The organism is Candidatus Endomicrobium procryptotermitis (assembly GCA_031279415.1).
GTDB lineage: Bacteria > Elusimicrobiota > Endomicrobiia > Endomicrobiales > Endomicrobiaceae > Endomicrobium_B > Endomicrobium_B procryptotermitis.
The window spans coordinates 1-53,207 of the sequence record JAITIP010000013.1 but is presented as its reverse complement, the minus strand read 5'-3'; the positions used below and the strand labels follow the sequence as shown (position 1 = coordinate 53,207).

Below are 53,207 nucleotides of genomic sequence, written 5' to 3'. Positions count from 1 at the left end.
CTGCCTCGCAATGACGACTAAACTGGTGTCATAAATGAAGTGAATCAATTATAGAATATAATTAATATTTCAGTAACAATGCTGCCTTGATATGATAGAGCAAGACATCAAGGGATAATCCGAAATATTTAAAGCATTAACCAAAATCAACGCAGTTAAATATTTATGAAATAAAGGGAGATGTTATGAACAGAAGCATAGTGGAACTTTCAAATCTTATAAATCAGGAATTTACAAAAAAAGGGGATGCTGATGTTCTGTCGGGGCTGCGTAAGCAGATGATTTCAAGCGATACGCAGGATAATCAAACCGCTTTAAAAACTCTAGCTGCACGTGGAATAAATTTAAATTCCGAAGAATTTAAAATGATAAAAGATTATACTTCTTTTGAAGCACAGAAGATGGCAAAAATGATGAAAAATACGGGAATTACTTATATCGTGGCAGGAATTGTCGTTCTTGCTGCATGTTTGGTGCTGCGAAACAGACTTGCGGTGTTAGGAGCTGTTGCAGCAATATTTTTTATTTTTTTCGGGATTTCAGCTTTTAAAAAATCTAAAGATTAAAAAACTTTTTTGCCGTAGTTATATCCTTTGCAATAGCTTTTTTTAACGCTTCTAAATTTTTAAATTTTTTTTCGGCTCTTATTTTTTTTATCAAATGTACCGTAGTTTCTCTTTTATTCCATCTGCCGTTAAAATCCAAAACGTGGCTCTCCGTTACGATTTTTTCTCCTCTGTCAAGCGTGGGTCTATTTCCTATGCTTGTAACTGAAGGATATGTTCTGTCTCCTTGCGAAATTAGGCTTACGTACACTCCATATGGAAGAATTTTATCTTTACTCGCTTTGATGTTAATAGTGGGAAATCCTATTTTTGTGCCAATGCCTTTTTCCCTAAAAGGACTACCGCTGAAAGAGTATTCCCTGCCGAGCAGTTTATTTGCACTTTCAACATCGCTTTTATGCAGCAAATTCCTTATGTGCGATGAAGATACAATTTTTGACAAAATTTTTAAAGGTTTGATTATATTTACCTCCACACCAGACTTTTTAGATTTTTTTAAAAGCCATTCGATGTTGCCGACTCTATTTTTTCCGAAAGCGAAATCAATGCCGCATATTATACACTGTACATTCAGCTCATCTATAAGCACTTTGTCATAAAATTCGTCCGGAGATAAGTTCAGAATCTCCGAAGGAACGGCAATCACAACAATTTCATCAATTCCGCAATTTTTTAGAAAGTCGATTTTTTCCTCATAAGAAGACAATAAACCGTTTATGTTTTTTACCGGTTTTGCAAGAGTGACCACAACGCTTTTTAGATTATTTTTTTTTGCGGCGTCCAAAGTTTTTTGTATGAGAAATTCGTGTCCCTTGTGAACTCCATCAAAAGTGCCTATGGTTAAAACCGATTTGTTATTTCTCATCGTCAGCCTGCAGCTTTTCCATATTTATCAAACCGCTTATTATTTTTTCCACATTGACCAAATCTTCCATTTTTAAAGCATCTTCCACACGAAAATCTCCGATTTTTTCTCTTCTCAATTCGCTTACGACGGCGCCGCTGCCTAAAAAATTTCCTATATCTTCTGCCAAACTCCTTATATAAGTGCCGCTTGAACAGGAAACTCTTACTTTTAAAATATTATCGCTAAAAGAAAGTACTTCTATATCTTTAATTGTCACTTTACGCGGTTTTCGTTCAACAATAATGCCTTTTCTGGCCAGTTCGTAAAGTTTCTTTCCTTTATATTTAAGAGCACAATACATGGGTGGAATTTGCTCTATTTCGCCTTTGAACACATTTAGCGCATTTTTTATTTCTTTAATATTTATATCTTTTACTTCTTTTTGCTCGATGATAGTGCCATCCAAATCGCCGCTGTCGGTGGTAGTACCCAAAAGAAAAGAGCTTAGGTAAACTTTGTCCCGCTTCATAAATTTACGCTGAAGCTTAGTAGCCTTTCCAGTTAGAATAAGCAAGAGCCCTGTCGCAGCAGGATCCAGCGTGCCACAGTGTCCGGCTTTTTTTATATTTAAAATTTTTCTGATTTTATTTACTGCTTTGAAAGATGTTATCGATTTAGGTTTGTCAAAAAGCAGCATTCCCGAAAAGTCATTTTTCATTAAACTTCTCTTTAAAAACATCGCATATTATTTTCAAAGAAGATTTTATATCGCACCTTAACGTACAGCCGGCCGCGTTTTTATGCCCGCCGCCGTCAAACTTTTTCACAACTTTGAGCACATCAAAATCTTTTACAGAACGGAAACTTATTTTTGTTCTGTTTTTATCCTCTTGTTTAAAAATACAGCTTACTTTAACGCCTTTTATCATCATACCGAAATTTACTATGCCTTCGGTTTCGTCTTCTTTTGCGCCGCTTTTTATATATATGTCTTTTGTAAGATTCATATAAGCCATCTGTCCGCTAAAAACGGTTTTTATCCCAGACAAAGCAAGACCTAAAAGTTTTAACCCTTCAGGAGAAGAACTTGCATAGACTTTATTGAAAATATCATTCGGAGAAACCCCTAAATCTATAAGTTTTGCAGCGGAAAGATGAGATTGAGAAGTGGTATTTAACTGCTGAAAGCGGCCGGTATCGGTAACCAAACCCGTGTAAAGGCTCTCCGCTTCATTTTTTGTGGGCTTTATTTTCATATATTCAAAAATTTTCAGTACCAGCTCAGACGTAGAAGAAGAATCTGGAACTATATAATTGATGTCGCCAAAATCTGTAAAAACCGAATGATGATCGATATTTATTATTTTTTTTGCCTGCTGCTGAGAAATAATATCGCCCATCCTCGAAAAATTTACAGACTCAAGTATTATCGCACAATCGAAAACAGCATTTTTCGGAGCAGTCTTTTTTATGAATTCTGCTCCGTTGAGAAACTTAAGCACATCAGGAACATCATCGGCACAGTATACGTCGGACTTTTTGCCCAGCCTTCTAAGTGCCGACCGCAGCGCCAAAGCCGAACCCAGACTGTCACCATCAGGTTTTACATGTCCAGCGATAAAAAATGTTCTTGATTGTTTAATTATTTTCGATATTGCCGAAAGTTTTTCATATTCTGACTTGTGGTTTTTAATCATTTTTTTCATCTTCTATTTTTTTAAGTATGTCAAAAACTTTTGAAGCTGCTTCATTAGTATTGTCGTATATAAACTCTAATGAAGGCGTTCTTCTTAGATTAATTCTCAGCGCGAGCTGATGTCTTATCTCTTTGGCGTTGTCTTTAAGAATCATGGCGGCGTTATTTTTAACCGCTTCATCTCCGAAAACTGAATAAAATATTTTACAGGAAAGCAAATCATCCGTAAGCTTAACGCCCATAACAGTAACCAACCCCGCGCTCAAATCACGCATGTCTCTTAATATCAAAGAAATTTCCTGTTGTATAACAACTTTCACTCTGTCTGCACGTTTATAAGAAGCCGGCATTTTTTAATTTCCTTCCTCGAGTTTTCTGGCGACTTTTTCAGTAGTGAAACTTTCCATAATGTCTCCGGCTTTTACATCGGAAAAATTTTCAAGACCTATCCCGCATTCATAACCTTTTTCGACTTCTTTTATATCATCTTTAAACCTTTTTAAAGACGATATGCTTCCTTCGAAAACTATCACATTATCTCTCAAAAGCCTGACACGCGCCCCTCTTTGCACTTTGCCGTCAATTACTGAACAGCCGGAAATAGTGCCATGGCTTGAAAGTTTAAAAACCTGTTTCACTATGGCTTTTCCTAAAATTTTCTCTTTCATGTCTGGATCCAGAAGTCCTTCCATAGCAGCCTTAACGTCGGCAATCAAATCGTAGATTATTCTGTAAACATCAATACTCACGCCTTCTGCTTCAGCAAGTCTTTCTACAGTCGCGTCAGGCCTTAAATTGAATCCTACAATTAACGCATCGGAAGCTACGGCTAAAGCGACATCTGATTCTGTGATTGAACCTGCGCCTCTATGTATTATTTTTAAGCTTATTTCCGAAGTGGAAAGTCTTTCCAAAGCGTCGCCCAAGGCACCAAGTGACCCTTGAACATCGGCTTTTAAAATTATTCTTAGATCTTTCGTTTTTCCAGAGTTTATATCCTGAAGGGAAATATGATGTCTCGGTCTTAAAGCATCGGCTTTTGCTTTTTCTTTTCTCGATTGCGCTATTTCTCTGGCCTGTGATTCCTGTTCCACTACGACGAATTTATCACCGGCCTGAGGTGGTTCATTTATTCCGAGAATTTCAACCGAAGTGCTCGGAGGAGCTTCATTAAAACGCTTTCCGTACTCATCGGCCATAGCTCTTATTTTGCCATAAGTCGTGCCTACAACCAAATTGTCTCCGATGCGCAAAGTGCCGCCCTGAACTAAAACTGTCGCAACAGGACCTCTTCTTGAATCGAGTTTTGCTTCAACGACGATGCCTTCGGCATTTTTATCAGGATTTGCTTTAAGTTCCATGATTTCGGATCTCAGCAAAATCATTTCAAGAAGTGAATCAATATTTATTCTTTGTTTTGCCGAAATGTCAACCATTATCGTATCTCCGCCCCATTCTTCTGGCATAAGATTATAATTGCTCAATTCCTGTCTTATTTTCTGTGGATCCGCCGTCGGCAAATCGATCTTGTTTACTGCTACTATCATTGAAACTCCAGCAGCTCTGGCATGATTTATGGCTTCAACCGTTTGAGGCATGACTCCATCCGCAGCAGAAACGACTAAAATTACTATATCCGTAGCCTGCGCTCCTCTAGAACGCATAGCCGTAAAAGCTTCATGTCCGGGAGTATCCAAAAATGTAATATAAGAGCCGTTTGAAGTTTTAACTTTATATGCTCCTATATGCTGTGTTATCCCGCCGTGCTCCCCTTCAGCGATATGACTGCTTCTTATAGCGTCAAGTAAAGACGTTTTACCATGATCAACATGTCCCATGATAGTAACAACGGGAGGACGCGATTTCAATTTTGTTGGATCGTCTGATGTTGTCGTAACCTTTTCTTCGGAATAAATTGAAGAAAGCTTTGCGTCATATCCGAATTCGTTAGCAAGAAGTATCGCTGTGTCGGTATCAAGCCTTTGATTTATCGTCGCAAGGCTTCCCATTGATAAGAGTTTTTTTAAAACGTCTCCGACTCTCAATTTCATTTTTTCGGCCAAATCTCTGACGGTTATGAGTTCGTTTATGGAAATATATCCTATATATTTTGTTTCTGGAATTTTTTCTTCTTTTTCCTCAGGTTTAAAAATCTTCTGTTTTTGCTGCGAATCTGAGGCAGCCTGTTCAGGCTGTTTTACGACCGATTCTTTTTGAGTTTGAATATGCTGATCTTTTGACTCAAGAACTTGCTGCTGGATATGCGCTATATTTTGATTTTTTTCTATGTTCTTCTCAACAGTAACTTTGCTTTGTGTTTCGGCTTTTTTTATTTCTTCAACCTTTTTTCTCTGTTTTGATTGAGAAGACTGAACGGATGCTTGTTGTTTTTTTACATTATCATCTTTTTTCTTAACCGTTTTTTTAACCACAGAAGGAGTTTTAGTATTTTTTGCCTTAACCGTCTTGGATTCAGTGCTTTTTTTAGATGCACTTTTTTCTTTGATGGCTTTTTTTGTAACCGCCATTTCGACAGACTTCGCAGCAGTTTTCTTCTTTATGGGTGCTTCTCTTGTCTTAACCGTGTTTTTTTTCCTTGCCTTCTCAGTTGCGACTGTCTCTTTTTGAGTTTTTACTTGTTTTGTTGGCATAAGCTGTATCACTCCCCTTTATACTTAATTCGATATTCGGCTATCAAGAAATGGCTTTCTTGGCTGCTTCGATAATCTTTTCTGCAGTTTTAATGCCTATTCCTGGTAGAGTCGTAAGATCATCAACGGTAAGCTGAGCAAGTTTTTCTATATTTGTAAAACCAGCTTTCACGAGAGTTGTTATATTTTTGTCACTAATTCCTTCTAGCTTTTCAAGCGCTTCCGTCTGCTGCTCGGCCTTTTCTTCGCTTTCCTGTTTTTTCTGACTTTCTGATTTAACATCAATATGCCATCCTGTAAGCTTGGCAGCAAGCCTTACGTTGTGTCCATTTTTACCTATCGCAAGAGACAACATATCATCCGACACAAGAACTTCGGCTTTTTTATCATCTTGTGAAATTAAAACCACAGAGACAACCTTCGCAGGAGCAAGAGATGCTGCTATATATTTAGACATATCCTCGGAATACGGTATCAAATCTATCCTTTCACCTTTGAGATCATCAATAATGGGCTTAACTCTGGCGCCTTTAATTCCGACGCAGGCGCCTACGGGATCAACTTTTGGATTATGCGATATTACGGCAACTTTAGATCTCATACCAGGTTCTCTGACGATGTTTACTATGTCCACAATTTTTTCATAAATTTCGGGGACTTCGAGCTCAAAAAGTCTCTTTACAAGTTCTGTACTGGCGCGCGACAAAACTGTTCCCGGACCTTTTACATTTTTTTCGACTTTGATGATAACAGCTCTTATATGCTGCCCTACTGAAAACTTTTCCCTGAAAACCTGTTCGCTTACAGGAAGTATGGCTTCAGTTTTGCCCAAGTCTACTATAATATTTTTATTTGCAATACGATAAATTACACCATTTATAATCTGTCCTACTTTTTCTTTCATCTCGTCATATAAAGAATCGCGTTCAGATTCTCTTATTTTCTGCACTATAACCTGCTTTGCCGTCTGTGCAGCTATACGCGAAAAGTCCTGCGTGTCCAAAGAAATTTTCACTTCAGAACCTATTTCATACGGCTGTCCCAACTTCTTTGCTTCCTGAACACCGACTTCAAGCAACGGATTTTCAACGTCTTTTACGACGGTTTTCAATACGAAAGCCGCCATCTCTCCTGTATCAGGGTCGACTTTTGCAACCACATTAACATTTCTGCCGACATGCTTTTTATAAGCGGATATCAAAGCATTCTCTATAACGCTTAAAATGTCTTCCTTTCTTATTTTCTTATCCTTCTCAATCTGCTCAAGAGCCATCAAAAGTTCGCCCTTTTCTGCCATTTCATCCTCCGTTTAAATATCTGTTTCCAAATTTGCTTTTTCTACATCTGAAAATATTATTTCGACCTCGCCATTTGTGACATCGTTAATTTTTAGTTTTCTGTCTTTGAATGAAATTAATTTTCCGAGAAAATTTTTTTGATTGTTAATCGGTGTAAAAGTCCGTATTCTTATTTTTTCTCCGGTAAACTTTTCAAAATCTTTTTCTTTTTTTAATATTCTGTTTATGCCTGGAGAAGAAACTTCCAAAACGTAAGAATCGTTAAGAACATCGCCCGCATCTAAAGTTGCTCCAAAAAGATAACTCATTTTCTCACAATCATCTATACTCACACCAGCTTCTTTGTCAATAAAAACGCGAATCACCCAACTGCCGTTTTCTTTAACATATTGCAAATCGACAATTTCAATATTTTCTGAATCAGCTACGGAAATTAAAAGTTTTTCTATTTCTTCTGCTTTATTTGACATTTTTAAAATGCGTCCTATATCAAAAATAAAAGACGGCATTTAGCCGCCTTAATTTAAGATATTATACAAATTAATATAAAAATATACAAGGCGGATTCAAGTTGCTAATACAACAGTAGAATTAAAGACCTCCTGCGGTGCTAAGATAGTTAAGACATTATAATTTGTAATTAATACTTCCTCTTCTGGCGTTGCCCTGTCCTTTTTATTATAACTTGAAGAGCGGTAATGGTAATTTATGTAATGAGTATTGAATTTATTTTTCTTAACCCACGAAGATAAAATAGTATTTTCTTTCTCGCCTTTTCTTAACACATTTGAAAGCGCAAACCTTATTCCCTTATCGTCTAAATATGATAAAACTGATAATAACTCCACTTCCTTAATTTTGTCCCATTTTGAGCCACTTTCATTATAAACTGCATTTGTTATTAGATAAGGCGGGGCTATATAAACAAAAATGTCTCGGCGTAAGCCAAATTCTTTAAGGATTTTGAAATCGCCTTGAATAAAATTTATTGATTTCTCGCTTGTCCCGTGCTTAAAAGAGTTTAACTTCTTGCGAATACTCTCGTTAAAATCTGTTTTCCCAACAGGCATATTGAATTTTCCAGCAGAATTAAAACGAAGGTCATTATTGAAACAAAAAACTAAAAGAGTAAATAGACAAACATCATTGTCCCTTTTGGTGTTAAGTCCTTTATCATTATAAAAACTGCGTAATTTTGCATATCCTTCGGCATTATATTGCTTTAATCCGTTATTATCCCGTATGTATTTTCTATATATAGCATAACCTTTATTATAATTATCTGATAAATTAAATTCATTTATAAATTCTTCTACTTTATCAACAATAGTTTTTTCTGATAGGAAGCTAAGAGTTTGCAATAAATCTATAACCTTTTTATTATTATCAAAGCAAATGACATATTTGGCATTTACATTTAAGCCTACACTTGCGCCACCGCAGCACATATCTACAAATCTATTTACCTTTTGTGGAAAACGCGGAAGGAGTTGGACTAAAAACCTTGACTTATTTCCCGTGTAATTTAGGGGTGATTTTATCATTTGTTTTTCTCCAAATCTTCTTCTAATCCGTAGAAGCTTCCTAATGTATTTATATCGACAAAAATACCATTTTTAATCCAAGCTTTTTTATCTATCCCGCCATATATTGTCGTTAATAAATTCTTTGATTTTATCCACGATAATGATAGCCTCTCAACTATTTTTCTTAATAATATTTTCTATTCTTTTTGTCTTCTCAATACTTTGTTTTAGCAATGACGTTGCTTCTGAAGATAACTTGTCAATTTCTTTTTGAATTTTGATTGAAGCAATTGGGCTTTCTATATTGTAAATATCTGAAAGTTTTAATTGTATTTTGGACTTTTTTTCGCTTGATTTATTTATCGTTTTTCCTTTTGATATTATACTATTTTCTTTATGTCTTAAATAAGCGGCTACATAGCTGGCTGATATATTAAGTTCAGGCTTTAATCTTATGCAAGTTAAAAAACTAGACGGGATTATTTTATAGTTTCCTTCTTTGGAATAAATTGCGGCCTTAAAAATTGTTCCGCAAGAGATAGATATGCCAAGCTGAGTGAAAAACGAGGCAGTCCTCAGGCTTTTTGTCCTATTCCCCTTCGTTCTTCCAACACATCTTATACACTTAACTATATTACTATTTTTTATAGAACAATTCACCTGGACTTATCCTCCTTATTCACAATCTAGCCGACTTGTCCTCAAAGAAAAAAGAAACAACGATAAGAACTCCTTTTCTCTTTTAAAAACTAACACCAACTACTGGTTTGACCTCTTTCTTCTGCTTCGTTTCAGATGTTACATTAGCATGTTGAACTGGCAAATTAACATTTATATTGACTGTATTGAGCTAATTTTGATATAATTTCAAACCTTATCTATTGGCTTTGTGTCTCCGTAGCTCAATTGGATAGAGCAACTGCCTTCTAAGCAGTAGGTTGCGTGTTCAACTCACGCCGGAGACGTTTTTAGCTTTAGATATTTAATTCTTTTTTCAAGTCGTTAATTTCTTTCTTAAATGGTGGGCGTAGCTCAACTGGTTAGAGCGTCGGTTTGTGGAGCCGAAGGCTGCGAGTTCAAGTCTCGTCGTCCACCCCATAGTTTTTCACTATAACTTTTAAAACTGCTTGAATTATCAGGCAGTTTTTTAGTACCAAATCGGCTGTAGTAAGATTTTCAGCCTCAATTTTGCATTTTATCAGTGTTAATGTGCCAAACGGTGGCAGCTTGGTATTGCCTTATTGCCTTTCATTGTTGAAATTCTGTATATCTCTTTTATGATTAAAGTCTTATCTTTGTAATCGCTTTCCTTGTAAATCTTTTTTAACTCATTTATAGCAAAAAATAAGGCTTTGGCTTTCTGAACAATCAATCCACTGAAAAAGTTGGGTAAAAATATGAATAAAACGTCGGTAAAAGTTAAGAGCTAAAAGTTTTTTTAAAATAGAAAGCTTTACAGCAATTATTGATAATAATGAACCTCCGCACAGCAAACTGTGCGGAGGTTCATTTAAATCCCCCAACTAAACCCGATATGGACTTCGTCCCATTTATTAGCCAACAACAATAGGAGCAATAATGCGGCAAGCCCGCCATGACGTTGTCCACAATGGAATAATTTTAGGACGTGATATTAAGAAAGCATAAACAGCAAAACTTTTGGACGTAAAAAAGAACTTTTTATGCAGCAGAGAGAATTTGTCTTATAGTCTGCGTTGAAGCAAAAGTTCCACCTTTGAAAGTTTCCATAGCTTTATCTATGCCAGAAATGGCTATTGATTCACTTAGCACAGTAAGAGCTTGTTTTGCTCTAGCTATTTTTTCCTGCACTTTTTCTTTGCTGTCATCTGCAAATGGGTCTGCTAAAATTTCATTTATAAATGGATTATTGTCAGCTTTAAGTTCAAATAGCGTCTTATTCTCATCTAAGAGCATTCTTTTTTGCTCTTCAAGCAAGCTCTTTATTTTCTTATTAGACAAATCTTCCCCGTTTAAAGCCATATACAGCATTAAACTTCTTATCGCATCTCTGTCTTTTTTGGCTACAGAGCCAATATATTTGCTTCTGATTGTTCTGTCTGTAGCACTCAAATACTGACTTTCAAGGTAATTTTCTATAGCCGCTCTCAAATAGGCTTTTGCCAAAGCATAACTTTCTTCGGTATCTGTTTTAGACGCTCGCTCTACATACTGATAAACAACACTGTCAACTCCTATTCCTGCATTGTTAAGAGCTCTTTTCATAGAATCAAAATCAACTACTCCGCCATACCTCATAAATTCTTTTAACCCCTGTATTTTATTGGCGTCTATATTAAGCGCATAATCCGAATTTAATGCTTGTTCATAAGAAGTTTTGTATCTTTCTTGTGCTTTCATTTTAGTCTTATCGGATTTATCTAAGGTAAGCTCATCTCCGCTTGAAATTCCTTCTATTTCAACAGCTAAACGGGTAAATCCTTCTACAATAGAACCTTTTATATTCTTGTCAAGTGTTACGTAATTTTGCGCGCCAACAGTGTATTTTACAGATATTTCTTTTATAGCCTCTAAAACTTTTTTTGCCTCTTCTTGCGACAAACCGCTCAAATTGGCGTATATTCCATCAAAACCCGCTTCAAAAACATGCTGGATAAAACTGTGGTTTACGGACCCGTCAGCATTTAGAAAATCTGCCGCGTTTAAGTCGGCAATTTTGCGTATTTCCCTTCCTGTATTAAGCAAGTTTATTACTCTCTTGATTTCCTTAGTATAGTCAACTTTCTCGCCTTTTACTCTTTCATTCCATAAATTCTCTATAATATTTTTTAGGTTTGCAGAGCTTACCCTTGCAATAGAGACATTTTTACTCTTTTCATAGCTCATATACCTTTGCGCATTGGAAATATTTGACAAAATATTTGCAGAATCTATGTTTATTGTAAGCCAAACTTCACGAGGCGGCTTTTGCCAAGCGGCTCTCAATTCTTTTACGGCAGCCATTTTGGCATTTAACTCTCCGATATTTGCAAGGCTTAAACCGTCTATGCCAAAATATTGTTCCTTATCTTCACCGCTAAGCTCAAGGAATAGCGCTCCGCTTTGCTCAAGTTCACCTTCTACAGACGCTTCTTCGCCTATACGTCTTTCAATATCTCCACTGTAAACTATCATACCTACACCGCTTATGCCTAAACTATACTGCATTTGCTCTTTATCGCTCTCTATATCTGCAGCAAAAGAACGTATTGATTTCTCATATATTTCCCGTTCAATTTCGTCGCGATTTCCTTTATTAGTTTCTATAGCCTTTATTAAAGATGAATTCAATTTTACAACCGCAGTTATATGCGCTACAGTTCCATCTTGAAATGCATAATGCTCAACTTTAACATTGTATTTTCTACCGTTATAAATATAAGGCGTTACAGTGTTTGGAGTTAAACGTTTGGAACCGTCAGGTTTTGTTTTATCTTGCACAAGCGCAGCGCTTACCAAACCTGCCGAAGCCGCAGCATTAGCTTCATTTGAAGCATTATCACCCACAAACAACTGCAAACTTGCGTCTATAGATTTATTCTGTCGTTCTCTAAAGATATTGTTTTTAACCCATTTCTGCAACCTTGCGGCAGACGGATTAATGCTGTCTTTTATACGTTCCTTTAAAGTTTTCTTTACCAAAATTATTATGGGATCGTTTATCATGTTTTCTATAGTCGCTTCAGCTCCTTGCGCTTTCAAAATATCTTCCCTTTCCTCAAGCCAATTTTGATTTTTGCTTATCGCTACTACCACTGACGAAGGTATGATAAACTCTAAATTTTCAGGGTCAATACCGAAATTTTTCAATCTGCGTATTACAGTATTTATTTCATTTTCAGACAATTTAAGAGTTTTATGATTTACTCTCAATTTATTGTCATTTAACAATGAGCGCTTTTCGACAGACTCTTTTTGAACTTGAGCCTGATGCTCTTCCTGTGTTGTGGCTTGTTCAACAGCCGTTTGGCCTGCGACATCCTGCTGCACTACTTGCGGACTTGCAACTAAAGTACTTTTGTCTGTAGAATCGGTATCGGTCAGTTTTGTGGAATCATCAGCCTTTGGCTGTTCAGCTTCAAGTTTTTCCGCAGCCGCCTCAGGAGCTATTAAATCTTTATCGACAATTTCCTGCACAGGTTCAAGGATAAGTGCTTTTTTCGCTTCTATATCCCGCTGAACGTCTTCATATATGTTTGCGGGAATTTTAAATTCAATATACCCTCTATCTCCATCAACCGTTGTCTTTATGGAAGGATATTTATCAGATATTTCCTGCGCGTTATGAAGAGAAATCTCCGCAAAATTAACCGTGATTATAGAAGATGTATCTTCAGAAGGAGCTTTTGGCTTTCTTGTCAAATACAAAACCACAGCCGCAATTGCAAGTTCAAATCCAAATCCTCCGAATATGACTATAATAGGAATATTAAAACCTTTAAGAGCTGCTATTGCTATGGCTGTAAGAAAAAATGGTGTTATTCCAAAAAACGCCTTTGGCTGTTCAGCTTTAGGTTTTGCTGCAGCCGCAGGTTTTGCGGAATCATCGACAGCTTTTGGCTTTCTTGTCAAATACAAAACCACACCCCCTATTGCAAGAGCAAAGAAGACGGCTACGACTATAACAGGAATAGTAAAACCTATGAGAACCGCTGCGGCGGGAATCGACGTAATAAAAGCCGCTATGCCTACAGCAAACGGAACAGCCATTATTCCAAAAACTGTCAAAGCCTTTTTGGAATTAGTTTTGTATTCGGCTTGTCCATCAGTAAAATCCTTTCTAATTTTTTCCAAATCGTCCTTGAGTTTTTCTTGAAGCGCTCCAGCGGTGATTTTATCATCTTCGTCTCTATTTTCTTTTACGGTTGAAGCGAGTTTGTTTAAATCTATTTTCATAAACAAACTTTTTGTTTCATCATCTACGTCTGTAAACTCGACATTTTTAAATATTTCCGCATAATAATCTATGTCCACTGTGGGAATTGTCCTTGTAATATCGTTTACAGGTAATTTATTATCTCTTAATTTTTTTTCAGTATCGGCATACGGATAGTTCATCCCGCCTCTTGTCCCATAGAATAAAGCCAAAGCACCTACACCCACAAGAAGTATTGCCACAGGCGCTCCCACAACCCACAAAGCCAAAGAGCTTATAATGGCAATGCCCGTCAATAATCCTACAGCTTTGCGGAAAACGCTTGATTTTGAAGCAGGCGTCGACGCGCTATTATCTGAAATTATTTTCCAGATGCCAAGCACTAACGCCGCTCCAACGCCAACAATTAAAGCCGGAATTGATAAAGTCGCAAAAGCAGGAACTCCTAAAACTATTCCCGCCACTAAAATTCCCGCTCCTAAAACGCCCGTTACAATTTTTTGAGTTATGTTTGATTTTTTTGAAAATAAAAATGCAGCTATATTATATATTAGTGCGTAAGAATATATAAACAACCCCGCAACAAAAGCCATTATAGGATTTACAGTTTTTATCTCACTTTTTGAATTCGGCAGACTTTCTCCTTTTCTTGAGAGCAACCCCGCCCACCTTGCCATATCCTGTTTATAATTTTTAAAAACTTCTCTATAATCTGCATTCGTAACTGAACCGCCTTGATTGTAAAATAAAACCGCTCCTATCACTGCAAACGGAATAAGCAAATAAATTCCTGACAATAAAAGCGTCGCACTTCTTATTAAATAAATCCCTACCAATGCAATAATTGCCGTTCTTATATTTGTGTCTATATGACTTTCTGCAAAATTCTGATATAGCGAATTCCCTGCTCCCTCAAAAGTTTTATCTCCGAAGATATGGTTGAATATTAATCTTGCAGTTCTTCCTGTGGCTATATATTGTGCAAAAGAGAGACCTTTATTAAAACCAGACGCATGAATATACATATTAGCCATATGGTAAGGCGCATGCATTAATAAATCACTGGCCCATGTAAAAAAGTTTTCACCTTTTGTATGTTGAACTTTTACAAGCCCCGTAAGACCGCCTGTTTGTGACATACCTATTCCAAAAATCCCAAGTAAAAAACTTCCAAAAATCCCAAGTAAAAAATTAAGTCCTGGTGCTGCGGAAAAGATACTTACACCAACAAAAACTATATAATATACCACGTATTTTACAAATCTTATTGAAGCCCTGTCTTTTTCATAAAATCCAGGACCTGCAAAGAAATGCGTAAGCTGCTGTGAAAACGAATGGTTTTCATTATACAGGCTCTGCTCATAGCTGGTAAGCGCCTGCGCCGATCCAGATGAAAATTTTTCAAACATAGCCATTGCATTTGCAAAAGCTACTTCTCTTCCTTTATTGACTTTCATTGTAGAATCGTAATAAGACATCGCTCCCGCCCTGCCAAATGCTTCTATAATTTTTCCTAATTCTTTTGAATCGGGATTCTTAAGTATTTTCTCATAAATAAGCTCACCTTGGGTTTTTCCTTTTTCATCTTTTACAATATTATATCCATTACTCTCTCTGTTATTAGGTATATAATCATTTAGCAAACTTATAAGCGCTTCTTTTAAATCTTCTTTTATCCGTTCTTCGCTTTTTCCTTTTGTAGCTTCCTCTCCCAAAAATTGTTTGAGTGCCGCCATATCTTGGTCTTGTAAAAGCGCTCCTTGCTTTACAAACTGCAGTATTGCTCCCATCATATCTTCAGACACCATAAGCGCTTGGTCTGCAATAGTCGCTATTCTTACTCCATCCACTATAGCAGGATGTCCGTAGTAAAATCTCATAATCATTGTAAGCTGCGTAACATAGTTGAACGTTCTATCCGCATGGGCTGCCGCCGCCGCTACTGTAGTTCCAAAACGCCTTGAAGATATAAACTCCCCAAAAGATACTACAAATGCCCTCGGGTCTTTTTTAAATATTGACAACAATTTTGTTATTCTCATCATATCTTCTTTATATGCACCCATATTCATATCCGCAGTAAGCATAAGCCAGCCTGCTGGGATAAAAGTATCAAGCAATGACAAATGCTCCACTTTTCCAAACGTTCCAACAAAAACGCCTTTAATGTCTGTTATATTTGATTTGTCCTCTTTAAAACTAAAAATTGTTAAGCTGCCCCCTGCCTGTCCAAAAATAAACTTATCCCTTTCATCTTCAGTCATATTATCCCATCTGGTAAGAGTATCCCTTATTTCTTCCGCTTTCGTTTTATCTTCACTAAGTTCAGAATTCTGTATATTTGCAAGATTTTTAGCCCATCCAGCCCATTTTGCTTTCTCAGCGTTTAATAAATTCGTTATATTTAATAATCTCAAATGTTCAAAATCTTTAAGTTTATTTTCTTTCATCAACTCTTTTAAACGTTTATACTCATCAATATCGGACTGCTCAAGTATAAGCTGAGTAACAGCAGGGACTGGATATTTTTTATCATCTTCTACTTTCTCTGCGCCGCCCGCTTGTCTTTCAATTTCTTCTATGACTTCATTTTCAAAAGCGGAAGCAGCTTCTAATTCTTGCTTTTTTTTCAGTTTCTTATACTCTTCTCCCGTATATTCATCCATCACCCTCATAACAGGTATCGTTACAAACTCTTCATATCCATTACCTCGTTCTTTGAATAATTCAAGTACTTTAATAACGCCCTGAACTCTGACGTCATTAGCATTCTTCTTATACAAATTCCAAAAATCCTGATATCCCACTACAATTTTAAATTTTGATTTTACCGCTTCTTTTACCTCTTGTTCAGTCCATTCCGGATGCGTTCTTCTTGCGGATTCAAAATAAGAATCAAGCAAAACCGAATATTCAAGCAATGTTTTGCTTAAAGGCTGAAGTCTTTTGTTTGCCCATGCCTCTATTTCCGTTTTAACTCTACACTCCGGTAAAAAAGAACCATCCGTCCCTCTTAAAAGCTTACCCGGTATAATTTCTCCTTTCTTGTCAATCATAGATTTTAAAGCTCTTGCCACCACAATATCATCTGCACTGTAATTTTGTTTTTTTCCGTTCATATCGTAGTAAAAACCTTCTTCTATATCGTCAGTAAGCCTGTGATACATAGGCATAAACTGGTCTTTATAGTTTCTCGCTATAGTTGTAAAGAGTCTGTCTCCGTTTGGAGAAACTTCATCGCTGTTCAATTTTTCCGAAGGCGCATCTTCTGTGTCAAGTTTTTGAAAAACCGCTTCATTATAAGCAGGTATTCTTACAGCCATTGGAGGTAAAGCGTCAAAATCTTCCTGCACTCTATTATCAGCTCTCCAGTTTTTTAATATTTCAAAAAATCTTTCCTCCGCTTCAAGGTCTTGCGGAGCAGATGACATATCCGGAAATTTTGTTATCTCACCTGCGTCGTTAAGTTCAAACTTATATCTTTCAAACTCTTCCTTGCTTATCATACTTGACGTATAATACATATCTTTAATTATAGCGTTCCAATCATTAATAAAATATTGTCTTGTCAGTTTCTCTTTTCCAGCTTCTGTTTCATCTCTCTTTAACCAGACTTGTGGAACCATTGTCGCTTTGTATCTCTGATACAATTTATTCTTTTCAAAATAGTCATCCACAGACGGGGCTGAACTTCCAAAAGAATCTCTAAAATCCAACCATGTTTTTTTGGTGTCTGAAATTTTCTGTCTTTTAAATTCTTTTCTTCCTTCAAAAGCCTCAAATATTTTCCAAATTGAAAACGTGCTTAATTTTGGCAGCATAAAGAAAATAGGAGAAAATATTATTATTATTGCAGCTGTTCCCAAAACAGGAAATGTTGCAGTTAAAGCATAAAATCCTGCAAATAAGCCCATTATAAAGACCGTTGCTCCCATAGCTGTGAAAAATCCTTTAGTAATTGCATTCTCTGATTTGTGTTCTTTAAACCATTGCGTAAAATGAGGAACAAATGAAAGTGTTGCAACGCCAAAAACAATAAATAAAATACCTGAAGATAAAAGTGAAGCCGGCAAAATAATCGCAAGCCCTCCATTTGCCAATATCCATTTTATCGCCATAATGACTATGCCCATTAACAAAGTCATAGTAGCAGTATTTACGACAAATACAGAAAACCATCTCTTTCTAAGTTCCCATTTTTGCTTTATAGTCTGCTCATCTATAAAAGAACCTTTAAACTTTACTGGTTTGCCAAAATACATAACATCGGCATTGGACTGCAGCACGTCATTTATCCAGGGCGCTATTACAGTGTAAAATAAAGCCGCAATGCCTATCCCCGCCACACCAACTAAGATGCCTATCAACGGCGCAGACAGCGAAATTCCTATTGCAATGCCAAAAGGTACCATTATAGCCGCAATGTTGTAACTTGCCGCAGCTTTTGTATTTACAAGCAGCTGCATTCTATTACTAAAAAATTTTGTTATATCAAAAATATCAATAAACTTTAGAAATCCCCCTTGTTTTCTTGTATCTTTAGGAGTGACACTAATATAGGGCTGATACGGAATAAATTCTTCTGAAAGGCCAGAAAGATTAGCCTCATCATTTTTTATATTTTTTCTGATGTTTTTTATAACTCCATTAACCCACTTCGTAGTGTTATATAAATTATCTATCATTATCGGAAGCAAAGGACGCCCGTCCTTACCCGAAGCCATATTTTTCAAGCCTTGATGATTTTGAATATTTTTTTCCAGCTGTTTTGCTGTTTTTAAATCTTTTTTATACTCTTTTCTATCGGATACATCCTTTAAAGACCCCAAGGCTTCAATATCTGCAACTCCATATTTTTTAAAAATTTCCTTTTGTATAGCCTGCTCTCTGTCTTTTACTTTCTCCGCTGACACCCCTTTTGTAAGATAGTCCATTACCGCATTAGCATTATCCGAAAGCATTTGTCCTGCTTTCATTTGCTCCTCTCCCTGCAAAGTTCTTACTACGTATAACAAAGCGTTTCGCACAGCAGGCGTATGCACTCTTGCGTTTCTCATTATGCGAAATATATAATAGAACATAGCAAGGTCGTCTATATTGAAATTTTTAACGTCTGCGTTCTTATCTTCTAACACCGTCTCTACATATCTTCTATATTCGGTAAAAAAACTATTACCTTTTATGTCAAGTTTTAAGTCGTTTCTTAAATAAGCCAAAATATTTGTGTCGTTTTGGTCAAGCGCGTTTATTAGTTCATGTTCTTTGTTCTCGGAAACGCCAATTTTATATTTAATATCCATTCTCTTTCTAATAAGCTGTTTTTCAGCTTCAAGTATAGATTCTTCTATTTCTTGTTTATCAGCTTCGCTAAGAAGGCTGTTATTATTTTGAGAATCAATATATAAATTTGACAGTTCTTTTTCAGCGGCGTTTATATTCCTAAGTAGATCCTCATCCCCATCCTTCTGCATAATAATATCTGTGATTTTATTTTCTATTTCAGTTAAATAAGCGCTTTTATCTTTAACCTCGACAACCGTTTTGGGCAGCTGCTCTTCCCCCTGTTTTGTAATTATTGCTGCTTTAAGCTCGGCCGCTTTTTGCAAAGCATTCTTGTCTAGTTGAGAAAGAAGTTTATACCTAAAAAAAGCATTATACCCCCCAAATAGAGTGATAATGCCTGCTGCTGTGGCTGAAACAAGCGGAGCTGAAAGTGTAATTCCTGCTAATCCTGCAACAGCAATTGCAGGGAAAGCAAGCACTGCACCTACCAAAGCCGCAATCAAAGCAGGAATAAAATATCTTCTGCGAATTATGTCTTGTGTGTCAAAACCGTTTTCAGCAAATAACAAAGGAACGCCCGCACCTGCAAGCTCGGCTTTTTTCTTATTCTTTTTATCTTTATTTTCAAAAAGTCTATTAATGCGCGACTGGACAAAAAGAGAAATGGCAGTTAGAAAAACAGTCACAGCTGTAAACTTCATCCCTTTGCTTGTAAAAAATTCCGACACTTCCAAACGCCAATCTCCAAAAACGTCCGCTCTCTCTTTAGTTATATATTCGCCTGCATTGTTGTAAACATATTTGTGCAGATACATTCTTGACGTATTGCCTATATTTGGCGACCCATCGCTGTTTGCGTTAATAGGGTCAAATTCCCAGTAATATAATTCAACGCCGAATGTTTGTCCAAAACTCTGCCTCATCTGCGTCCGGTTAAAGAGTTTTGTCAGTCTTATAGGATAACCCTTGTAATCTTTAAATTCTTCCCAATGCTCCTGCAAATACGAATTGATATCTTGCCCGCTTACTTCAACTTGAGCGGAAACGTTCCTTAAAAATTCAACGTTTGCTTCTATTTCTTTTACAAGGTCATCCATGTCTAGCGAGCCAACTTCGCTGTTTTCATCTCGTATAGCGTTAAATTTACTTTTTTCTATTAAAAAAGAATAATTAGATTTGCTTGAATTGTCATAATAAGCGACTTCGTAATAATCCGCTGAAAGTACAGTGCCTAAAGCGCCTGTCGCAGATTTTACGACCACATAATCATAAACTTCAAACATAAGGCTCCCATCGCCGGCATAAGCTATATACTGCAAGCCTCTTTTTTCTTCTATCGCATCTGCAAGTCTTTTATCAAAAGTGCGGTGTCCGCGGGTTACATCAGCATCTGTTTTATACATTACTCCGCCTTTGCCGTTGCCTGTATGGAAAGGAACTGCACTGTTTGAGACAAACAGAGCATCGGAATCCCTAAATTCTTTACCATCCAAATATTCTCTGACATTCAACCCTTTTTCAGGATCGTATGGAAATGTATAAGACGCTATGGGAGTTTTAGGTATCAAAGCTCTGTCAACAAGCGAATAATCATCTTTTTTGTTTACTTCGCCATAATAATTGAATTGTATAAAAAATGATTTTGAAGAATCCGGTCTATTATTTTTATCAACAGGCATACCCGATAAAGTCATTACTATCTCGCCTTCACCTGAATTATATATTTTGGTTGTGGAAGAGGTATGCCCTCTGATATAATTTTTAAATTCAGCCGTAATCGTTCCTGCTTGTGCGGGGGAACTACCAGACTCCTGCGTCTGAAAGAACGCCGAACTTGCTTTAAGAATATCCGAACTGTCAAAATCAACCACAAAATTTTCGCCTTCTATGCTCCTTGAAATATATCCGTAAAGCACAAAATTTCCTCTTATATTGTCATAGGGATTTATCTCGGCTCTAATGGTATCTTCATATTCCGACATTCTTATAGGAGTTAATTTGCCGTCTCTTATCAAAAAGGACACAGATGCTTGAGCTATTCCGTATTCGTCATATTTTCCAACAAAGACGCCTCCTGTATAAACTTTTTCGCCTTGTTCGTTTCGGAGATATTCTATTTCAACGATTCTGTTGCCCTCAAAATCCGCGATACTTTCGTAAAGCCTCATTTTTATCGGTTTTGAATCGCCTTCCCTCCTTACTTCGCGCTCATTATTAAAATAAATATGTTCCGCTTGCCAATCTATTCTTGTCAAGTCGCTTCCGCTCACTTTGTATTCTTCAAACAATTTAATAGAATCATTTTCTTCGCTATAGCTGTCAAGAGCCGTAAATTGTGCCAACGGACTATGTCTTTGTCCTCGCGCGACTTGAGAAAAACTTCTAAGCGTTTCATGCGCTCCTTCTTTTCCCCTGCTAAAATCATAAGTAATGGTTTTAGACGGTATGCCTCTATGCGCGAGTTCAGCTCTGTTTAATATCTTATTGCCCCGATCGTCCATTACGTCATCATAAAAAAACTTTTCCATATTGGAAGGTTCAAAAATTGCTCTATCGTTAGGAGTAGTGAGTTCTGTAACCTTCTGTATAAAATTATTTTCATTGACTTCTTTGTCAAAATTATCGCGCTCTATCATTGAATCTAAAAACACCTGCCATGACTGATCTTGGAAATAGTTGTCCGTTATTGAAAGATGAACTCTCAACAACAAGTACCCTTCCGGCGCACGCTCTTCAATGTAGGCAATATTTCCATGATAATTTAATACCAAAGCTTTACTTCCTACAATTACTGAAACGACTTTAGGTTTTTGGTCAGAAAGATTCTCCTCACCTAAGTTAAATCTTAAACCGGCGGTTATACGTCTGTCTTCACCTTCGATATTTTTAGAATATTGCACGTTAAAATCTATGAATCCTCTGCTGTCAACAGTTGCAATCGCCGTGCTGCTGTTTGGAGAGTAAGCCTGCCATGTAGAATATAAAATTTCGCCGTGCAAACCTAAAACGTCGGTTTTAGCCCATTTTAAATCTTGTGGTTTGTATTGGAAATTAGTGCCTTGTTCTTTTCTCATTCTTTCAAACGCCAAAGCTATTTTTCCATTGTTTAACGAACCGTTTTTATCTTCATATAGTTCTTTAGGCATAATTCCAGAAAGCGCAGCCTGCGAAAATTCATAAAGTCTATATTTTTGAACAAAATCGCCCCTAAGAGTATCCGCACTAGACCCTGCGGCGACATTTATTTCATATATCGGCGCGCCGTATTGGTCAAAATCAGACGTGCGTCTTCCTTTAAAAGAATATCCCGTATTATCTCTACTGTTTATTATGCTTACTATGCCGCCTAAATGACTCAAAGAAGTGAGCTGATTGTCAAAAAATAATCTTTCGTGTTCACCTCTTAAAAAAATTAACCTTTCGCGCTCAATCAATTCTAGATGCTCGGGATCGTCTGAAGTTGTAGAAAATTCAACTTCTTTACCCTCTTTATCATTAACCCTTATTCTTCCGCCTAAGAAAACTCTTTGAGGAGAAATTGTAAACGTCCTGTCTCCGGGACTTTCTTTCGTAAACTCATTTATTTTATTTATCCTTTCCTCTGCTTTATTTTGATAATATTGTCCATATACATGATGAAGATGTGAAATTTTTCCATCTGAATTTTTAAATTGATAATCCATAGTTTTTTTAGAACCGACCATTCCTACTACGAAAGTTACATCTGGGTTGAGGTCAATTTTATCTGTGGAATAATAGGAATCCAAATAAATCGTCCTTCCATTAATCGTCCTTATATTTTCATCTACAAAATACAAAGATTGCGCAAAAACGCCGTAGCCTTTGAGTTCGGACGCAGGAATATTCTGTCTGAGCATATTTCCGTTATGTTCTACATAAGATTGAACATATAGGCTGTTATACTCATTTTTACCTTCCTGTTCTTTTAAAGACGTGGCATCGGAATTTATGGGTTCTAAATGTTCTTCATTATAAACTATTATAAGCTCGCCTTTGTCGTTTATTCTTATACCGTCAATGTTGCGAACAATTTTTTCAACTATCATGTCATCCGCATTGTAAACATAGCTTATTTCTTGTTCAGCCTTTATGGCGTCCCAAATTTTTGGCAAATCCGCCTTGTTATAGCCTATGCCTAAAGAAGTGATAAGTTCTTGCGAGCTTGTTTCGTCCTGCTGCGACCGCTGAGTTTGAGTTGTTCCTTCAGACGGAAACGCATTTGCTAAATTGATACGCAATTTTTGTTGTAAAGTTGTAAAATTACGACTGGGTATTATTTGTTGAAAAGCTCCATTTGCTCCATTTTGTTTTGCAATTTCAACATTTATCGAATGCTCCATATAAAGTTGGAATTGTCTTCTAGTTCTTATTCCAGGGTCTATTACCCTTCCGTTTTTATCTTTTGCTCTAAACGGATATAAAATAAAATTATAGTTTCCATAACGAACCCGCCAAATTCCATTGCCATTTTCATCGGTATCTTGTTGTATGTCAAAGTTGCTTTCAGTCTTGTCAAATGCTTGAAAAGTATCTTTATTTCTCATTATTTCTTCAAACAATCCCTGCACTCTTATGGATTCCTCTAAATCTGAAAAAGTTCTTACTTTTTTTGTTTCATTGTTTTCTACGGGATAGAAATTTTCAATCGTAGTTAGATTTCCATTATAGAATCCTATGACTTCCCAGTATTTATTAAAGTCTGAGTCAACATGTTCAGTAATTCCGTATCCTGCCGCCGCTGCTTGCTGACTAAGAGCTTCTATTTCAACAGCGCGGTCTAACTCTTCTAACGTCATCGCTTTCTTTCCTTCTTTTCCCATAAGAATCAAAGACAATACAAAAGTTATAGTTTGCGAGCCGACTCTTTTTGAAACAACCCAATTACTTAACTCGTCTCTTAAATCTCTTCCTATTTCTCTGCTTAATTCATCCATGTTTGAATCATCAATTGGCCTGATAACATACCCGTTATTTTCAGCCTGTCGTCTTAACCGTTCAGCTGAAATAGCATTTTCAATATCTTTCACGCCTTCAATTTGCATCAATTGCCTGTTAAACTTGTAAAAAGGATACACTTTTGCCTCTATTCCATCTTTTGAAACTAACCAATATCCGCCTTTTTCCTTACTAATATTAGAAACGTCAATCTTATAGCCTTCCTTTTCGGCGGCGTTTCTTATTCTTGTAAATTTTGCCTCTATCTCTAAACTGTCTGCCTCAAGGGCAAAAGAGCCATCTTTGGAAAATGGATAGATTATGAAAGACAAAGATCCAAACTCCTTGGGTGTGGTTATATCCCATATTGCAAGACTGTTTTCATCAACAAGAGATACGCCATCGGCGTCTGTAGAAATGATAGTATATCCGTTTTGTATGGCTTTTTGCCTATAGGACTCGGCTTTGAGAAGAGATTCAAGAGTGTCTATGCCTATGGTATTTACTCCATCTTTTTTCACAGGATTTGTTGTAATAGGTCTTACGTCAGGATATTTGATATGAGAAAACGTCCAAGTTCCGCTGGGGTTTCTCGTTATCTTATAACCAAGAGCGGCTGCGTAATTGTAAAGGTTTTCTACGTTTTTTGAAGAATCAAAAATGTCTTCAATTTTTTTTACTGCTTCTTCATTGGGATTTGTAGTAAGAGTTTGAGCGGCTTGTTCAGAAAGTCCCAAAAGAGAAACTCCGCCGTTTGAATTTTGAAGATAAAGAGGAAGCCTTGTCTGCGTAGAAATGCCGCCATCGGGGTTTGCCTGAGTAATTTCAAGTTCTGCATTGCCCGAACCGTTAATAACCATTTTTACGTCGTCGTATTTTTCTCTTGCGGATTCAATTATATTCTGCACGGCAGGAGCGTCGTCTACCGAACGTTTAAGCTCGTCTAAAGTCATTATTTCCTTGTTTGATTTTACAGGATTGACTTTATATTGCCTTCCAGTAACTGAATTTAATATGCTCCAATATAAATTGTTACCATCAAAATAATCAATCAGTTCAAAATTGCGCTCTCCGTTTTGCCTGCGGAAAGCAACATAATCGGATTTTAATTTTTCAAGTTTACCTGCGTTAAGTATTGCAAAACGCGCCTCTTCTCTGCTCATAACGTCGCCTAGTTTTTTTACAACGCTTACAGCTATAGGATGCAGGTCAAAACCCGGTTTTGCTCCTATAAATTCGCCTTTTGAATTATAATAAAATACCATTGAACCTTTAGTAGCTTCGTCTACCGATAAAGCGACGTCCATACTTCCATATTGTCTGCCTAAAAGCCTGCCTGTCTCAACTTCGTCCCTAAGCCAAGAAGCATATATTGCATTCCCTAATTCTCTATTGCTAATAATGCTGCCAGAGTCAAAAGGAAACACAGTAGCGCCGTTTGGTAAAACCAAATATAAGCTGTTGCCAAGCAAACTATCTTGCAGTTGTATTTCTATTTGGAAGTTTCTTCCGAAAGTCAAAGCGTTTACAAATTCGCTGCCATAGCCCATTTTAGTATAAATTTGTTTTATCATCTCTTTTTTTGCCGCAAGAGCAAGAACATTTTGAATGACTCCTTGAATATCCCAACTGCTGCTAATCGCAGCTCCTCCAACTTTATTATACATATAAAACTTATATTCGGGTCTGCCGTAAATCAAAAGATAAAATCCACGCGAAGAATCGCTGCCGCCAAAAGACAAACGCCCGTCTGCAGATTTCATTATATCGGTTATAAACAAAATATCGGATTGAGCTCCGCTTGCAAGAAATAAAGCGTTTGAAAGAGCCGTATATGCTGCGGAATTATCCCCTCTTGAACGAGGCCACTGCGAGTATTCAATTCCTGCTATAAGTTTGTTTGCGCCTAAAATAGATTGCGCGGCCCTTGGATTAGCTCTACCTATAGCATTTATATTTCCATACAACTTTTTTACTTGTTCCATATTGTCTGCAACCTGTCTGGGCGTATAACTGGAACCATCCGCTTTATATATTAATTTTTCCAGCGCATCTATATCTCCTTGTCCTGTTCCACGTAAGTTATGCCCGAACATTAATTCATAAAAATTTCTCAGTCCTCTTTTTTCTATTTCGTTTCTCAAATCGTTTAAATTCTTCATATAATCTAATGACGTTAGAAGCTCCTGCAGCGATTTAACGCCGGCAACGCCCAATACTCCATCTTTATAAGGAAAAAGCGTTCCTCTGACTCCGTCGATTGTGGATACTTCATATCTGGTTATGCTGTTTTCCATAATAACTCTATCTATAGAATACCCTTTGCTGATAAGTCCCTGCATAGAATTAAACAGTTTATTCATAATTGCGACTATATCTATATTCCGTCCGCCTCCTAAGACAAAAGGGTACGCATCCATAGAAATAGCCTGGCCGTTTGAAGTATTAATTCCAGCTTTACTTATTTTAAAATATTGTTGCGAGGGATCATTATTAGGATTAACAATATTTACTGTAAAACCGGCTTTAACCAGACCTTCAAAAGTCTTTAAAATAAATATCGTATTTTCGACTACACGGCTGTCTCTTCCTGCGGCGTTAAACGGATATACTTTTGTAGAATACGTCTGCCCATTTACTGTTATTTGCACGTCAAAATAAGGAATTGTTCCGTCTCTGGCCAGCGTTACTGACCAATTATTGCTTATGCTTGCGCAAGACTGGTGCAATGTGGAATAAGAATTTGCCAAATGCTGTAATTCGTCCAATATCTGATTTTGGGATTTCATTTTTCCGCTACTTTCAAATAACAACAGATTAATTCCTTTTATGGAATCTCTGGAAGTTATATCATATCCCGTCAACATCTTAAACATATTGGATAACTTCGCATTGTTTTTTATAGCGTAATATAAAGACTCCTGCCTTTTAAAAATATTTATAAAAGTCTGCGGACTTATGTCTTTATCAACAGTTAAGTTGCCGTCTATATCCAAAGACATAAGACCCTCTAGCCACTCGTATTTTCCTGCATCATCCACAATCACTTCTAAAGGTTTTCCCATCCAAGAACCTTCTGTTTTGTAAAACCAATCATTTACCAAATCTCTTCTTTGCTGTCCGCCTTTATTGTTTAAAAAATCCCACACCTTATCAAGTTCAATTACGCGTTGAAGTAATTTTATCGCCGAGTTGTTGCTTCTCAAATTGCCATTTTCGTCAAACAAAAGAGCGCTTAAAACACGCATAGTTTCATATCCCCAACTAGCGTCGGTTATATCACGCCCGTACTTTGTGGCAAACAAAGCTCTATAACCATTTTTTATAGTTTCATACAGTTGAACTTGTCTTTCAAAAACTTTTTGTGCGCTGCTTGCGCTTAAATTCTTCATATTGCCATTTCTATGCATATCAACAGAAAGCATTTTTCTAATAGCATTGTATTGCTCCGTTGTCGTTAAATCCGCAAGATTTTGCTGATTTCCTAAATACCATTCGTTAAATCTTGCAAGATAATACGGATTATTTAAAATAAGGTCATGTAACGTTACAAGGTCGGCGTCGTTTACTTGGGCGTTCGGATCTTGATTATCTATTTGTTCCGTTTGTTGATCTTCGGAAGGAACAACTTCAGGCTCGTCATAGGCAGGAACTGTATCGGGAATGTCCGAATGGGCAAATTGAGTTCTGAAATAAGTTTCATACTTGTTAAACCAATCCGTGTCCGATATAACACCTTTTCTCATAGTTCTGATATTGTCCAAAGATTTTTCAAAATTGTTTACTATGGATTGTTGCATTTGGTCGCCTGAATTCTCCCAAACTATTTTTAGACCTGAATATATTTTTCCTGCAATTGCTTTGAAATCGTCAAGCGATATATACGCATCTTTCGCATAAGTATTGAGCGCGCTAAATAAAATATCGCTTTGCCAATTGTTTACTATTTGTATGGCAAATTTTACAAGTGGATTTTCTCCTCCATTTACCGAAACCAACCCTTTTGCCGTTAAAACGGCGCTTATTTGTGCTTGAATTTGCGCTTGTTTTTGTTTATCGGTTAAATCTTTATTGTTTAGTATCGCTTGAACTTTATCTTCTATTTCTTTATCTACGTCCGCTCCAAAAGCGCTGCGAATGGCGGCTATTATAGTATTTGCCAAGTCCTTAGATATGTCAGACAATTCAAAACTTTTGGGCAAATATATGCCAAGTGTCTGTTTAATAGCTTCAAAAACTGCATCGCTTATAGCTTGATTTACGCCATGGTCTATAGCTTCTTCATTTCTTGCGTTTTGAGCTTTTGCGTTTAAATGTTCCCAAATTTCCTTGAGGTCTGCTCTAGCCGTCAAATTTAAACTCCAGTTCACAAAATCGGTAAATCCGCTTAAAGAAATCGTACCAAGATTTCTATCTATTCCATCGCGTCCTGTGGCGACAAAATCATAGTTGACCTGAGCATGCACGATGATTCTAATATAATTCCTTAATTTTACGCGGTCTTTGCTGGACAAATTTGAGCCGATAGCTTCGTCAAAAAGTCTAAACACAAAATCAACTTTCTCAGCCTCCGAGCTTATTCCTGCAAGAGCTATTTGCAAAATATTGTTTTTTTCTTCGTCGGAAAACGCTTTGTTGTTATAAATTGCATCTACAAAACGCACTGCGGTTTCCATATTTGAATCCGTATAATGGACAAATCCGTATTTATTGCCCGTCTGCGCGGCAAGACCGGAATTTACGCGACGTCCAGCGTTTTGGTCTAAAACTTTTATTAGGTTTGCAATTAAATAATTATCGGCTGCAGAACCTTTTTGAGTTTCAAAAGCAAGCAAATCAAAAATGATATCAGTTTTATATTTATTGTATAGCAAAGTTGTAATGCGATTTTGATTTACAGAGCTTTTATTCATGCCATTAGCAAGCCATTGATCTAGAAAAAATGCATAATAATCTTTCATTATAAGCATCTGAAGTTCGCGCGATAAATGCGTAAATCCCGCTGGCATCTGTTTAATTTCAGCATTGTATTGTTCTAAGACGTTTACTATAACGGGCATTTCTGAAGCGCGCGCTTCAATATAAGTTCTAAGACGTGAATCAACAGCTTTTAAAATGTCTATTTCCGCCTGTGTCATTTGAGTGTCATCTGCCGCAGCCAAACGTCTTAAATACGCCGCTCTCATCTGCATTCCATCAAAATCTATGACATTACCTCTGGTAGAATATAGTAAGTGCGTGTTTTCCTGTTTCAATATATCAGGCAGTATTTGCCGCATAAATTTATTAGAGGCTTCCTGCGCCCAAACCGCTTTATCAAAAAATTCGCCTTTTGATGTTTTTATTTTTTTAGCAATTACATAATCTCTTACTATTTTAAGTCTCAAAGCGGAATCTGAAAAAGACGAATATCTGCTGGTGTTATCATACGCTAAACCCTTTGAAATAAGAAAATTATTGAGAGAAGAGACTGCATCGCTACGATCTGTGTCAGTTATGTCAGAAACTGAAATTTCAGACAATAATTCTTTTGCTTTCGCGCCAGCTTGGGCTTCGGACTGTTTAACGGCTATGTTGTTTAGTTGAGAAAGAAGCCTACCAAGCCGCGTATAATCCGCTCTGCCTTGCGACTGAAGCATTGAAATTTCCGCCTGAATTAATAAAACCTGCCTTTGTATCCTTACGACTTCTTTTGCAGCTTCTTTTAAAAGATGAATCTCTCTAACAGTTGCAGTCGAATTTATAGCGTTAGAAATATCCGCGTTTAAACAAGCGTGATAAAAATTTAAATAGTCTCTTAATGTTTGGAATTTAGAATTTAAATCTGAAAGTTTATTTTCTTGAGTTTCCACTTGGAGAAAAACTCTATATGCAGCCATTACTTGGTTTGCAGCAGAAGACGGCAAATACGCTACAGAAGTATTTTTAAGTTCTGGCGTCAAAGCCTGCTCTATATCAGGGTTTTGTCCTGCAAGAATCTGGCTCATAATAAGCAAATACGACAATTCGCGCGCATCTTGGTCATTTCCTAAAGATGAAAAATATTTTGATATTTGATTTGTGATAAGTAGAGAACTGAAATAATTGCTATAAGCGTTCATTTCTTGTAAAAAAGCATCCATTCTTTGATTGTCATACAACGGCGTCTGAGGTGTTTTTGACGATTGCAGCGGCTGAGGTGCTGCTACCTCAGCTGGCTTTACAGGTTCTATGCCGTATTGGATAAGTAACTCAGAATATCGTTGACCGCTTTGCGACGACGAAGAATCAGCAGGCATCCCTGTTTCTTCCTTAGTTGACGGAACTCTTTGCTCAGGAGTTACTGACGGCTGCAACTGCGGCTGAGATGCTGCTGTCTGCTTTGACGCGCTTTGCAGCAAATTATTAAGTTCCTTTTGTGCTTTTTGTAATTCGCTAGATAACTGAGCAATTTGACCTTCTAAACCAGCAATTTGGCGTTCCGCCTCACTACTCACTGACAGTGGGGCGCTTTCCTGAGGTGTTAGTGACGATTGCAGCGGCTGAGGTGCTGCTACCTCAGCTGTCTCTACAGGTTCTATGCCGTATTGGATAAGTAACTCAGAATATCGTTGTTGTGTAGCTGCTTCCTGAGGCGTTTCTGACGATTGCAGCGGCTGAGTCGTTACCTTCTGAGGTAATTGTGTGTCGATAATCTGGGCAACTGTTGGTACCGCAGTCGTTGACGGCAACGAAGAATCGGCAGAAGAAGTTTTTATAGCCTCTACAGTATCTTCTATATCGTAATAATATTTTGCCAGTTCCTGCATCAAAGTTTGGTCGTCTTTTGTTATGCCGTATCTGAGAAGTTCCCTTTTTAGCAGCTCAAGTTTGTTATTGACAATATCGTTTCTCTCGTAGACTTTTTGCAGAGAGTCTTTGACGGCTTGCGGATAATCACCTTGAGGATAAACGCCGTCAAAATATTTTTTCGCTCGCATCATAGCATTAAAAATTGCTGGATTTTGCGACGTACGAGCTTCTTTGACAATTTCATTTAGAGCATGCAAATATATGTCGTTTCTAAGCGAATTTAAATATTCATTAAAGACTTGTGCGGCATCTATATTGGCGTTATAAACATATCCGTCAAGCAATTTATCAGGTAGCTTTATTTCAATAATGCCTGAAATTCCTAACTCGCTTTCAATCCAGCTTTGCAATGACGACCTTATGTTTTTTCTTTCATTTTTATTAAACCAATCTTTAACGTTTTTTTCTTGTCTTTCCGAATAAACGCGCAGTCTCTGCGATTGCCCTGAAGAATTAAGCCTTAGCATATCTCTTTTTACGACGTCATTTATAAGATAACCTGACTGATTAATTTTATTTATAAGATTTTGTCCAGAAATGCCGGGAAAGAAAAGCTCCGCGCTTTGTGCTGCAAGACGAACATAAGAGCCTATGCCAAAAGGAATCAAACTGCCAACAGCCATAAGCGCAGGAAAGAATACGTCTTTAAACGTGACAATTTTTCCCTCTTTATACTGCTGCATAACCTCAACGGAAATATCCCTTGAAAATTCTCCGACAAGCATCATCGCAAGCTGCCAATTACTTTTGCCTGCATTTTCTGGTTTATTGATATTTTCCGCCAAATGTTTAAGCATTTCATTGCGAAGCTTATCTGACATCTGGTACTCTTCCGATATTTGCGAAGCCATAAAAACACGCGAGAAAGTCATTATTTCTTCAGCGTTAAACTGAGAGTTTTCAGAAGATTCCCTGCCCATAGCGACTTTTACGGCGTTTGCGACATTATATCTCTCTTTCGCTAAAATACGATTGGCTTCCTGAGCGTTTATAGTTTTTCCTTCTCTCTTTAAAGCGTCTATTAACTCTTTTGTTTTTTTGCCATTTAAAGTCATTATTTTGGTTATGTTAGAAGAATAACCATCAAGAGCTTTTTGGGCTTTTTTTATAATCTCGTTAATCTTATTGCTATCTTTATAATATTTAAAAGAAGAAGGATTTTCTTTTCTAATAGTTTCAACTCTCTCAAGCAGATTTCTTATGTCTATTATTCTTTTTTGACTCTTATCAGAATACTTTTTTCCTAAATTTTCGGAAGTTATAGTCGCTTGGTCGTAATCGTTTTTATTTTCTATTATTCGGCTCAAAATATTAAGCAAAATATCGCCTTCATGCTGTTTCCAAAAATTCTGAGCTTGACTGTCTAGATCAACGTTTGCGTCAAATTGATAATTTTTTAATATAAATCCCTCCAAATCATCGTCTAGCTGGGACATTCCGTATTCTGCGGGGATTTGGTCTCTTATATACTGTTTTATGAAGTTTGCACCTCGTTTGTTTATCCAAGCTTGTATATCAGACGGTTTATTACCTGAGTGATTCTTGAAATAACTGTCATTATAATAAGAAAACACGCTGTCTTTGTTTTGCGTATTTTGCCATGAAGCTAACATATTTCCCAGCTCGGCAAGGTCAGCATCTGTCCAATTCTGCTCTACCATAGTTCTAAATAAAGCGGTAGGTGTAGCTTTTGGCCCAGGCATAAGTCTTATGCCTGCAGAAATTGATAAATTTTCAATAGTAGAGACCCCAGGAATCTGTTCGTTCAAATACTCTGACAATCTAGGCAAAAACAAAGCTGCTATAGGAGCAATAACATCTAACTTGCTTGGTTTACGTCCCTTTATGTATTCGTTCCACGCTTCAAAAACAATATCGTTTTTAAATTTCTCAAGTGTTTCTCTGACCGAACCTGTCTTTTCATAATCGGAAAAAATAGCGCTTGCAAGACCGGAAGAAGGTCTTTGATAACCATCGTGTAAATTGGTTTTCATCAGATCCATTACACATTCTATAAGAGCGTCTTTAGTCATAGGAGTATCGGGGTGAATATAATCGTTTCTAACCTGAACTATTAACTCAATGTTTTCGTTTATCCCATGACCCGCGTCTATAATCTGGGCTTGCAATAAAAGCTCTTGAATTTTATTATAGTCTTTAGCGGCAATCGCTGTGCTTAAATTCTCTTTGAGATTTACCTTTCTATAAGCGCTGATAATAACAGCGAGCCTTGCGTTAAAATCAGTCTCTTGAGAAGACATAAAAGCAAGTCTCATATCAAAATCATCCTTATTTGACATTTCAACCTGTTTATCTTTAAATTCCGTTGAAGTTTTTATAGCAGACAACAAAGCGTCAAAAGTTAAAAGCCGTGCGCCATCTCGAGATTTTAGCTGCTGCCATCTATTAAAATATTCTACGCCTTTTGCGGGCTTTTTTCCCCATTTAAGATATGTGCCGTTTTTGCGGTTTCCCCAGCTCCAACCCACTACTCTTCCGTCTGCAGCAATTGCGGGTTCAATAAAAAAGTTGTCTACAAATATAGCATAAAAAGAATTTTTTACGTCATAATTATTTGCTCTTAAAATTGGAAGCAAATCGGCGTCTTTTTGAGATATGAGAAAGTCCAACTTATTGGGGAGCTCATTTATCAAAGTGTTTAATTCTTTAAGCTCTTTTTTGCCTTCATTGGAAAGGAAATTGTCGGCATCTCTCAATATTTTGGCGCTTTGTTTAGAAGTACTAAACCATAATCCGACTCTTATAGCCGGTTCTGTCAATTTGCCGCGTAAAGCCCTTACTTCTTGAAAATAAGAATACCCCTGTTTTTTGCCTTTAACCTCTATTTTTTGACCTAAAATGTCCAGTGTAACTTCTATATCGGCAACAAGTTTTATCCAAGTTTCAAATTCTATCTTTTTCCCATATTTTAGCTCATTTATATACATCTTTATTAATTCATTTTTTAAATCATCCGACAAAGATGCTACACCGTATTCTTGCATAACATAAGCGTCAAACGCCGCTCCTATCATTGAGTGTTCTACGTTTCTCATAATGTAATTTTCATTTTCAACGCCGTATAAATTCATAAGACCTTTTGACTCAGCCTCGCTTTTTTCCAAAGAAACTACGCTTCCGCCTTTAGCTATTCTGTTGTTCATAGACAATTCATATTGTTCAAAACCGCTTTTTAAAGAGTTAATTTCAGCATCTGAAAAACCTGAAGCGAAAATCTTTTTTAACGAACTGTGGAACGTTCTGCCTATTCCACCTTGAGCAAACAAAGGAGAAAAAACAGGAACGTCAACATTTGCGTTCGCTCTTGCGTTTCCCCTAAAATCTCCGCTGGCGTTTGCATTAAGAATAAGTTCTGTGTTTGAAGTTACATTTGAATAAGCTGCTGGAATTTCAGTTATAACTCTTCCCAAATTAATCCAATCTTGAGACGTTGTGTGATTTTTTTCCGACTGAGACAAAGCATCTAAAAATACGTATTTGCCGTATTTGTCAATAATTTTGTTTTCCCATTTGCTTAAATCCCACTCTGTAATCGTTCCATATTCGTCGGTTATGGCAACTGCCTCATCCATAGTGAAATCAGAAATCATAGCGTTGCGCAGAGCTTCGTTCATCACATAGTTTGCCGGAAGTCCTTGTAACTTTATAAAAAGAAAACCAAACATTATACGGTCAAAAGCCAGCTGTGCGTTATTGTTGTTTTGCGCAAGATAACTTCTCAATGTGGGCTGGTCAGCTTTTCCTAAGTCTGCGCCGTCAAAATATAAAAATTTCTGATTGCGAGGGTCGTCCACTTTCATATTGCCGTAAGCCTTGTCCGTTATAATCTGACGCATATTGCTAAACTCAAGTCTTGCATTATTGCCGTTAGATTGGTCCACGTAAGTCATAGCGGTGTTAAGAAGAGTCATTATTGACACTAGAGGCACAATTTCAGTCGCATCCATAGCGCTAAAATCCATATTTGAAAGATTAAGAGGAGCCTGATTGTAAAATTGGTCGGTCAAAGCCGCCGCCTGACGCCATTTATAAAAAGCATCGTTAAATTTTTGAATTTTATCAAAAGCGTTTCTCATGCCTTCGCTGCCCGCTTGATTAACGTATGCCTCTACAAAAGCCGCCGCTCCGGCAGCCTCAGGATGACCCGTCAAAAATTTTTGAAGGTCTGCGTTTCCCTGTCCCATATAATTTAACAAATTGCTTAAAGCAGCGACGCCCTGACTGCCCAAAAACCCTCTATAACTATCATCAATGGCGTAAAATGGATTTATAGGAACAGGTTTTGCACTTGTTATTTCTTGTGTTGCGGTTTTTACTTTTCCCTCTTCGGCTGAAGCTGGTGTTTGATTTCTTCTCTCTTCCTGTACTTGCTGCGTTCGAGCTTGCGCCGCTTGAGCGGCATCACGTTGACCTTGGGTTATTACGGGAACTTCATCTTCTTTAATCGCATCGCTTATAAGAGGTTGGCGCTCCTCGGATTCAGTTTCTTGAACCAGCACGGCGGCGGGTTCTTCAGCAGCGGCAATTTGTGGCGGTGCTTGTTGTTGCAAACCAGAAACATCTCCCGTCTGCAAGACTTCTTCTCGCGATTGCAGTTCTTCCTTAAATCTATTTGGAACCGTAATTACGGCATTTGGATCATTTGCCTGAATTTGCTCAAGATACTGTTCTAATGATTGTATCTCTCCATTTTCCACAGCTCTTCTCGCTTCTTGAGCGTCCATTCCGTTGGCAATTAAAGTATTTATCAACTCTTCCTTTTGTGCTTTAGCCGTCTCTTGTATTTGCATGTTTTTTTCCACGTCTCCTGATCTGCAAGCCGTCATAGCCACAGCCGAAACTGCGGTAAAACCAAAAGTAACATATTTAAAAATGCGTTTTGACGATAAAACCGGCGCGAGAAATTTTTTCAAACCCAAAGCGATTTTTTTGAATGCCGAGTCTATAGCGTCGTCGTATGCTATATTAGCGACAGCTTCGCGTTCTTTGTCTCTTCCCCGCATTTGTCCCACCTGAATCAAAGTTTGTTCAGATATTAATTTATCACCTTCTTTTATATTGTATTTATCTTTTATGTCCTGTTTAATAGCGCCGCTTTCGCTTTCTTTTATAGAATCTCTTACGGCTTTCATTTCTTCTGTCGTTAAAATATGCAAACGCGCCGCGGCAGTTTTTATGTTATACGTTTTCACATTTTGCAATATCGCGCTTTTTTCTACTATATTGCCTGCCCATGCTATACTTTCAAGCGCGTCTCTTACCCCTTTGTCGGAGATAGCGTCAATTCTGTTTTTAATATAAGCGACATAAATTGCTTCCACTTCGGATAGTTTCCCCTGACTTTTAGAATTCAAATATAAACGACGGAAACTTTCCACTTCGCCATAAAGCACGGCAAAATATTGTAAAAATGCTTTTCTTTCTTCTGAAAGCCTATATCCCGTCGTCAATGAAGAGATTATATTTTCTCTTTGATTTTCATAGCTTTCCACTTCGTTTTGTAAAACAAACAACAGTTTTTCTCTTGCTGACATATCGGCAAGCGCGGATATTTTTTGTTCTAAAGCATTGCGCGCTTGTTCGGACGGGCCGGCTTTATATTCCGCTATCTCTTTGCCGATACCATCAATATGATTTACGAGATTTTGTCTGTCTTGTATAGACGAAATTGACCGCCTTGAAAAAAATATTTTCGCAGACGCTCTAAGCTTCGCCAAAAAAGACGGTAAAGAAACCAGCGAAGAAACTCCAGGATAAAGCAGAGTTTTATCTAATGCGCCTATTTGTTCTAAATTTGTTTCAAATATAGCGTTGCCGTCAAGCAATTCTGTAAATTCGGCTATCGTAGCTTCAGGCGCTTCAAATCTCTTTAATTCGTCAATAATCGCGTTAAACGACTGCCTCAAATCGCTTTTCTGCTTTTCTGCAAGCACTTTAATACCGCTTTCGTATTTGTCATTTATCTCTTTTTCAAGCGCGACTATTGTACTTTCGTCTTCGCCCTGCGCCCTCATAGAAGCTAATATTGCCGTCTCTTGCTCATATTTATCTTTTATTTCTTTTTCATAATTATTGATAATTTCTATTTGAGGCATAACGCTTTTCTTAAAATCCGCTATTTTTTCTTCTATTAATAAAACTTTCATCCTATAATTGCGCGCCATGAACGTTTTTATCTGCTTTCTAAATATTATCAAAGGCGCGGTCACCAGCGCACCGATAAAAACGGGAGCAGATACAGGGAGACTTACTCCTAGCAATATCGGCAGAAATCCAAGCCCGCCAAAACCAAGCATCGGAACTACAGTTATAGCTACGGCTATAAAAGATATTACAGGCATAAGTATCAGTGGATTTGAAATTAATTTAGATAAAACCGTAGATATTGTGCCAGATGTCTTTGCTTGAGGGTCAACCAATGCTCTTGTTTTAGACCATGCATATAACCCTGCCATTCCTATAACTAAAACCGCCGATACTATGCCTCCTAAAATGGGATTGACTAAACTAAGAACTCCTGCAACTTTCCACAATGCTAACACAACGCCTGTAATGCCTGCGGCACCTAAAATTCCACCTAAAATTGTAGATTTTGCGCTAGTAACATGACTTTTTCCACTGTATTGAATATAGGTAAACACAGCAAATAACCCCGCTGCAATGACGGCTATTATCGCAGCCGGCCAAAATGCCAAAGACAACGCGCTTGCAAGTTTTATTACTCCTGCCGCCGCAAAAGCGGCTGCTGCACCTGTCATCACACCTGAATATTTTACCTTTTCGTTTATCGTATTTTCTTTGAAAATATTTTTTAAATCTTTTCTATTTACAAACAAAGCTAATCCGGCAACAGCTAACCCGCCCAAGGCAAAAACTGTTCCGACCGCTATCAATGTTCCTCCTACAGCTGAAAATAATCCAACAACAAGCAGTCCAACAGACGTCATAAGAGCCGTACTTATTAGGCTTGACGCTATTTTGTTAAACGTTCCTTTTGTGGCTCTTACGGCGTTGGCGCCGTCTTTTTTGAACATATATTTCACAACTGCCGTATCGTAGCCCTGTTTGGATTGATATGAATTTAATTTATCTATAAATTTTACCTTTGCAAAATATAAAAGCAATAGCGCTCCGGCGAATATAGCCAAAGGCGCCAGCACAAGTGCGGAAGACGTTGCCGCTACTCCCGCTATAATAGCTATAATAGACCCCAAACCTAAAAGCGGCAAAATCGGTGCAATTACCACTGCAACGCGTAAAAATATTCCCAAAGCGCCATGTCCGAAAATTGTCCAAGCAGAGAGCTTGAATATCTTGCTATACCATTTAACAGTAACAGGTTTAAAGTTGTATCCTGCATCTGTCTTTTTTACTACAGAATCTATTTTTTTCTTTTCAGCGGAATAAAAGCGTCTTGCCATTATTTCGCCGGTATTTATGCCTGCTCTTTGCATAAGCCACTGAAGCCATTTATTTGAATTGATTATTCCTTCATTGTGTTCGTATTCGGAACTTTCGTTTATAATCTCTATCTTAACGGCTTCCAACGCTTTTATTTCGGCAAGTCTTTTTTCATCTACCATAGAGCGTCCAGACTTAAGAGCTGCGTCATCTGAAAGTATCTCTTCTCCTTTCTCAGCGTTTGCTCTTGCAAGATTTATATAATCTCTTTTGCTAAGTATTTTGCCAAAACTCTCTATTTGCCATTCGTCTTTCCAATTGTTAAAAACCTCTTCTATTTTTTCCTTCGCTTCTTTTGCTTCTACTTTAAGCAGCTGCGCTATTTTTACGCGGTCTGTCGTTGCGTATTCAAGCATAAAAAAGTCATCTATGCTTGAACTTTCTCTATTTCGCATTTCTATACGATTGTCAACCCCTTCTCTGGCATAAGACATTCTGTCATCGTTTGCCATTTTTATTGCAGAAGAATTGGCTTCGGCTTCCTTGATAGATTCTATTTCTCTTAGTCTTGCTATATCTTTTTTAAGCGCAGGGTTATGTTCTAAATTAGATTTGCTAATAATAAACGGCGCTATTATGCGCGCGGCTAAACCCTGTTTAGGCAAATCGCTGCTTAAACCGCCAAGTGCATTTTTAACACGCTCAGAAGTAATCTCATCTAAAACTTCAGGTATTTGATAATCAAAATCTTCCGTTACGGCTCCTGCAAGCATATCTGTTATAAAATTTGTTCTATCGTAATTTAACTCCTCAAATTCTTGGTATGAATAAAGATCTAAATGCCAGCCTACTTCAAATTCGCCTCTGGCAGGTCTGCCGTTATTTTGCTCTCTGGTTATTTGAGAAGTTATTCCATCGCTTATTCCAAATATTACCCCTTTAAAACTGTAACCTGTGGCAAAAACATTGGTATGTATTATTACCGCTCCTGCAAGAATATAGGACTGAATAACTTTTTCCAAATCGTCACCCAGCTGAGCTTTTGTATCAGCGTCAACAATTATAATAGCATTGGAGGAAGCATAATGGATATCCCCAGAATTCAAGGCTTGCCTAGCTCTTTCCAAATCTTGCGCGGTAAATATTTTACGACTGCTGTCGGACTTTGCTATAGCTTGCGCATCTTCCTCAGCTCTTTTCTTATTTTCAGTTCTTATAAGCATAGCGACGGGGTGTGAAGAGCCTTGCTTAGTTCCGATAACTATCTTGCGATGCAAAGCAGAGGATATTTTTGCAATAGCCGAAGCCACTGCGGAATGGTCTTTCAATAGAACAGAACCTGCATTAGCTCCTTGTATAGTATCGGTATCCATATCTAAAACGTCTTTGCCTGTAGTCTGGCTTATGTAATCGCTTTTATTTATTGCCGTTCCCGAAGTTCCCGTAAATCTTTCAAAGTTATTGCCTGTCAAATATTTCAAAGTATAAAAAAGCGAAATTTGGTCTTCAACTAATGTCTGAGCTTCAGGTTCCATACCATTGGCTATCGCTACGGCTAAAGATTCAAAAGATTCCTGCTGTCCTGGCAAGGCCTCGCCGGTATCTTTATCGGCTAACATGAGTTCGCCGTTAACCACAACATATCGCCCGCTTTCTCCGGCCTTAGCTTTTAAGTTCGCTCTTAAAGCCGATTGAACGGCTTGCCTAAATCTAAAATTAAACATCTCTTCACTTATACGCGAACGCACTCCTTGAGGAACCGAGCCTGCTATAACAATTACCCCTCTGGCTTTCAGAGCTTCTTTTGCTTCATTGTAAGCGGCGTAATCCTGCTCGGAAAAACTAGGCAATAAACGGACGCTGTCGCCGTCAACTTCATACTTGATTGTGCCTTTTTGTGTTCCTGCTGCATCAATCATTTCTTTTGCCAGCTTATCAGCGGCGAGTGCTATATCAATATTTAACTGCGCATTTTGCCTTCTGTTTTTACCTGAAATAATTAATGGAGTCATACCTCCTTGAATTAAAGCGGAGTCTACCTCGTCCATTATTATATGCCAATTCACCGAACGGTTATTTATCTGGTGACTTATAGCCAAAGAATTTAACCCTTGAGGCGTGCCGAACATAACTGTCCCATTTGTCGCTTCTTGAAATTCTCTGAAAGAGCTATATATAGTTTTTACATACTCTCCGCTTTTATCTTTTGTTCCATCTATAGTAAAATATTCTCCTCTTTGCGTAAAAATGCCGACAATAGGATTTATGTTATTGTTCTCTATAAATGTTTTCATTTCTTCAGATTTCATAAGCTCGGCCAAAGCTCCTGCGTCTCTTATTGCAAGTCCGTCGCCTTTTGTAGTAGTTATAAGCCTGTTTTTTGAGCCGGGATTTTTGTCGCTATCGGCTAAAAACTGCAAAGCCGCAAGTTGAATACCGCCCTGTTTTCCTTTTCCCATGCCAAGCTGTATTATTTGATTAAACTTCAACAGAAGTTTAGGCAAAGCCTGCTGTCTTACGGTAAAAAGGCTGCTGTCTGAATAACCTTTAATACGGTTGCGTTGATAATTATTGTAAGAAGTTATAAGTAAATCATCAGGGTCTTTTGCTTCTCTTAAAGCTTTTGCCGTCTCTTCATTGGGTTTATATTTATATATCTCTGCTTCTATCTGCTTTTCAAGTTCCGCCGGATGCTCTTTTTTGGCCTCAACCCGTCTGTCATTAAATATATTTATAATGCTCGGCAAATTTCCCAAAGAAACTACAAATTCTTCAAGCAAATAATATTTGTGTATAAACCCGTTTTTATTTGCTTGTTCCTTATGCCTTGCCTCATGCCTGACAAAAATCTCACAGAAAATTGGATATTTAATCAGATATCCTGCAATAAGCGGACTTATGTAAATAGTATCACCTGAAAGTTCCAGCGCTTTGCCTTTTTCGACAGATTTGGCTAATTCTATCTTTAAGCCTAATTTGTTCAAACGCTGCTTCGTTCTATCAGATAACTTGTCTTTAATCTGTTCTATCACATTTTCGACGGGGTCAGCGACGCCAGATTCCGACAATCGATTTATTATTATTTTTTCATATTGCGCATAAACTGCCGTAATTATTAAGGGCGAAACTACCAACGACGCTATTTTTATAATCGGCTCAAACATAGGCGGAGCGACAAATAGGGAAGCAAAAAGCGCTGTAACCGCGACAGCTATAATGGCAATGCCGACAGTTGCTGCTATTACAAGATTTCTGGTTGAAACCGATATTTGCCGGCTGTCTGAAATATCTTGCTCAACGCTTGAAAACGAGGCGTCCTTACTGTTTACATCATATATAAGCCGCGTCCTTTTTCCGTCTTTAGCAAAAGATAAAAGCATTGTTCCATTTTCAGATTGACCAATCTCAAAAGTCATGCTTTCAAACTGTTTATCGCTGTTTATTATATCTTGTAATTGTTGTTCAGTCTGCTGTCTATTTTGCTCTAACGCATTCATCAAAGACGCCGCTATAATACCAAGTTTTTCAGTTTGCGGCTGCTGGGAAGCATTCAAAGTGGCCAAAGCCTGAAATAAAATTTTGCTCTGTTCTTTGGCTATTTGATAATATTTATCTTCGGCAAACTGCACGCCGCCTGAAATATTAGGCGTTATAACTATATTTGATATGCTGTGGTTATAAAGATAATTAGAAACGGACTCCGTATGGAAACCGCCTGTTATTACAATATATATGTTTTTGGCTTTGCGTAGGCTGTCTACTACTTTTTCTGAATCGTCGCTTCCATTTACAGATATATTATCAAATCTTCCAGTTTCTTTTATGCCTTCTATACTGTCAAAAAAATATTTATTTCTATCTAAATTCACCCTGTAAAAATTTTCAGCTATATTTTTATTTTCTTCAATCAAAGACACTGTGTTTCTATCTATATATTTAATCCACAAAGCATCAAACTCATCTTTATTGGCTTCGTAATAGGCATAATCGTCTGCGGTTATTTTGCTTGAAAGGAAATCTTTAAGATACTTAATAAAGCCCGTTAAAAATACTATTTCCCTTTGGCTGTCATTTTGTGAAAATCTCTCGTTTATTTCGTCTAAAAGTTTTTGTTCTTCTTTTATAAGCTGTAATGGATTAATTTTTTGACTTAATTCTATATAAGATAAAAATTTTGCAAGCTGTGGATAAATTAAATTTAAATTTAACTTATATTCTTTAGATATTTTTATAAGCGAAACGTAAAGAGCTTCCATATCGGAAAAATTATTTGTTTTGCTAAGAAGCAGTTTATATGCAGAATACGGTAAAATCTCTTTGATTTTCACTATAAAAGCGCTTAACTCGTCCGTCACTCTTTTATAGTTCAATTCTTTTTCTTGCTGTAAAAGTTCTTTATAAGTATCAATATTTTCATATTTATATACATCTATGCCGAGTTTATCGGTATGTTTATACAAAAGTGTAAAATATTTTTTTGCGCTGATATTTCCGCTCAAATATTGTTTTGACAATTCGTCAAGTTTCTTTTGACTTCTACTATAATATAACGTTTTTAAAGAGGCGATATCTTTATCTATTGCATCTAAAACCATTTTAGTGTCGGGCTGCATTTCAAGTATTTGCCCAAATCTCTGCAAATTAGCAAAATATTCTTCTCTGTTTTCCAAACCTTTTATAATATCGGTTCTGCCGCTCAAAGCCGAATAATATTCCGCTCCAGTAAGACGCCCGCTTAAAAGCATTTCCCCTAAAACTTTTTCTCTAAGAGTTTTATCTTTAACAGACAAAAGCCAAGAAGTGTCAACATTGCCGTAAGCGCCTTCAAGGTAAACGTTCTTTACGCCAAACTCTTTGTCAAACGTCTCTATTATTTTGCTTATATTTTTTTGCACTTCAGGGTGAGCATGCAAATCTTGAACGCTTATTACTACTGTATCACTTGCGCCGTAAAAAGCAGAGGTTATTTTGCCTTGAGAGTAAGATAAGTTAAAATCGCCAAAGATTTGATTAAAGGATTCAGCCGCGCGGATATTTTCAGATATTGCGGCTACCGACTGCCCGTAAACACCTGTAAGAAGAAAACAATTTAACGTAATTAACGCAGTTATCTTTACAGCGTTTAATGACGAAAACCATTTTTTAAAACTTAAGGTCACCGACCTTGATTTTTGAAGCATTCGTTTAACTTCATTGCCAAAGGATTTCATTGTTTTCTCCCATTTGCAGCCCGTTTTTAAAACGGAAAATGTGTACTTACGCTAAGCGCAAGTACACATCTGCAAACTCATATTTTTATTTTGTTTTTTTTTATCAAAGGATCTCCCCTAGGTAAAACCGACATAATAATTAAAAATAATAATAACAGTCTATACTCATTGTCTGAAAATTGCCAAAATACATTTTGGATATTTAAAAAAATTCCTTGAAAAGAATAAGGAAGCAGGTTTAAAAATTGTTTCTTGTTTATACTTACAAATACAGCAAAATATTTTGTGAACACAACTGCAGAAATTGAAGCATATAGAATTTTTACCGTAATAAAATCCTGCGAAACGCTAAAAAATATTTTATCGCCAAAACCTTTTTTTTCAAACATTTTATTTACGATTTTAACCGGCATATTTACCGCGTCGCATATTCGACCTAACTCATTTTTAACTTCAGTAACAGCTCTTCCGTCTCGACTTGCGCCGTCGTTTTTCATAATAAGCGTCAAATTGGCCGTATCTAAAACCATAACAGACACAAGAAACAAAGCAAGCACAAAAGCCGCTTTAACTTTAAAAATTTCATAGTAATAAAATCTTATTTTCTCCATGTAAATATAATATAACAAAGATTTAACTTTCACAATAACTTTCATTGAATTTTCACATATTTTTCACAGCGGCAAAATCCGCAAAAAATGTTCAAAAACAGTCCTATTTTTAGCGTACAACTACAATATCAGCAAAACGTTTTAGATTTTGGACAAAATTTTTTATTTTAGAATGGAATTATCCTTTGAGGTATTCTTGAACATTAGTACCATCTGCCAGCCATCAACCCACTTAAAATATTGATGACACAACAATTAGCGATTTTTGGAGACACTCAATTGCCGTTTAGTCATTGCCGTCATTACTAGGATGAGTGGCAACGGCGCCAAAGCAATCCCGGCATTCTTGCTTTGGCGATAAAACCGCCCCGCAATGACGACTAAACTGGTGTCATAAATAAAGTGAATCAATTACAGAATATAATTAATATTTCGGCAGCAATGCTGCCTTGATATGACAGAGCAAGACATCAAGTGATAATTCCGTTTAATTTTATAAAAATCAGATAGTTAAATCTTAGAAAAAGCTGAAAACGGAAGTAAACTTAAAGTTGTGTTTGAGCTTTTATAGAGTGCTGATTATTGGTGTGTTAGTCCTTCTCGACATAGTCATACGGGGTACGCTGGTATACGAAATAGTTAAGCCAATTATAAAATAAAAGGTTTGCATGGGCTCTCCATTTTATAAGAGCCTTGTTTTTAGTATTATTTTCGAGAAAATAGTTTATGGGTTTTTCTATTTGCAGCCCTTTTTCCAAATCCCTGAAATATTCGTTCGCAAGAGTATCTCTGTCATATTCAGAATGTCCAGTAATAAAAAATTGCTTTGAATCTCTGCTGCAGGCGATATATATTCCGGCTTCTTTTGAACGGCTCAGAACTAAAAGCCTGTTATCTTGTTCAACGGCTTTTTCGTCTATGCCGGTATGACGCGAATGTGGAGCATAAAAAGCGTCATCAAACCCATCTAAAAGATAATGCCCTTTGGCAGTCTGCTCATGAAGAAAAATACCAAACATTTTTTTATCCAGCGTATGTTTTTTTATTCCGTAATGATAGTACAGTGCCGCCTGAGATCCCCAGCAAATATGAAAAGTTGAAAAAGCGTTCGTCTTTGACCATTCCATAATTTCACAAAGTTCCTGCCAGTAGTCGACTTCTTCGAATTCTAGCATTTCGACAGGAGCGCCCGTTATAATCAATCCGTCAAAATGCTTGTTTTTCACATCGCCAAAAGTGCGGTAAAATTTCAGCAGATGTTCGGCAGGGGTGTTTGTCGATTGATGGCTTGCCGTCTGCAGCAGTTCTATGTCAACCTGTAAAGGGGTGTTTCCTATGAGCCGCAAAAGCTGGGTTTCCGTTTCTATTTTTTTAGGCATCAGGTTAAGTATCGCTATTTTTAAAGGACGTATATCCTGCGTCATTGCACGGCTTTCATCCATAATAAATATGTTTTCTTCGTTTAAAATTTTACGTGCCGGCAAATCTTTAGGTATTTTTATCGGCATGGCGGAAACTCCTTGAAGCAAAAATTTTCATATCAAATATATATGTTTATTAATTATATCAAATCTATTTCAAATTTCCATTTCTTTTCTTATGGATAATATATATTCGGCAAGTTTCGGCGCAGCATTTTCTTTATATTCGGCAATTATTTTTACAATTGCGCTTCCTATTATCACTCCATCAGCATATTTTACAATCTCTTTTGCCTGCCATCCCGAAGCTATACCGAAACCTACGGCGACCGGAATATCAGTAACTTTTTTTATTTTCGATACCAGCCAACCTATATCTGTCGCTATCTTTGTTCTTACTCCCGTAACTCCCAATGAAGAAATAAGATATATAAAACCTTTTGAAGATTTTGCAATATTTTCTATTCTTTCATTTGAAGTCGGCGCTATAAGAGTTATTATGGTTATATCGTATTTGTCTGCAAACTCTTTCACTTCATCTTGTTCTTCAAAAGGCATATCGGGAGCTATTATCGCACTTATTCCTGTTTCTTTACATTTCTTAAAAAAATTATCATAGCCGTATGTAAGCAACGGATTTAAATAAGTCATAAAAGTTAGAGGAATATCGGTTCTCTTTCTTATCCTTACGACCATATTGAAGACATCATCCAAATTTATTTTTTTTGACAACGCTCTTTTCATAGCGTTTTGTATAACTTCACCTTCAGCTATTGGGTCGGAAAAAGGAATACCTATTTCTATCAAATCGGCTCCGTTCTTAGCAAGCACAACTATGAATTCTTCGCTGCTTTCAAGAGATGGGTCACCGGCAGTTAAATATGTTATCAGCGCTTTTTTATTATCAAACACTTTTGAAATTTCATTTCCGACTCTATTCATATATATTTTCTCCTTTATATCTCGCTATCATGGCAACGTCTTTATCTCCCCTTCCCGAAAGAGTCACGACAATTATTTCATCTTTTTTCATTTTCGGAGCAATCTGCATCGCATGATAAACCGCGTGCGCAGATTCCACAGCGGGAATTATTCCTTCGGTAAGTGATAAAAATTCAAAAGCTTCAACCGCCTGCACATCTGTTACGCAAACGTAGTGCGCCCTTTTTATATCATGAAGATAAGCGTGTTCGGGTCCTATTCCTGGATAGTCAAGCCCTGCAGAAATCGAATAAACTGGGGCAACCTGTCCGCTTTCCGTCTGGCAGAAATAAGATTTCATTCCGTGAAATATTCCCTGACGGCCAGTTGCTATGGTTGCGGCCGTTTCTGGGGTGTCAATTCCTTTCCCCGCGGCTTCACAGCCTATAAGTTTTACGTTTTTATCGTTTAAAAAATCATAAAAAGTTCCCATAGCATTTGAGCCGCCGCCAACGCATGCCATTACAATGTCGGGAAATTTTCCTTCTTTTTGCAAAATCTGTTCTTTTATCTCTTTGCCTATAACACTTTGAAAATCTCTCACAATTTTTGGAAACGGGTGCGGTCCCATAACTGAACCTAAAACATAAAGAGTATCTTCAACTCTGCGTGACCATTCTCTCATGGTTTCGCTTACTGCATCTTTTAAAGTTTTTGTGCCGCTTTTTACAGGATTAACTTTTGCACCCAGCAGTTTCATTCTGAAAACGTTTAACGACTGTCTTTCAATATCTTCTTCACCCATAAATATTTCACATTCCATGCCGAGCAAAGCTGCAGCGGTTACAGTTGCCACGCCATGCTGTCCTGCTCCAGTTTCGGCAATCACTCTCTTTTTACCCATCTTTTTGGCAAGAAGCGTCTGTCCGAGAACATTGTTTATTTTATGGGAACCCGTGTGATTCAAATCTTCCCTTTTAAGATAGATCTTTGCCCCGCCGAGTTTTTCCGTCATATTTTTTGCATAGTACAATCTTGACGGTCTGCCGGCATACTCGTTTAATAATGCGTTTAGTTCAGAATTAAAATCTCTATCGTTTTTATAATGATTGTAAGCTTCATCCAGCTCTTTTACGGCATTCATAAGTGTTTCCGGTATGTAACATCCACCATACACTCCGAATTTCCATTTAGACATTTTATTTCTCCCGCGTTAAGATATTAAAACAGTAACGATTTCACAACGACAGGTTATTTTATCACAAGCTCCTTACGGTTTTGACAATTTCCCTGATTTTATTTAAATCTTTGACGCCGCCGCTTTCAACTCCGCTGCTTAAATCAACGCAGAACGGATTTAACTCTTTTATTACCGTTTCAACGTTTCCGACATTTATTCCGCCAGCTATAAAAAAAGGATGGTCGTATTCTTTAATCAGTTCTGTATCAAAAGATTTTCCGCTTCCGCCGTATTCATTTTCCGTATAGGCATCAAAAAGTGCAAAATCTGCCGCCGTGTTAAAATTATGCATTTTTTCTTTCACTCTTATCGCTTTTATCACAGGTTTATCAGTTTTTTCTTTCAACCTGTAAATATATGCTTCATCTTCACCGCCGTGCAGCTGTATTAAATCAATTATTCCTTCAGCAGAAAGATTTATTATATTGTCTATTTTTTCATTTACAAAAACACCAACGGACTTTATCTTTTTGTCAAGCATTGTTTTAAGTTCTGCTGCGTTTTCAAAAGTTATTTTCCTTTTTTCTCCGGCAAAAACAAATCCTATGTAATCCGGTTTTGTTTCATTGGCATATTTTATGTCTTCTTCTCTTTTTAAACCGCATATTTTAATTTTCGTCATTTTTCCTCCATATGCTTTTCAATTCTTTAAGCCTTTGCTTTACGTTTGTACTTTTCATAAGTTCTTCGCCTATCAAAACAGCATCAATTTTGTGCAAACGCAGAGCATCTATATCTTCTTTTGTTCTTATTCCACTTTCTGAAACGAATATTTTGTCCTGCGATACAAGTTTTCTCAATTTTGCGCTGTTATTTATATCCACTTCGAAAGTTTTAAGATTTCTGTTGTTAACGCCTATTATTTTTGCACCGGCTTTAAGCGCCATTTCAACTTCTTTTTCATCATGCGTTTCAACAAGACATGATAATCCCAAAGCATGAGCAGTTTCCATGAACTCTTTTAAATCTTCAAAACTAAGTATTGTGCATATCAAAAGTACTGCGTCGGCGCCGGTATTTTTTGCTTCAAAAATCTGGTAAACGTCTATTATGAAATCTTTTTTTAATACCGGTATTCTTACAGTGTTTTTAATTTCCGTAAGATACCTATCGCAACCCATAAAAAAGTCAGGTTCGGTAATAACAGAAACTGCATCCGCACCTGCTGCTTCATACTCTTTTGCCGTTTCCAAATATCTAAAATCATGTGAAATAATTCCTTTTGACGGAGACGCTTTTTTTATTTCGCATATAAAGCTTATTTCTTCTTTTTTAAGCGCTTTTTCAAAAGAGAAATTCCCATCTTTTGAAACCGAGATGGCCTCTTTTCTTGCCTCTTCAAGAGATTTTTTTTCTTTTGACTTTTCAATTCTTACTTTTGCTGCCGCAACGATTTTATCCAATATCATTTTGCCGCCTCATTAGACACTTTTATAAACTCTTCAAGTTTATTTAACGCTTTGCCGCTGTCAATCATCTCCCGCGCAATTTTTAAACATTCTTTAAGAGTTACATTATTGTAAAACATATAAAGGCATATTGCAGAATTTAGCAGAACTATATCTCTTTTTGCACCTGTTTCGCCTTTCAAAATATTCAGTGCTATCTCTTTATTTTCCTGCGGACTTCCACCTATCAGTTCGTAAAGAGAACATCTTTGAAGCCCAAACTGTTCCGGAGTTATAAAAAAGCTGTTTAATTTTCCATCGTTTACTTCACATATTGTTGTGGTATCTGAGAGCGTAACTTCATCAAGCCCATCGTGGCCATGTACTACCATAGCTCTTTTGACACCGAGATTTGCCAGCACCCTCGCCATAGGTTCAACAAGATTTTCATCGTACACACCTATAAGTTCGTATTTTGCTTTGGCGGGATTTGCCAGCGGACCTAAAATATTAAATATGGTTCTTATCCCCAGTTCTTTTCTCACTTTTGCCACATATTTCATCGAGGAATGAAAAGTCTGTGCCATAAGAAAACATATTCCAGTTTTTTCAAGCACAAAATCGCATTGCGTCGGAGCAAGCATTATGTTTGCTCCCAAAGCTTCAAGTAAATCCGCACTTCCGCATTTGCTTGATACACTTCTGTTGCCATGCTTGGCTACTGGCACGCCGGCGGCCGCGATTATAAAAGATGAAACAGTAGAAATATTGAACGTCGCAAGTTCGTCTCCCCCCGTGCCAACAATATCCAACACGTCGGTTTTCGGGTTAAGTCTCTGGCATTTTTCTCTCATAACCATTGCACATGCAGTTATTTCTTCTATAGTTTCCCCTTTGAGCCTCATCGACGTTAAAAAAGAAGCAATCTGAGCATCTGTGGCTTTGCCGTCCATAATTTCATTCATAACCATTTTAGTATTTTCTATTGAAAGATTCTGTCTGTTAACTATTTCGTATATTGATTCCCGTATCACTGCTGCCTCCCCTTTCAAGATTTAAAAAATTTTCTATTATGGTCATTCCTTTCTGCGTAAGCACGGATTCAGGATGAAACTGAAGTCCGTACAAATTATAATCACAGTGCTTTACGCCCATAACCTGCCCTTCTTCATCTTCAGCTATAACAAGCAGTTCATCCGAAAGCGTTGCTCTGTCGGCAATTAAAGAGTGGTATCTGGCGGTTTTTAATACCGGCGGCAGTCCTTTAAAAATCGGACTGCCGTTCGCTATCTGTACATTGCTTGTTTTTCCGTGAAAAAGAGTTTTTGCATAAGTAATTTTTGCGCCGAAAACTTCGCATATCGCCTGATGTCCAAGACAAATGCCGAGTATCGGTTTTTTGTCTTTAAAATAAAGTATCGCTTCTTCGCTACGGCCCGCATCTGACGGACGTCCCGGCCCGGGCGAAAAAATAAGATGTGAAACATTTAATTTTTCCATTTCTTCAATCGTCATCTCATCGTTTTTTATCACTTTAACATCGTCATTTATTATTCCTACGTACTGGTAAAGGTTATAAGAGAAACTGTCATAATTATCTATTATTAAAATCATGCTTTCCTCCATTATTTCAGCGGTATCATCAATTTCCAGAAGCGGTTTGCAGCGCTTCAATCATCGCCTGCGCTTTATTTAAACATTCCTGAAACTCTTTTTCAGGATCACTTTCAGCGACAATGCCGGCTCCAGCCTGTATATAAATTTTTCCATTTTGCAGTTTTGCCATTCTTATGGCTATACACATATCCATATTTCCGGTAAAATCAATATATCCAACGGCGCCTCCATAAGTTCCGCGTTTGTGTTTTTCAAGGGAATTGATTATTTCGCATGCTTTAATTTTAGGCGTCCCCGAAAGCGTTCCGGCAGGAAGCACAGCGGATACGGCGTCAAACTGGTCATAACCAGTTTTTAGTTTTCCTTTGATTATCGAAGCTATATGCGAAACATGCGAAAATTTTAATATCTTCATATATTCCACAACTTTAACACTGCCGAATTCGCTTACTTTTCCCAAATCGTTTCGTCCCAAATCCACAAGCATATTATGTTCTGAAAGCTCTTTTTCATCTTTGAGCAAGTCTGCTGTGAGCTGTTCGTCTTCTTCAATGGTTTTGCCGCGTTTACAGGTTCCTGCAAGAGCATAATTAGTAAGTTCGCTGTCTTTTAGAGTTATAAGTGTTTCCGGCGAAGCGCCGGCAATTTCAGAATCGCCGAAATTGCAGTAAAACATGTAAGGCGACGGATTTACCGTTCTTAAAACTCTATAAGTTTCAAAAAGGGTCCCATTGAAGTCACCCTCTATGCCGTTAGATATTACTGCCTGAAAAATGTCTCCTTCATATATATGCCGTTTTATTTCGCTTACCATTTTGCAGAATTCTTCTTTGTTGTGAAGAATTCTTAAATCAGTTTTGAGTTCGGATTTTGCATCGACACTGCCAGACTCTTTTTTTATCAACCGTTCCAGCCGTTCTATCTCAGTTTCGGCATTTGCATAATTTGTTTCAAAATTATCTGTCAAGACGTTCACTATTATAAAAATCTTCTGTTTAAGATGATCTATAGCAATAACTTTATCGAAAAGCATAAGATACAAATCATCAAAATTTTCAGCATTTATATTGTCAAGCTTTAAAGATTTTTCGATATATTTTATATAGTCATAAGAAAAATAACCCACCAGCCCTCCCGTAAAAGGCGGCAGAGATTTTATCTGCGGACTTCTGTAACGCGACAAAATATCTCTGAGCACAGTTTCAGGTTTCAAAGTCTCAATTTCGCACCGCTTTCCATCATCAACAACGATTTTGCCATCATTACATTTAATCGTAAGTTTAGGATCACAGCCTAAAAACGAATAGCGTCCCCAGTTTTCTGTGCTTTCGACGCTTTCAAGCAGATAACATTTCTTATTTTCTTCCATAAAATTTCTAAGAATTCCAACCGACGTTTTAATATCAGAAAAAATTTCTTTATATACTGGAAACGCATTGTAATCTTTAATATATCGTTTAACTTCTTCAATTGAAGGTTTTAGCATTTTTCCTCCCATTTATCCGTAAAATACATAAAACAAAATGCAAAATGCGTACTGTACATATTACGCTTTTAAAAAACGCCATCGTCTGAAATTCATCTTAATCATTAAGGAATCTCCAAAAATAAAAAATCCGTCCAAAACATAAAATATTATGTCAAGGACGGATTTGAATTTATCCGCGGTGCCACCTTGCTTTGCGGAAAAACGACTATAATTTGCCGTTGCCGCACTCTTTGTAGAATACTGGAAACAAAACGTTTCGGAATATTCCTCGTAATTAACGTACACGTTACGTCGCGGAATACTAAAAAGCTTTCGCTTTCTTTGACCGCGCCCTCTGTGGTCCATTTGATAATCTGCGTTGTACGGGAATCTCAGCTGCGCCCGCTCTCTGTAACTGCACAATTACCGTTATCTCCACATCAACGGTTTTTGGGACATTGTCCCTATTAAGTTATTTGATAATGTTACAAAATAAAATTAACAGTTGTCAAATCCTAAACAAAATGCTTTTATTTTTATGTCATTGCTTATGTAGCGGATGCAAAAGAAAGTAAAGTTTTAAAATTCCGTCCTGATTTTTATTACTTGTTTTTAAATACATCAGAGCAAACATTCTATCTGGCTCCAACCTTTTATCTCAAATTACTGTTTTATCAGTATCCAAATCAATAACAGATTCTGCCGTATGATGATATAAAGGTTGAAGTTAGATAATTTTTTTGTAAAACAAAAGAAAAGAAAAAGCTGAAATGATTGCCTAAAACAATTTGAATCTATTTTGTGTCAAAAATAACCTTCCTTGACACAATCAGGGTCGTATAAATAAAAACTAAAATTAAAAAGCCGCCGCATTAAAAAATGCGGCGGCTTTTTAATATTTAATCCGGCAGCGACCTACTCTTGCGGGACCCTGCGGTCCAACTACCATCGGCTCTGAAGGGCTTAACTTCCGAGTTCGGAATGGGATCGGGTGTGACACCTTCGAAATAACCACCGGAAATAATTCCTATTTTTATTGGCAGCCTATTTTACAGGCTTGCAATATCAAATAACTACTTACCAGTTTTAGGTAAACCTTGCGTTAATACAATTCAACTATCTGCATAATATAAAGATTAGAAAATGTGACCAAGCCGAACGGGCAATTAGTAATGGTTAGCTCAATACATTACTGCACTTACACTTCCATCCTATCAAACTTGTAGTCTACAAGTGCCCTTCGGGGAAACCTTATCTTGAGGCGAGTTTCACACTTATATGCTTTCAGTGTTTATCTCATCCATACTTGGCTACTCGGCAATGCTGCTGGCGCAACAACCGAAACACCAGAGGTATGTTCA

Annotated in this window: 20 protein-coding genes, 2 tRNA genes and 2 rRNA genes; 3 read left to right on the top strand and 21 right to left on the bottom strand. The window is 37.2% G+C overall.

The window, feature by feature from the left end; translation table 11 throughout:
- Positions 1-185: 185 nt before the first annotated feature.
- Positions 186-566 carry a hypothetical protein gene (locus tag LBD46_02125; GenBank protein MDR2425969.1) on the top strand — a complete coding sequence of 127 codons (381 nt, stop codon included), beginning with the start codon at positions 186-188 and terminating at the stop codon, positions 564-566.
- On the opposite strand, the gene LBD46_02120 is transcribed toward LBD46_02125, so the two are convergent.
- The 9 genes from LBD46_02120 to LBD46_02080 form a co-directional block, all read right to left on the bottom strand.
- Entirely contained in the window at positions 556-1,431 is an 876-nt protein-coding gene (locus LBD46_02120; GenBank protein MDR2425968.1) for a bifunctional riboflavin kinase/FAD synthetase, read from the bottom strand. The genes LBD46_02125 and LBD46_02120 overlap by 11 nt on opposite strands.
- Entirely contained in the window at positions 1,421-2,131 is a 711-nt protein-coding gene (gene truB / locus LBD46_02115) for a tRNA pseudouridine(55) synthase TruB (GenBank protein ID MDR2425967.1), read from the bottom strand. The genes LBD46_02120 and truB overlap by 11 nt, the downstream gene beginning before the upstream one ends.
- Positions 2,121-3,110 (bottom strand): bifunctional oligoribonuclease/PAP phosphatase NrnA, encoded by a 990-nt coding sequence (locus LBD46_02110; GenBank protein ID MDR2425966.1) that lies wholly within the window; start codon positions 3,108-3,110, stop codon positions 2,121-2,123. The genes truB and LBD46_02110 overlap by 11 nt, the downstream gene beginning before the upstream one ends.
- Complete coding sequence (rbfA, locus tag LBD46_02105; protein ID MDR2425965.1) at positions 3,103-3,459, bottom strand: 30S ribosome-binding factor RbfA; 357 nt, start codon at positions 3,457-3,459, stop codon at positions 3,103-3,105. The genes LBD46_02110 and rbfA overlap by 8 nt, the downstream gene beginning before the upstream one ends.
- 3 nt (positions 3,460-3,462) lie before the next feature.
- The gene (infB, locus tag LBD46_02100) at positions 3,463-5,760 is read right to left on the bottom strand and encodes a translation initiation factor IF-2 (protein ID MDR2425964.1); all 2,298 of its coding nucleotides are present in this window, start codon (positions 5,758-5,760) and stop codon (positions 3,463-3,465) included.
- 43 nt (positions 5,761-5,803) lie between these two features.
- Positions 5,804-7,057, bottom strand: a complete 1,254-nt coding sequence (gene nusA, locus LBD46_02095) for a transcription termination factor NusA (GenBank protein MDR2425963.1) — start codon at positions 7,055-7,057, stop codon at positions 5,804-5,806.
- Positions 7,058-7,069: 12 nt separating this feature from the next.
- Positions 7,070-7,567 carry a ribosome maturation factor RimP gene (locus tag LBD46_02090; GenBank protein MDR2425962.1) on the bottom strand — a complete coding sequence of 166 codons (498 nt, stop codon included), beginning with the start codon at positions 7,565-7,567 and terminating at the stop codon, positions 7,070-7,072.
- Between the two features lie 57 nt (positions 7,568-7,624).
- A complete protein-coding gene (locus LBD46_02085) occupies positions 7,625-8,602 on the bottom strand; it encodes a Dam family site-specific DNA-(adenine-N6)-methyltransferase (GenBank protein ID MDR2425961.1) in 978 nt (325 codons plus the stop codon).
- A 153-nt stretch (positions 8,603-8,755) separates the two neighbouring features.
- Positions 8,756-9,244 carry a hypothetical protein gene (locus tag LBD46_02080; GenBank protein ID MDR2425960.1) on the bottom strand — a complete coding sequence of 163 codons (489 nt, stop codon included), beginning with the start codon at positions 9,242-9,244 and terminating at the stop codon, positions 8,756-8,758.
- A 231-nt stretch (positions 9,245-9,475) separates the two neighbouring features.
- Here LBD46_02080 and LBD46_02075 point away from each other — a divergent pair.
- Together LBD46_02075 and LBD46_02070 are read left to right on the top strand one after the other, a co-directional pair.
- Positions 9,476-9,549, top strand: a tRNA-Arg gene (locus LBD46_02075).
- Between the two features lie 56 nt (positions 9,550-9,605).
- A tRNA-His gene (locus LBD46_02070) sits at positions 9,606-9,682 on the top strand.
- A gap of 582 nt (positions 9,683-10,264) precedes the next feature.
- Here LBD46_02070 and LBD46_02065 read toward each other — a convergent pair.
- The 12 genes from LBD46_02065 to LBD46_02010 all read right to left on the bottom strand — a co-directional run.
- Positions 10,265-43,180, bottom strand: coding sequence for a hypothetical protein (locus LBD46_02065; GenBank protein ID MDR2425959.1), 32,916 nt, complete (start codon positions 43,178-43,180; stop codon positions 10,265-10,267).
- A 77-nt stretch (positions 43,181-43,257) separates the two neighbouring features.
- The gene (locus LBD46_02060; protein MDR2425958.1) at positions 43,258-43,836 is read right to left on the bottom strand and encodes a hypothetical protein; all 579 of its coding nucleotides are present in this window, start codon (positions 43,834-43,836) and stop codon (positions 43,258-43,260) included.
- Between the two features lie 545 nt (positions 43,837-44,381).
- Entirely contained in the window at positions 44,382-45,299 is a 918-nt protein-coding gene (metA, locus tag LBD46_02055; protein ID MDR2425957.1) for a homoserine O-succinyltransferase, read from the bottom strand.
- 69 nt (positions 45,300-45,368) lie between these two features.
- Positions 45,369-46,154, bottom strand: a complete 786-nt coding sequence (gene trpA / locus LBD46_02050; GenBank protein MDR2425956.1) for a tryptophan synthase subunit alpha — start codon at positions 46,152-46,154, stop codon at positions 45,369-45,371.
- Positions 46,147-47,331, bottom strand: coding sequence for a tryptophan synthase subunit beta (trpB, locus tag LBD46_02045; GenBank protein MDR2425955.1), 1,185 nt, complete (start codon positions 47,329-47,331; stop codon positions 46,147-46,149). Before trpB ends, trpA begins: the two co-directional genes overlap by 8 nt.
- Positions 47,332-47,392: 61 nt before the next feature.
- The gene (locus tag LBD46_02040; GenBank protein MDR2425954.1) at positions 47,393-47,995 is read right to left on the bottom strand and encodes a phosphoribosylanthranilate isomerase; all 603 of its coding nucleotides are present in this window, start codon (positions 47,993-47,995) and stop codon (positions 47,393-47,395) included.
- On the bottom strand, positions 47,982-48,782 hold the full coding sequence (gene trpC / locus LBD46_02035; protein MDR2425953.1) for an indole-3-glycerol phosphate synthase TrpC: 801 nt from the start codon (positions 48,780-48,782) through the stop codon (positions 47,982-47,984). Before trpC ends, LBD46_02040 begins: the two co-directional genes overlap by 14 nt.
- Complete coding sequence (trpD, locus tag LBD46_02030; protein ID MDR2425952.1) at positions 48,779-49,795, bottom strand: anthranilate phosphoribosyltransferase; 1,017 nt, start codon at positions 49,793-49,795, stop codon at positions 48,779-48,781. The genes trpC and trpD overlap by 4 nt, the downstream gene beginning before the upstream one ends.
- Positions 49,764-50,375: an aminodeoxychorismate/anthranilate synthase component II gene (locus LBD46_02025; GenBank protein MDR2425951.1), complete on the bottom strand. Its 612-nt coding sequence runs from the start codon at positions 50,373-50,375 to the stop codon at positions 49,764-49,766. Before LBD46_02025 ends, trpD begins: the two co-directional genes overlap by 32 nt.
- Before the next feature lie 28 nt (positions 50,376-50,403).
- Positions 50,404-51,864 (bottom strand): anthranilate synthase component I family protein, encoded by a 1,461-nt coding sequence (locus LBD46_02020; GenBank protein MDR2425950.1) that lies wholly within the window; start codon positions 51,862-51,864, stop codon positions 50,404-50,406.
- Positions 51,865-52,748: 884 nt separating this feature from the next.
- Positions 52,749-52,865 (bottom strand): 5S ribosomal RNA (gene rrf / locus LBD46_02015).
- A 126-nt stretch (positions 52,866-52,991) separates the two neighbouring features.
- Positions 52,992-53,207, bottom strand: a 23S ribosomal RNA gene (locus LBD46_02010); the annotation flags it as partial.

Coding starts and splice junctions, on each gene's coding strand:
- trpC (MDR2425953.1), bottom strand. CDS start 48,782: ATGATATTGGATAAAATCGTTGCGGCAGCAAAAGTAAGAATTGAAAAG.
- nusA (MDR2425963.1), bottom strand. CDS start 7,057: ATGGCAGAAAAGGGCGAACTTTTGATGGCTCTTGAGCAGATTGAGAAG.
- LBD46_02060 (MDR2425958.1), bottom strand. CDS start 43,836: ATGAAAGTTATTGTGAAAGTTAAATCTTTGTTATATTATATTTACATG.
- rbfA (MDR2425965.1), bottom strand. CDS start 3,459: ATGCCGGCTTCTTATAAACGTGCAGACAGAGTGAAAGTTGTTATACAA.
- LBD46_02065 (MDR2425959.1), bottom strand. CDS start 43,180: ATGAAATCCTTTGGCAATGAAGTTAAACGAATGCTTCAAAAATCAAGG.
- LBD46_02090 (MDR2425962.1), bottom strand. CDS start 7,567: ATGCCGTCTTTTATTTTTGATATAGGACGCATTTTAAAAATGTCAAAT.
- LBD46_02085 (MDR2425961.1), bottom strand. CDS start 8,602: ATGATAAAATCACCCCTAAATTACACGGGAAATAAGTCAAGGTTTTTA.
- truB (MDR2425967.1), bottom strand. CDS start 2,131: ATGAAAAATGACTTTTCGGGAATGCTGCTTTTTGACAAACCTAAATCG.
- LBD46_02020 (MDR2425950.1), bottom strand. CDS start 51,864: ATGCTAAAACCTTCAATTGAAGAAGTTAAACGATATATTAAAGATTAC.
- LBD46_02125 (MDR2425969.1), top strand. CDS start 186: ATGAACAGAAGCATAGTGGAACTTTCAAATCTTATAAATCAGGAATTT.
- trpB (MDR2425955.1), bottom strand. CDS start 47,331: ATGTCTAAATGGAAATTCGGAGTGTATGGTGGATGTTACATACCGGAA.
- infB (MDR2425964.1), bottom strand. CDS start 5,760: ATGCCAACAAAACAAGTAAAAACTCAAAAAGAGACAGTCGCAACTGAG.
- metA (MDR2425957.1), bottom strand. CDS start 45,299: ATGCCGATAAAAATACCTAAAGATTTGCCGGCACGTAAAATTTTAAAC.
- LBD46_02025 (MDR2425951.1), bottom strand. CDS start 50,375: ATGATTTTAATAATAGATAATTATGACAGTTTCTCTTATAACCTTTAC.
- LBD46_02040 (MDR2425954.1), bottom strand. CDS start 47,995: ATGACGAAAATTAAAATATGCGGTTTAAAAAGAGAAGAAGACATAAAA.
- LBD46_02120 (MDR2425968.1), bottom strand. CDS start 1,431: ATGAGAAATAACAAATCGGTTTTAACCATAGGCACTTTTGATGGAGTT.
- LBD46_02110 (MDR2425966.1), bottom strand. CDS start 3,110: ATGATTAAAAACCACAAGTCAGAATATGAAAAACTTTCGGCAATATCG.
- trpA (MDR2425956.1), bottom strand. CDS start 46,154: ATGAATAGAGTCGGAAATGAAATTTCAAAAGTGTTTGATAATAAAAAA.